Genomic DNA, 40,583 nt, shown 5'->3' on the forward strand with positions numbered 1-40,583 from the left:
ATATAAATAATCGAAAACTTGGATTAGCTCCCAAAAATATCACTGTTGGTGACCTTATTCAACGATACATGAAAGAAGTTACTATCAAGAAACGAGGCAGTAAAAATGAATGTATTAGGCTTGGGTTAATTTTAAAAACAGATTTAGCAAACGTTCTTACTTCGGAGTTATTACCTGTGCATGTCGCGCAATGGCGTGACGATAGATTAAAACAAGTTCAATCTCCAACGGTTGCGCGAGAACTAAGCACGCTATCAAGCGTTTTTAATTACGCTTTAAAAGAATGGAGCTTGATTAACGATAATCCAGCAAGAAAAATTACGAGGCCTAAAGGTAATAAAGCAAGAACGCGCAGGCCTACAGATGATGAGATTACGCGTATTTGTTTTTGGTGTCACTATGATGATGACACCCCGCCGGTGCTCAAAAAGCAGAGGGTGGCTTTAGCATTCTTGTTTGCAATAGAAACAGCTATGCGGGCTGGCGAGTTGTGTGGCCTAAAATGGCATGATATCGACTTTAAACGCAGGGTAGCACACTTAGAAATGACTAAAAACGGTTACTCTCGTGATGTCCCGCTATCAAAGGCAGCACTAAAACTACTTCGCCAGCTTGAACAAATCAATTTAACTACTGTTTTCGATCTTGACCCCGACTCATTAAGCACCACATTCAGGCGCGCTTGCCGTAGTTGCGGAATATATGATTTACATTTTCATGATTCGCGCCGCGAAGCTTTAACAAGAATGTCTAAAAAGGTTGATGTAATGAATTTGGCGAAGATTTCAGGGCATAGAGATATAAAAATATTGCTTAATACATATTATGCCCCCGATGCATCCAATCTAGCAGATTTACTTGATTAGCTGTTTTCTTTCTGCGAATTTCTTAACCTCCAAAGGAATCCATAAAGAATGCGCGGTTTTATTTAACTTAACCGGTCGAGGGAAATCAGGTTTACAGGCGATGCGGGTTTTAAAATGACCGGGGGAGCATGAAAAAAAATTAGCGCACCGTTCTGCGTTCCATAAATTGCTATTATCTGTTTGAGCCCGTATAAGGGCATCAAGTTTATCAAGAATTCCGGAAAATAAATTTACTATTTCATTTTGAGATATAACCATGTCTTGTGCTCCCAATAAAAAAATAAGCCGCTATAAAAACGGCTCGTTCTTGAACATTTTTAAATTACATTGTTAGCTAACCCTTTTATATTTTCTGGGTTAGTTAGAAGAGGGTTGGATTAAACTAATTTTGGCATAAATATTTCCATTAGATATAATACTTTGCGTGTTTATTTCATACGCCCAAATTCCCGCGTTACCATAAGCCGCAATATTTGTGGCTTTTATTGTTTCCCCCACATCAATTCCCGCGAGACCATAAGCCGCAATATTTGTGGCTTTTATTGTTTCCTCCACCGAAATTCCCGCGAAATCATGAGCTGCAATATTTATGGCTTTTATTGTTTTCCCCGCCCAAATTCCCGCGTTACCATGAGCCGCAATATTTGTGGCTTTTATTGTTTCCGCCGCCGAAATATCCGCGAAATCATAAAGCGTAATATTTTGGCCTTTTACATTTTTCGCCTGAATAACCACCCGCCCAGTTAAATTAACATCATCCTCAATATTTAAGTCGCCATTACCAATAATGATATGGTTACCATCAATACTGGACTTAATGTCTATATTGCCGTTATGAATGATAACTTTTTCTGTTAATTCGGTTAGAACTAAGGGCTCCTGAGTCGGTGGATAATTGTTGACTAACCACTTGGCGTAGTCTACGTATTTTAAGGGGTTAAGGGCTGTGTTGGCTAATATTTGAAGCTTTCTAAGCACTTCAGTGAGGGTAGCGTGGCCGCTAGGGTACCACCTTTTAAACTCCTCAATCCCTCGGTCACATGCATCTTTTTCAGAAAGGAGGCCAAGTGTCAATACAACCTCTTTTTTCTGCATAATATTACCCTTTCTTAGCTATAAAACACTGGGTATTAAATATAAAAGCCAGCTTTAGGCTGGTTATAATTTGACGGGACATTTTTATGAATTTGGAATTTTCTTCCATCTATGGGTTTGCCATCATTTAGAATGTCTTTGGTTAGTATGATATAACCAACAAAATCGTCTTGAAGATACAGCCCTGTTTTAACATGCTTATCAAGAAAGTCATATATAAGGGACTGCAGCTCTTGCTGCTTCTCTTCACTCAGATTACTGAAAGCCTGATATTCATCTAATTCTAATCTGTACTCTTCTTCAGTCTGTCTATCTGATTTCCAAAGCTCAAGCTCAACATCAAAAGCACAGCACTCGCTAGCGTCAATAACTTGTTTTGTATAAACTGATATAACCAAATCTTGTTTATAAGCATCTTCATCATAGGCAAACTTACAGCGCAGCAAGTCATCGATTGAATCTAAAGGAGAGTCCCGCATGTTTGCAAAGTAACAGTAATCATCAGTACATTTAATGCATTTATTCATTTGTATATACTCCATTAAAAAAGCCAGCTGATTAGCTGGCTTGAATCTGTTACACAATCAAATGATAACTTTAGGATGTAGTTCTTCAATAGGAACATCTAATCTTGAAAGGCTGCATTCACCGTGAATTACTCTAATACGTTTGGCTAGCTCAATCAGGTACTCGGCTTGCTGTTTAGTTTGCCGTAAGAGTTTCCTAAACACATCTGCATCAACGCAGTTATAGCCGTCAATGTTTTTGACGTATTCGACGGTAGCATTTTTAACGATGACGAGCCATCTGCCATCTTGATTAAGCAAAGTTTGATTATTAGTGACAGGCTTAAACAGTTCAGGTGCATCGGGTATGCTTTGCAAGTATTTTAAGGCGGCAGTTAAATGTTTTACAGGCATCGATTTATAACTATCGATTTCCAAATACGCATGTAATCCAGCGTATATCCTTTGGTACGATTCACCCGTACGTTGACTACGTTGTTCTACGGCCAACTGTATTTGCTGCGCCTGTTCTTGGGTGATTAGGTTATTGGTAGCTGCCAAATTTATCTTTAGCTGTTTTAATTTATCAGCCAGAGTATCAAAGGCGGTGATATAGGCAATTTTAACAGCCATTGCAGCTTTACCAGTGAATCCCATTACTAGCAGCATAAAACCGTTTTTGTTTAGTTCGTAGATTTTAGTTGTGTACGCTCCAATCCCTAAATTACTTTTTATTTCTTTTTCTAGCGGCGCAAAATTACGTTTGTAGAAAAAATCAGGGACTTGCGTTCGAATTTCTTCAATTCTACGTAGAACATCACTGTGCTTTTTACCAAAAGCTTTGGCCACAAATTCACTAGTGGTAACAGGTTCAGAATGATTAATTTGAACAAATTGCTCAAAGTCGATTGCTACTGCGTTCATGATTAAATCCTCGTTTAAAGTTAATTTAATCACCGCCAACATGCCAATATTGGGGGTGAACTAAACAAGGTTGGCATACCGCTACACGAGGAAAACGGCGCTCTTGCGAGCCCTTGCTTAGTCCACCATTGAAATGGTACAACCGAGCTTGCATAAAAATACCGCTTTGAGCGGTTTATGCTCCTCAATGTATTCAGGATGCCAATCCTGACAGCTCTATTGAAAGCTGCGTAACTATATTAGCTGTTTTAATTTTCATTTTCAACCTCCATTAAAAAAACATCTACGTCAATTTTTAATTCATTTAATTCATTTAATGAGTTATTGAGCAGGGTTAATTGACCTTGAATCCGTTTGATTAGTTCAAATAGTTCACCCAAGTTTTTAACTGAAACTGAAAGAGTTATTTCTTCCGTCATGATTTTTACTCCTAATAAAAAACAAATAAAAAGCCAGCTATTAGCTGACTTAATTTAGCAATCTGTATGACCGCTTACGGCGGTCAATCGGCACATGCCTTTGACTAAGGAAAATCAAACCATGTGCTGCGCGCTGTTATTAAACCCGCCACCTGCGCGCTGGGCGGGCTTCAGGAATCTTCCTCAAAAACGACAGAGCCGCAATCAGGGTTACCGCACAAAATTGATATATTCGGCTTCCCCCATACTGAAGTTTTGCAACATGGGCAAGTGTATTTACTACGATTACTTTTATTAGGCTTCTTGTTTGGAGGTATCACGAAAGGGTTTCCAGAAAAATCCCCATCCTGAGTCTTTACGAGGTTACCAAGAAGTCCTTCTACTATTCCGTCAAGGGTTTGTGTAGAATAAGGGGGCTTAGTATCAAGCCAAGGGAATTGTTCGTACTGGGTAATTAACTCTTTGCATGCGATTTCAAATGCCCCATTTTTAATGATATAGTGAGCCATTGCTTCGCCTGTTTCTTTACCCCCCTCCTTGCCCGTATCGCTTGGATACAGGCCAATCTTTTTCATTTTATCCCCCCACTCTTTATTATGGTATCCTCGTCTGCTGGGCTTTCCGTAATGTTCTTGCCATAAATGCACCTGCTCATGTACAAGAATGGAAAGTAATTCTTGTACAGATTTAATGGCAAAAACACTTGGATTAAGTGCTATTTCGTCTGTTTTTTGATTTTTATGATTAACGAAACGATTAGGAGAGAAATAACCACCGACACCATTTTTTCTTTGAAGAGTTAATAGACAGTGAGGCAATTCATTATTAAAAAGAGTGGCATTGAAATAATCATAAGCATTCTGTAAAAATGCATACATCTCATTTGTTGGCGTTTCTTTCATTTTTTTCCTTGTCTATTTTTGGATTGCACAATCCAAAATCTGTTCAATATTCTTTGTAGGCCTCTGCGTCACCTCGTGTGCGTTCTTTATCCGACATCTGTGCATAGGCATCAGCCATGCGCTTAACCTTTAAATCTGCCTGTAATTCCTTTTCCTGCTTTAGCCGTGCCGAGTAATCACTTTGCATCTGTTCTTGTTCTTGCAAGGTTAAAGCGGGGGAAACAGTTAAAAAGGTAGCCATAAAAAAAACTGCAATGAATGCAGTTATCTGTACCTTTATCATGATTCCTCCTTTGAATTTTACTGGCTAAATATAGGGCCACGGAAAAGCCAGCTAGTTAGCTGACTTATACTATTGACGGGTAAGTTTTATGGATTTGGAATTTTCTTCCATCTATCGGTTTACCATCATTTAGAATGTCTTTGGTTAATACAATATAACCAACAAAATCATCTGTAATGAACACCCCTGTTTTAATACGCTCATCAAGAAAGTTATTAATAATACACTTTAACTCTTGCTTGTCTTCCTCTTTCATATTCTGATATGTATTTCTATCTTCGAAATCATACTCTTCTTCAAATATGCAGTCAGACTCTTCAAGCAAATACTCAACATCAAAAGCACTACACTCGCTGGCTTTAACAATTTTTTTTGTATAAACTGTTATAACCAAATCTTGTTTATAACCACCTTTATTGATGTCAAATTTCCAGTACAACAAATCATCGACTGAATCAAAAATAAGGGTGTCCTGTTTGTTTAAAACATAACAGTAATCATCAGTACATTTAATGTATTTACTCATTGACTATACTCCATTAAAAAAGCCAGCTAATTAGCTGGCTGTGTTCCATTCTGTGGGTTAGAAGAGGGTTGGATTATATTAACCTTTCCATCAATTTTAGCATTATCTTTAACATCAAGGTTTTGGGTGTTTAATTCCACATAAACCCGTATGTAACTATTATCACGAGCGTTGACTACATGTGCGGTTAATATATCAACCCAAATACGAGCCCAATCACGAACGTTGGCTTCTTGAGCATTTATTTCCTCAGCTTTGATAGAAGCATAATTACCATAAACGGTTATTGTTTGGGTATATATTTCCTTAGCTTTAATGTAATCTTCGCCAGAAAGCTCGATACCATCTTCAACGGTTAATCTACCTCCTATAATTAAGCGACAGCCGCCATGTATTTTACTTTTAACGTGAACATCACCGTTATAGAAAAAGTAACCTTTGGGAAGTTTATCTAAAATTAAAGAGTGATGATTTTTTTTGGTGAATGCTATTATACACTCAGCATATCCTACATATCTATCTGCACATTTAGGCTCTGCGTTCGCTAATTCTTGTAACTTTTGTAGCCACTCAGAAAATAATCTAAATCCTTTCTTATAAAGTCTTTTAATAATTCCGAGGTCTAGTTCGTTTTGATTTTCCATAGTATTTGCTTCTAAACTACAATAAAAAAGCCAGCTAATTAGCTGGCTGTGTTTGTATTCTGTGGGTTAGAAGAGGGGCGGATTAAATTACCTCGCCATGAATTCTCGCTTGACCGTTAACTGATATTTTGGCGTCTATTGTTACTGCAAGAATTCCCGAGTGGTCATAAGCCTTAACATTTTTGGCATCTATTGTTCCCGCTGAAATTCTTGTGTCGCCATAAGCCTTAACATTTTTGGCGTCTATTGTTTTATTCGCCAAAATTCCCGAGTGGTCATAAGCCTTAACATTTTTGGCATCTATTGTTTCCGCCGCCGAAATTGCCGCCTCACCATAAGCTGTAATATTTTTGACATCTATATTTCCCTTTGCCGAAATTTTTGCGTGATGATCAGCTGTAATCTTTATGGCATTTATATTTCCATTCGCCAAAATATACGCGTAACTAGCTACATAAACACCACCCTTAATATTTACGTCGCCATTACCAATAATAAAACGCTCACCATAAATACCGGACTTAATGTCTATATTGCCGTTATGAATGATAACCTTTTCTGTAAGTTCATTTAGAACTAAGGTCTCCTGAGTCGGTGGAAAATGGAGAATTAACCAACCGGCATAGCCTATGTAATCTGAGTAGACTATATATTCAGTGGTTGTGCTAACTACTTTTTGTAGGTCACTCAGCACTTCAGAGATGGGAGCGGAGTCGTTAGGGTATTTCTTTTTAAAAAATTCAAGCAGTTTCTCACTTGCACCCATTTTGGCAAGTATGTCAAGCGATAAGAAAATCTCTTTTTCATGCATAATATCTGTCCTTTAACCGGTAACAAAAAAGCCAGCTGATTAGCTGGCTGTGTTTGTTTTCTGTGAGTTAGTTATAAGAATGTTGGATTAAATTAATCTCACCACGAATTCTTGTCCCAGTATCATCCATAATATTTTGGACGTTTATTTTCTCCGCCCAAATTTCCGAGTCACCATAAGCCGCAATATTTATGGCTTTTATTGTTTCTGCCACAATTTCCGCGTAATCATCGGCCATAATATTTTCGGCGTCTATTGTTTCCGCCTCAATTTCCGCGAGATCATCAAGCGTGATATTTTTGGCTTTTACGTTTTTCGCCCAAATTTCCACACATCCATTTAAATCACCTTCAATATTTAAGTCGCCATTACCAATAATGACATGGTCACCAGCTATATTAGCCTTAATGGTCAAATTGCCGTTATAAATGATAATCTCTCTATTAAGTTCGTTTAGAACTAAGGGCTCCTGAGTCGGTGGGAATGTGTCGAATAACCACTTGGCGCAGTCTACGTATTTTACGTATTCAGTGTCTGTGTTAGCTAATATTTGAAGGTAACTAAGCACTTCAGAGAGGGTAGCGGAGCCGCTAGGGTACCACTTTTCAAAATCTTCAAGCTCTTGCTCACTTGCACCTTTTTCAGCAAGTATGCTAAGTGTCAATACAATCTCTTTTTGCTTCATGCTATTTACCTTTGTAAACGGTAACAAAAAAGCCAGCTACTTAGCTGGCTGTGTTTGTATTCTGCTGGTTAGAAGAGGGGCGGATTAAATTAATATCGCCATGAATTCCATCATAAGAATCATCTATAATATTTTGGGTGTTTATTTTCTTCGCCGAAATTCTTGCGTTGCCATAAGCTGCAATATTTATGGCGTCTATTGTTTTCTTTACCCAAATTGCCGCGTAGCCATAAACCGCAATGTTTGTGGCGTCTATTATTTTCGCCGCAATTCCCGTAGAATCATCAAGCGCGATATTCTGGAATTTTGCTTTTTTCACCCAAATATATGTGTTGCCAGTTAAATTAGCACTACTCTTAATATTTAAGTTACCATTACTAATAATGGTATATTCACCCTTGACACCTTTCTTAATAGTCAAATCGCCGTTATGTATGATAACTTTTTCTGTTAATTCGTTTAGGACTAAGGGTTTCTGAGTTGATGGGAAGCGGAGAAGTAACCACTTGGCGTATTCTATGTATATTTCGTATTCATCGTAGTCAGCACTTGTGCTAGCTAATTCCTGAAGCTTTCTAAGCACTTCAGTGAGGGTTGCGTGGCCGTTAGGGTACCACTTTTCAAAATCATAAAGCCCTTGTTCGCAAGCGCCTCTGTCAGCAAGGAGTTCCAGTGACAAGACAATGTCTGTTTTCTTCATGATATCTATCCTTGTTACCGGTAATAAAAATGCCAGCTAGTTAGCTGGCTGTAGTTGTTTTCTGTAGATTAATTAGAAGAGGGTAAGTCAATTAAAATAATCTCGCCAGTTTTGGACAAAAACTGCGCGTTTACGTATAGGTTGAGAATAATATTCACGGTAATTAGCTTTAGGCATGGGTATATCTTCTATTGGAATGTAATGAGTAATCTCTTCTAATGAGTGTCCCGACCATTCTGGCGGCTCGATAGAATATAAATAATCTGTACGCACTCTGCCCTCTGGTTTATTGGTACGACGCACAATTAAGTAGACGCCTTTTTAGTAGGCCACCCATCTTTTTCTACTGAATGCCAATTAATATGATTAATCATCACTTTATTCTCCTTGAATTAATTGAAATATTGTAAACCTGTAATACGCTGCGATTAAATCCAAAAACTAAAGCCTGTTTAGGGGCAGGCTTAGATTTTTGAACTAGTGTATGTTTAGCTGGTTTTTAAGTGTTACTCCTCGCTACCATCATCGCGCTAAAATGGCATGTCAGGTTGCGCATCTGGTTCAGCTGGTACCTCAGGTACAGCCTTAGGCTTAGTAGGATTAATCTGTTGTATGAGGTGTTCATACGCTCGTACAACATCCTCTTCTGAGGTAAAAAGTAGGCCTGATTCCAAAAGACGCATACAACGGCTTTCATTGCAATTAAATGGCTGTTGTATATAACCACATGGAGTAAAGGTGCTTAAGGCAAACACTATTGTTCCATCTGCAGGGGCTTCGGTTAGACAATTGAAGTTTTGTCTTAAGACTTCGGCTTTCAGCGCTGCTAAAATAAATTTAGCTGCTGCGCTGGCGTCCTTTTCGGAGGAAAACAGCATGTGGTTTTTTAGAGCTTTCTGATGCTGCTCATGAGACTGAGAAAAACCTATTGAAAAACAGTATTGAGTCATGGTAAAAGCAATAACCCAAACCTCAGCACTCTCATCCGGCTGAGAAGTAATGCATCCGGGGAGAGGTTCTGTTTTACGCATCAAATTTAATATAATATTTGCAGCGCATTTTGCGTGTTTTTCCTCTTCAAAAGCAATACCTCTGTCCAGTACCCTATAATCAAAGCCATCCGCATCAAAAGTATATTTAAACACTTCTAAAGCCTCACTATCATCTTTAAAAATAGGCTGCACAGTAAAATAAACAGTTCCTTCATTTGGGATTTCTTCCATAGGTTTAATCTTCTTAGTCATTTCTATCTCCATTAAGAAAAATTAAAGCCAGCGAATTTGCTGGCTTGGTGTATAAATTTAAAAACTAAAGCGCACCCACTTATTAGCAAATGCGCTGCGGTTTTTAAACTTACTATCCTGTGTAACGATATCTATGTATTTGTACATTTTGATACAAACTATATCAGATAATTTTTGAAGTCGTTCTCCTTTCATATAAATTCTTTGGATTTTTAGACTTGTCTGTCTGTAAGCCTTACCGGCCTACCGGTTTTGTTCTGGCCGCCCGCTAAGGCTTAACGGCTTGCCAGCAAGCTCCTTAACTTGCCTCGGGCTTTTATATTCCGCCGCCCTGAGCCGATGCGGTGAAGCTGTATTGCTTCGATGTATGTAGTTTAGAAAACTAAACTTATGAAGTCAAGAAATATTTAGAAAACTATACAAAAAAAAGAGAATAATATTTTAGTTAATTGATTTTACTAAGAAATCTTATTTATAATTCTAAACATTTTTGTTGTTTTAAGGTGATGCCTATTCTTGGCAAAAGGGTTTTGCTGCTTAGTATTTATATAACTGTTGATACATGGTTAGAGTTTAGTGCATCAAATAAACTAATGAATGTAATCAATTACCAAGCAAAAAAATACTGCAACCATGTGCAGTATTTTTACTTAAGAATTAAAAATTAATTTATACATCTAGAAAATCTAGGGGTAACGCTTTCCAAAATTTACCATGAATTATTAATTGGTCTAGCTCATTGGGATTAATATCAAAATCCGTATCTGAATATAGTTTATTATCAGATATAACCCTTATTACACCGGATTTCCCTCTTGCTAGCCTTTTGATATAGGTGTACCCATCAAATGTAATTAGGTAAACGCCACTATCTTGAAATCTGTCAATGTCGGTTTTGATAAGCGTTATAGAACGTCTTGGGATTGTTGGTTCCATTGAGTCACCATCAGGGGGCATTAGTTCTACCCCTTGAAGGCTTGTGGTGCCTAATAACTCAATTAGAGCATCATTAGGGATTTCTATAGTTCTAAGAAGTTCTGGAAATTCAGGAATTACGGTTCCTTGTCCGCAAGAGGCTTTCATGTCGTACAATTTTAGAGTTGTGGAATTACTGTTTACTTCTTCCAATGCGCTAGATTCTTTATATGCTGAAATGGGAGCGCTATTAGTTCCATCTTTATATTTCGAGCCCGTTCCATTGACTAGCCATTGTGACGAAAATCTTGTTTTCTTCTCTAATTCTAACAACGGCTTTGTTCCCAAGCCTGTCTCGCCACTAAACCACTGATTAACTAATCCCTTGCTTACTTTAGCAAAGGTTGCTAATTCGCTTTGCGTGGTCAAACCAGATTCAACCATCAATTCTTTTAAACGGTCTCTTAGTGTACTAGGCATATTAATTCCTTACATTTGTTTAGCAGTCTAAACAAAAAAAGGTATAGTTTGCTTGACTTTACATTGTTTAGTAAACTATACTTTATCCAGTTTTCTAAACTGGAATATATAAATGTATGAAAAAGATGAATTATTCATAGAAAGTATAGGTGGCGTCACTAAGGTAGCAAAATTATGTGGCATAACTCGTGGAGCAGTTTCTCAATGGAAAAACAACGGAATTCCTAAAGCACAACTTAATTTTTTAAAAACACTTTACGCAAAAGAGTACATGGCAATTTACATCGAAAAACAACCAAAAATAGCCAAAAATTCTTAAAAGGCAAATGCTTAGAATTGGGAAAATTCAATGGTGAATAAACCAACTCAAAAAGTTCAGATTCTTGAATTCATGCGTGCCGGTAATTCGATTACCCCATTAGAAGCCCTGTACAGATTTGGCTGTATGCGCCTAGGCGCAAGGATTTATGACCTTAAACAAGATGGGCATGTAATCAGCACGCAGCTTGTTAAAGACGAAAATTCTGGGGCACGTTATGCGTGTTATGCGCTAGTAAAGTAAAGGTGCAATATGAGTGTTAAATTAATGGCCAAAGCTTGGGAACTAGATTTGTCGCAAGGCGAAAAGCTAGTTTTGTTAGCACTGTGCGACCATGCAAACGACGACGGCATTTGCTACCCCAGCCAAGAATATTTAGCCCAAAAATGCAGCATGAGCCCACGCTCATTAATTGACCAAATTAATAAGTTAAAAAAATATGGAATATTAACTGCTGAGCGAAGACAAAAAAACGGTGGGAGATTGGCAAATGTTTATACCATTGTTCTAGATAATTTTACCCAATGTGCAAATTCTGCACGTGAAAATTCTGCACGTGAAAATTCTGCACCTACCAATGTGCAAATTACCGCAGAGTTACCTGCAAATTTTGCACTTTCTATTAAGGAAGAACCATCAAGTAACCATCAATTAGAACCATCAATAGTTGGCACGGGGGTCGCTGACGCCCCCGCAGTGCCATCGCAGCAAGTAAAAAAATCCAAACAAGCAAATCCTGACAATGTTGCGTGTTGGGAGGCATATGCGAGAGCTTATCGCGCCCGATACGGAGTACTACCCGCAAGCAATCAAAAAACAAGAGGGCAGGTTGCCACACTGGTGAAGTATGTAGGCAAGGATATTGCCCCAGCGTTAGCGGCTTTTTTCCTCACGCATAACGGCGGCTGGTTTGTGCAGTGCCGGCATGAATTTGGTTGCTTGCTCAAATCCTATCAGCAGGTACTGACAGACATGCAGCGAGGTGAGCAAATGACGCAAACAAGAGCGCGGCAGACTGAGCAAACCCAAAGCAATTACGAGGCCGCTAAGGGCGCCTTGGCTAAGCTTAGAGCGAAAGGGCTGGCGTAATGAGTGCAGAAAAAATCATGCAGGCAATTGCCGTCACGGCTGAATTAACCGGTACGCAATTATCCGATAACGCTATGGCGGTTATGGCAGAAGACTTGCTGGCGTATCCGCTGGATAAAGTTTTAATTGCTTTTGAGCGGTGCCGGCGAGAGCTCAAAGGCAAATTAACCCTAGCTGCAATACTGGAGCGTATAGACGACGGGTGGCAATCTGCGGAAGAAGCATTTAACGCTTTGGTATCGGGTTGGGAAAACGACAGCATATCAATCTTGACCACACACACTGCTATGCAGGCGGCACAAAGTGCAACAGCATTATTTAACGCGGGAGACAAATACCGCGCAGGGATGGCATTTAAAACCGCTTACGAGCGCATGGTTAGCGAAAAGAAAGCAAAAGGCATGCAGCCTGATTGGTTTGTTAGTGCTGGAGTGGATAAAGAGCAGCTGGCGCACGTGGTCAAAGAGGCCACCATGAAAGGACTCATCACCCAAGATTATGCATTGACCTTGCTGCCAGCCTCTCAAGAGCGCATAGACATTGAAACAGGCAATTTACTGACAAATGAGCAGAGGGCGACGGGCAAGGAAAAACTAGGAAATTTAATCAATTTAATAGCGCACAAATGTGCAATGAGCTGACAACGTCTAATTGGAGCATTGGTAAAAATGAAAATTAAATACATAAAAGATTCGGCAGAAAACAAAATTAAGCACATAAAAGAGTGGGCTAAAACCAAAATTAAATACATCAAAATAGCGGCTAAATTGTGGTTAGTTATACCTCATAAGGTACGGCGCGAACTGTTCCCCAGTGAATTTAAAGCGCTGTGTGAGTCATTGGTAATGTTCTGTTTAGGTTTTATTTTTTTATTGTTATGGCTGTTTCCATTCCCCGTCATTTTCCTTTGGGCACTGTATTTAGAAAATGTGGATAAAAAGGAGGGGATATGAATACCTGTATAGCATGCCGCCATTGGTTGTTGAGGGGAAAGAATAGCAACGGCAAATATATTCAAATGAATTAATAAAAATGCCGTCAACAACTTATGCAAATTGAAAACAGGAGTAAAAAATGACTATCGTAATAAATGTGCCATATTCTATCGATAAGATTAAAAAAACATTCAAAGAGGGTAATGATACATATGCGTTGCTTATGATATCTAACTGCCTAAATCATTTGCAGGCTATATCCAATTTATCTGGCGCATTAATCAATGATGACCGCCTTGATAGCGGCCTTGCTGAAGAGCTTGAGAGCATCAAGCTCCAAGCAATATGTTTAAAAAAAGAATTATACAGTTTAAAAAATCTCCACTTTCCTCTAAGGGAAATTGAATGATAAACGCCATTGAAATTGAATATCTAACGGACATAAATCCAGCCATCCTTAAAGAGCAAGTACAGGCATGTCGAAGATTATGGAAGATGGTAATAATTTATGCATTACGGGAAGCCCGCGACCGAATAGCAAACACAAAATCAAAGTATATTGAACAGGCGATAAGAAAAGAGATGCGATATTTCGAAAGCCCAGATTTTAAAAAATTATGTGAACTTGCTGATATTGAAATTAAATCTGTTGCGATTAAGCAGGGGTTGCGGACGTTACGGAAATGGGATGCTCGCACACCAGCTACAAAGGCTAAACGATGATTAAACATTTTTACGCCCTTGGCCGCCTGCCAGTTGGTCAGATGAATAAAACCGAATGCGCTTACGAACAAGAGGTTTTAAAACCAGCCTTACACGCGGGCAAAATCGTTTGGTATCTCTTTGAGAGTGTCAAACTCAAACTGGCCAATAACACCTTTTACACCCCTGATTTTATCGTAATGAATGCTGATAGAACGATTGAAATGCATGAAGTCAAGGGTTTTTGGATGGATGACGCAAGAGTAAAAATCAAAGTAGCCGCAAATCACTACCCGTTCAAATTTATTGCAGTTAAGCGTGCGACCAAAAAGCTTGGCGGAGGTTGGGTTATTGAGGAGTTCAAATAATGGAAATCATGGCCGTTAAAGCTGTCGATAATAGTTTACGCCCCGTTACTCCTATTGATGCCGATGCTGTCAACAAACTAAAGATAGGACAGGCGGTTAAACTCAAAGTGACGACGCAAAAGCCTCGCAGCTTGCCGCACCATCGACTATTTTTTGGCGGGTTATTGCCTCTTGCCTTTGATTACTGGCAGCCAGCAGGCGGCCTAATTAGTCCGAATGAGCGCGGTGTTGTTGAATGGGTAGCGAAAAGGTTGGACAAGTTTGCAGGAAACAAAGGCATTATCGTGGCCGCAGCTGAAGAAGCCTTGTCATTATTGGCCAAAAAACGAGCCGAAAAAATTCCAACCTTAGAAAAAGATATTAACGCCTTTCGGGACTGGCTGACAAAAGAGGCCGGCTATTTTGAGCTTTTTATTACGCCCTCCGGAGTAATCAAAAGAGCTAAATCTATTAGCTTTGCAAATATGGAGCAAGAAGAATTCAACGCATTCTATAAGGCATGTTTTAACGTGTGCTGGAACATGATTTTGTGTAATAAATTTTCCAGTGAAGAAGAAGCACAGGTTGCAATAGACCATCTTATGTCATTAGGTAACTAGCCATGAGCAAAATTACTCAATCAGCAAAAGGGCAACAATGTCAGGTGCGTTTAGAGGGAATCTGCAACGGCAATCCGGAAACGGTCGTTTTAGCACATTACAGAATGTCAGGTACGTGCGGTACTGGGATTAAGCCCAACGATATTTTAGGCGCGTACGCCTGTAGTGCTTGTCACGATGAAGTAGACCGCCGGACAAGGTATTTAGATGCGGATACTGTGCGACTTCATCACGCGGAAGGCGTTTTGCGAACACAATTATTATTACTCAACCAGCATTTAATACGAGTAGGCTAGGAGCGATTATGTACGAATCGATAGACGATATGCTGTGTGAAGTTTTCTACATTAAAAATACTCTCATAATGGGCAAAAGTAATTCAGCGCGTATAGAAGAGTGGATTAAATCTAAAGGCGTCATTGACAGAGGAACATCGGGATTAACTCAGCATGATTTACACGCAAACAGTGCCATGATTTTGAGCCGAGTAGAGAATATTTTAAATGACATTGAATGGACATATATTCAAGCTGAATATGGCTATGATTTGTCAGGGATTATTGATTTAACTAATTATATAGTAGCTAGAACTAATGGGCTAAGCCGTTTGGAAAGCGATACATTATTGGAATATTTGTTTGTTGGGCAAATTAAACAGTCAACTATGCAAGACAAATTTAATTGGAGCAAAGGAAAGCTGTATAGAAAAATAAGACGGATTAAATTGGTAATTAACCGTCTTCATAATAATTGCATCATCAAGCTGGAGTCAAAGATGGAAAGCTATTTAAGTAAAAATATGTAATATATATTACAAATAAATAATATGACTAGAAAAAAGCGGGGAAAATATATACAATTTTGCTATTCTTCGGATAAGACTTACGGTAAGAATAGTTTAATTTTAGATGTGTGTTTAATTTGGTTTGCACAATCCAAAACGCCAGCAATTTAGCTGGCGTTTTGTTGTTAATTAGCGCTTGCTTTAGTACTTGTGCTATTCATTCTGTCAAGCGCTGCCTTGGCTAAAAAATTAGAACGAGAGTCATGGGTTAATGTCACATAGCTGTCTACTTTGTCTAGTAGGTATTTTGGCCAGCTAACATTAAAGCGTTCTGGCTTTAGGGTCAGGTGATTGATATTAACTTCGATGCCAATCCATTGTGCGCCGGCATAGTCAGGGTTGGTCATGAGGGTTTCAAGGGTGGGCTGGTGTATTTCAGGTTCTTCGCCATCTTCCAGCATGCCCTCAATATGGAACAAAATGGCCTGCTTGGTTTCTTCAATGGCCTTATCAAGTGTATCGCCGTAAGAGAAGCATCCGGACAAGGCGGGCACGGTTACACCGTAGCCGGTATTTTCGTCCTTGTGAATAGCGATGTATAGAAACATGATGTGCCTTTCTTGTAACGCCAGCCTATTACAGGCCGGCTTGCTTGAATATGTTTTTAATTGTCCCTTTTGGTAAATCCTTTTTAGGGTGAGGGACGGTAACGCGCCCTGATTTGCTGGGGTGTTTGAATTGATGGTGGCTGCCTTTGGTTGCGACCTCGTACCATCCATCGTTGAGCAACATTTTTATCACAGCAGAGCTATTCATAATCCCCCCTTGTTTGTGTGTATTATTACACACCGGAAAAAAAATAACAATAATAATGCGTATTTGTTTGTATGAATTTTATTTGGCGGAATGGCGTGTGCTGTTCCGTTTTTTGTTTTAAGCAGGTTTACTACAGATAGTAATTTTAGATGAAACCTAACCCCATGCGCTTGCATGGGCTTTTTTTTGGAGCAGCTCGTAATGAGTACATTAGATATTAAACAAGCATACCTTATAGGCCTTGGGCAAGGTGTCATCCAAGCCAAACAAAACGCAGAATTAGCCGAAAGGACACAAAAGAGATTGCAGCGGATGTGTGTAGAGATTAAAGAGGCTATTGGACTGGAGGGGCTAGAAATTGAAGCTAAAGCGAGCCTATGGGACGAGTCGCTAAAAATAGAAATTAAAATGAATGGCTTTGTTTTGTTTGCGCTTACCGCTCCGAATATTAGCAATGGCTTTCCATTAGTAGTTAACTTTGAGGCGCCTCTATGTAAATTAAATGTAGTTAATTCACAGGAAGAGTTAGAGCAAGTTATATGTGACTATATGTCTGATGCGAGTGTGGGGAAGCGATTTTATGAAATGCTGCAATGGATTGAGTTACCAGCTCATGTTAGGGATGAGTTATGAAAATACCAACATTAAAGCCTAGCTTACCCGAGTACACAAACACACGGGCAACGGTATTCAAAGACAAGGCGGGGGCAACAAAGCGCATTAGGGGATATGAATGGCAGTTAATCAAGCGCCGGATACTGGAGCGAGACAACTACAGGTGCCAACATTGCGGCCGAGTTGGAGGGATTTTACAGGTTGACCACATCATTCCGCTTGAGCAGGGCGGGAGTAATGACGACATTAACCTGCAGGTATTGTGTTCAGAGTGTCACCAGCAGAAAACAACAGAAGAACTACGCGAGAGATATAGGCGTGGATGGTAAATAAGAACGAAGATGAACGCGGCAAAGAATTTAGAGCAGTACCGGCGCGGTCGTGGTGCTGTGTGTGCCATGCCATGGTTGTACCCAGATGGGATAGTAACATAAGGTTATTATCACGGTAGGGTGGTAGTAAAGTTCGGTTACTATGCGCTCCGACACCGCGCGTTCCCTCACCAATAAAAAAAAAGGCCTGTATACACCTGTTAATTAACAAAATCTGCTTAAAAAATAGGCAATATAATATGATTTTAAATGAAAAACAGGAATTATTCGCGATTAACGTTGCGGCGGGCATAAATCAGACGGAAGCGTGTATTAATGCGGGTTACAGCAAGAATGGCGCCGCGGTCGCCGCATGTCGATTAATGAAAAATCCGGCCATTTTAGCGCGGATTGAAGAGCTGAAAAACCAGCAAAACGGAATTAACAAAAAACTTAACAACCCTGTTAAGTCAGATGTTAATGATGTTAATACGGAAAGCCGGCCGACAGCTGAGAATAATGACCCCTTACAGTTTTTGCTTAATGTCATGCTTGATGAGGATTCGCCGCTTAAATTGCGCGTTGATGCGGCAAAAATCCTGATGCCATATAAGCATGGCCGCATCGGGGAAACCGGTAAAAAAGAGGCGGCCAAGGATGCTGCGGCACAAAAATCGCGCCTTGGCGGGCTGTCTGCACGCTTAGAGCAAAAAGGACTACGAAAGGTAAAATAAATGGCTGATTGGGTAACAGCCTGCCCCGATTGGGAAACGCGGATTGTTAACCGAGAGTCATTAATACCATGTAAGCCGCTGTTTCCAGAGGTGGCAGAAATTGCAATAGAGGTTTTTGGCGATTTAATTGTGCCGGATATGGCGGGGTTGCCCAAAATGCGCGACGTTATGCCGCCGTGGGTATTTGATTTCGTCGGCGCGATTTTTGGGGCGCTTGACCCTTATACGCAACGGCGATTGATTAAAAAATTCTTTTTGCTGATTAGTAAAAAAAACGCTAAATCAACGATTGCTGCCGGCATTATGATAACGGCGCTTGAATTGAACGAGCGGCATATGGCAGAAGCCATCATTTTGGCGCCAACCAAAGAAGTTGCGGACAATTCATTCAAACCCGCTGCGGGCATGATTGAGTTTGATGAGGAAATGAGAGATAAATACATCATTTCCAAGCACACGAAGACTATAACCCATCTGGCCACGGATTCTACTTTAAAAGTTATTGCGGCCGATGACAAATCAGCCGCAGGGGCTAAGGCCTCTTTTGTTTTAATCGATGAAATGCATTTATTTGCAGATATTGCCAATGCTGAATCTATCATTAAAGAGGCCACCGGCGGTTTGATGTCTAAGGTTGATGGTTTTTTAATCATGCTAACCACGCAATCAAAAGCACCACCGGCTGGTGTTTTTAAAACCGAGCTTGAGTATGCGCGCTCCGTCCGTGATGGCAAGATGGCAGACGGCGAAGAAATGGTAGATAAAACCTATTTGCCAATAATTTATGAGTTTCCGCCTCCGTTGATTAAATCGGGGGCATATAAAAAGCCCGAAAACTTCTATATAACCAACCCAAGCCTCGGCTACTCAGTAGACGAGGCTTATTTAATAAGCGAATACCGTCAGGCTGCGCTAAAGGGCAAAGAGGCGTTAATTGAGTTTGAGGCCAAGCATTTAAATAAAGAGGTCGGGCTTAATTTGCGTTCTGACCGCTGGGGCGGGGCGGATTACTGGTTACAGCAGACTGATGACACCCTGACACTAGATACCCTGCTGGAACGTAGCGAGGTCGTTGTAATTGGCCTTGATGGCGGGGGTAATGATGATTTATTCGGTTTAGCTGTCGTCGGACGGGAAAGAGGTTCGCAGCACTGGCTATCATGGTGTTACGCATGGGCAAATCCACCCGTACTAAACAACCGTAAGGACATATTGCCGCAACTGGACTCATTTGCCAAAAATGGCGACCTGACTTTGTGCGAAAACGTGGGTGACGACCTAGAAGAAGTGTCCGAGATATGTTTGAAAGTGCTGCAAACGGGGCTTTTGCATTCGATAGCAGTTGACCGCTACGGCATGGAGCCGGTTTTACAAACCATACAAAATAAAATCATTGCCAATAATTACCCATTTCCGGCTGACCTTTTTAAGGCAATTTCGCAAGGTTTCAAAATGACCGGCACCATTAAGGCTACGGAACGGGCTTTGGCAAGTGGAGAGATGTGGCATGCCAATCAGTTGCTGATGAATTGGAATGTTGGTAATGCGCGCGTTATTCAGTCGGGTAACGGCATTCAAGTTACTAAACAATATGCCGGATTTGCCAAAATTGATAGCTTAATGGCTTTGTTTGATGCTGTTGCGGTGATAGCCACCAATCCGCCATCACGCTGGGGCGGCAATATTGATGATTTTCTGGAAAATTATATCATAGGTTAGTACATGGGAACTTTGCAAGACGTTGGATTTTGGCGAAATCTGGTCAATTTTTTCCGCCCACAAATGAAGTTAGGCAAAGGCGAGCGGATGCCACCAATATCGGGCGGCTCGTCGGTAAGTGGTGTCACGGTTACCCCTGAAAAGGCATTAAAACTTTCTGCGGTCTGGTCTTGTATCAATTTGCGGTCTGGTCTGGTGTCTACTTTGCCATTTTCTTTGCGAACGGCCGACAAAAAGAGCGCGATAAACCATCCGTTATATGACATTCTGTGCTATGCGCCTAATGCCGACATGACGCCGGCGGAATTTTGGCAGGCAATGATGACGTCTATTGATATACACGGGAACGCCTTTGCCGAAATTAAGCGCAAAGGCGAGCGAATTATATCCTTGGAGGTTTTGGACGCCGATAAAGTGACGATAAAACGGGCGCAGAATGGTGCGGTGCAATACGAATATAACGAGGGGGACGGCATTCGGACACTGAATGCGCGTGATGTCTTCCATCTTAAGGATTTTACTGTTGACGGTATAACCGGCCTTTCGCCTTTGTCGTATGGCGCGGATATTCTCGGTTTACAAATTCATGCCAATGACACAACCGCATACGATTACAAAAACCGCTTTAAAGGGCGTGATGTGATTGTTTACAGAGGAGCGGGACAGGGTGGCACATCCATATTGACAGAGAAGCAGCGCGATGAAACAAGGAAATGGCTGGAAAAATTTTCCGCAGCCAGCGAAGCTGGTAAAACGCCGGTTCTTGAGGGTGGTTTTGACCTTATCAACCGCGCACCATCTCTAAGCCCGATTGATGCGCAGTTACTGGAATCGCGGCTTTTTGGCATTGAAGAGATTTGCCGATGTTTTGGCGTGCCGCCGCAGCTGATAGGGCATACCAGTAAATCATCAAGCTGGGCATCAAGCTACGAAAATACGGTATTAAGTTTCCAAGCATTTGTGCTGGTGCCGAGACTGACACGAATTGAGCAGGCGATTGAACATAAATTGCTTAGTCCTGCTGAACGTAAAATTCTAACGCCTAAATTCAACACAGAGGGCTTGTTACGAGCCTCTCCGGATAAACGTGCGAGCTTTTACACCTCCATGGTACAAAACGGTATCTATACGCGTAATCACGTGCGCGACCTTGAAGACTTGCCAGCAGTCGAGGGGGGTGACGAATTAACCATTCAATTAAATATGGGGACGCTTAACCATGCAGCAAAGGAGCCTTTAAAGGATTAGACATAATGAAAACTAAGCATTTAGATGTCCAACTTGATATTAAATCCGTCAGTGATGACGGTTTTTTTTCGGGTTACGGTTCGGTTAGTGGGAACAAGGATTCTTACGGCGATGTTGTGATGCGAGGCGCATTTACTAAGACGCTAAACGAATGGCAAACCCGAGGCCGATTGCCGCCGGTATTGTTTAATCATGATTGGGACAAGCCAATTGGATTTTTTACTAAGCTGGTTGAAGATGACCGCGGCTTATATGTAGAGGGTCAGTTATTAATTAAGGAAATTGAAAAAGCACGGGAAGTGCATGCCCTGTTACGAGCTAAAGCAATTGACGGTCTTTCGATTGGATTTCAACCGGTACAAAAAGAACACGACCGCAAAACAGATGTCACAAAATTACTGGAGGTTAAATTATATGAAATATCTATTGTAATTTTTCCAGCTAACCCAGAAGCAAGGGTTAACTGCGTCAAATTTGAGCACGGGCTACCGTCTTCAGAAGAGTTTAAAGAAATATTGAGGCAAAACGGATTTAACGAAAAGCAGGCCGCTGTCATACACGACGGCGGTTTTTTATTGCTGTCACAAAAGGCAGCACCCAAACAACATAATTCTGTGATGAATGACGTAATACAAATTTTAAGAGGTAATTAAATGGCAGATACGAACGGAAACGAGGCAATTGAGCTGGCTAACGTATTGAAGCAAAAGCAGGACGAGACAAACAAGGCGCTTGACCAAGTTAAGGCGCTTGGCGAAGAGCTTAGAGGCAAAACGGAAAAGTCGGATAAAGTCACCGACGAGCTTAAAACCGATATTGACAAGCTTTTGACGGACATAACTGGCCTGAAGTCTCAAATTCAAGAGTTAGAGCAGTCACAAGTGCGTAATCCGGTTGCAGAGCAAAAAAATATGACGCTTGGCGAGATGGTTACTAAATCTGGACTTCTAAAGTCTGCCGAGGCGCTATCAGCAGAGGACAATATTAAAATTAAAATTGACACAAAAGCGATAGGCGTAGGTGCCAATTTAGGGTACAACGCCGGCGCACTTACTCAACCACATATTACGCCTGTGGTTACACCCCCTAATCAGCGGCTACTGGTGCGGGACTTGCTGAGTCCCGGACACACAGGAAGTCCTGCCATAACAGTGCCAAGAGAAACCTTATTCGAAAACGCTGCGGAAATAGTCGATGAAGGTAAAAGAAAGCCCGAATCCAATTTGAATTATGACTCCGAAGTGGTGCCAGTAGTAACAATCGCACACTTTATTAAAGCAAGTAATCAGGTGTTGAGTGATGTGCCTGCTTTGCAGTCAATGATTAATGAGCGCTTGGCCTATGGCTTAAGACTGGTAGAAGAGCAAAAATTGTTAAATGGCACAGGACAACTTAAAGGCTTAATCCAGAGCGCTACACCGTTTCAGAATGTAACCACTATAACCTGTAGCAATGCTATTGACCAATTACGCTTGGCGATGCTGCAAGTTGCGTTATCCGGATACAGCGCGACAGGCCACGTTCTTAACCCAATGCAGTGGACAGAAATAGAAATGTCTAAAGATGCCATCGGACGTTATGTAATCGGCAATCCGCAAGGACAGATTACCCCATCGCTGTGGGGGTTACCTGTAGTGGTAACGCCATCTATGAAGCAGGGGCAATTCTTAGTCGGTGCTTTCAAAATGGGGGCACAGATTTTTGACCGCTGGGACATGGCGGTGGCTATTGCCTTTAATAATGAAGATGATTTTGTAAATAACATGGTCACTATTCGGTGTGAGGAACGGTTGGCGCTGGCTATTTACTCTCCAAAAGCGTTTGTAACCGGTACGGTACAGTTCACTTTGCCACCGCAGTCTGACAAAACTAACTAATGTAGTTCATCCCGCCCCACTCAGGGGCGGCTGGGGTCATGATGATTACAATTAATGATATTCGCAAGAATTGCCGGATTGATGATAACAGCGAAGATGGATTGCTGATGATTTATCTAGCGGCAGCTAAGGAGGCGGTAAAACAGTACACCAACCGGAATTGGTACGAGTCGGCAATACCGGAAAACGACCCAGACGGCATGCTTTATAACGATGCAGTAGATATGGCTTTACTGCTGATTACTGCGCACTGGTACAAAAACCGTGAAGCCGTTTCCGCGTTAAATGCCTCATGGCTACCGTGTGGGGTGGCTTTTTTATTGCAGCCTTACATGATGATGTGGGGTAAAGAATGAGTATTGCAGCAGGGAAACTAGACAAGCGGGTGTTGTTACAGCGTCCACAGCTGAGCAAAGGCACGCTGGGAGAGTTTGATAAAAAATGGGTCAATGTCGGGTATTTGTGGGCAAATATATCCTATCTTTCCGGCCGTGAGTTTATTAAAAACGGATTGGACTCTTCTAGTTGCAGCGCATCCATTCAGGTGCGCCGCAGTAGTCTGACGTCCAACATTAGCCCCGAGTGGCGCATTATCTACAATGACATTATTTTTAATATACAAGCGGTGCTGCCTGACTCTTCGCATTCAGAGGCAATTAACCTGCCCTGTACAACTGGACTCAATGAGGGTTAGCCATGGGCGTAAAAATAACTGTCAGCGGTCTAAATGAGCTGCATAAAAAAATGCAGAAGCTGATTAATGGCGTAAATGGCGAAATCAGCAAAAAAGCAACCGGCAGGGGGGCGGCGATTATCCGTGATGAGGCGGTTAAGGTCGCTTACAAAGCCCCTGCGCCATACCGTGTGTACAACAAAAACAGCACTGGCGGCAAGACAGCGACAGTCGTTCAGCCCGGACACGTCGCCCGCAGCATCATTATGAAGCGGCTGCCGCCTAGCGAACGTTTAGGGATGACCTCAAAGCATATTGTTACTGTTTCTAATTCTAAAGAAATCCCTAAAGGGGCTAGGCAGATTGCTACGTTTGTAGAGTATGGCATTAACATGCCGCAGGCACATCCCTTTATGCGTAATGCGTATGACAGCAAAAAAGGGGAGGGCAGAAAGGAGGCAGTTAAAGTTCTGATTCAGGGAGTTAAAAAGCAATGGAAGAAATAGCAGCTTTTTACAGCTTGATTGGGGATTTGTGTGGCGGGCGTGTGTATCCGGACTTTATTCCAGAACAGAACAGCGGTGCCGACCCGAATTGGTGGCCAGCTATGCGTTATACAGTGATTTCCGGACAAGTAGATGGAACAAACTGTTACCAACAGTTTAGACCACGCGTGCAAATAGACATTTATGCCAACAGTCCGCAGGAGCGCGCGCAATGCGTGGAGCAGGTGATGGCCATATTACAGGAAGCAGAAGAAATAGATTGTGACCTAAAGACCTCCCCTATTTTCTCATACGACATTGAGCGCAAGAAGTATCAAGCAACAATTGATTATTTAATTTTTTAGTAAGCAAATGATTTTTACCAGCCACGGGAAACCGTGGCTTTTTTTATGGAGTTAGATATGGCGCAAGCACCAAAAAAGACCCGAATAAGCACCAAGCGCGGTACGCCTTTTACCAATCAAACCGCTGTTTTTGATTTACCCGATGTCCCGACAAATGAAATTACCAATCTGAGTAACTCTAAGCCGGCTATTGCGACATCGCTGGCGCATGGTTTAAGTACATCAGATGCTATCTGGATTGAAAGTGAAACCAACAGCGCAATTAATGGGTATTACCTCGTGAGTGTCAATACGGAAGACTCTTTTGCCGTGATTGGATTAAATGGCGAAGATTTAGGCACCATCACCGATGCGAAATTTACAAAGCTAATCCGCTACCCGTTTTGTGATGCTTCAAGCATCAAAATATCGCCTATTAAAACTACAGAAAAAGACGTCACCACCAATTGCGATGAAGACCCCGTAACAGAAGTTCAAAAAGAATCAGGCACCATCAGTATGTCGGGATTATGGATGCCTGATAAAAAGGTACAGGACTTTTTAGAAGAGATGGCCGAAGAAACAGAGACAATATTTTTAACCGTGAAGCCTAAAAAAAGCAAAACCCTACGCGGCTATCAAGGCAAAATTACTAGTTTTGATCAAGACGGTAAAAGCGGCGATTTATGGCAATTCTCCATTGAATTTAAAATTATCGGACGTCAACGCAAACTAGATACCACCAGCGGAGTTATTTAACATGACCACAACCCATAACACAGAAGACCCAAAAGCCGCATTCATCAACAATGCGCGCCAGTATATGAAGTCCGTCATTAGTCCTGTTCCGGACATCGCCCCGTATGAGGGGTTGTTTGTCAAATTGCTCAGCGTGCGCGAAATGGCGGATTTTTTCCGGCGCTGTGACGAATTTGAAAATAGTTACGATGATGGCTTAAACGGCGTACGGGAAAAAGCCCTGATGATTTTGGATGGCACTGGGCAGCCTATGTTTCATCCTGACAATCGGGAGGACGTTGCCTTTCTGGCAGAATTGCCGAGCCAAGTATTAGCCAAGGTCAATGAATATTTTTTCCAGATTAACGGGGAGCAAGGGTTAAAAAAGCTGTCACAAGACGCGAAAAACTCATAATTGAATTGTCTTTTGCGTTGCATTTGCCGGCTTTTGAGATAGACAAATGGCCGGTAAGTGAATTTAATCGTTATGTAGCATATTACCAGCGTTACGGCTTTCCGCAGTGGCGAATTGAACAGTATTTTGCCTATAACACGCTTGTTACGGCACGTGCGGCAGGTAATGAGGATATCACGCTACAGGATTTATTGTTACCCAATGCCGCTGATGATGAATTTGACGAAGATGACGCCGGAGGCAATGCAGATGAAGTGGATGATGTAGACGCCTATCTGGATTCATTCGGGTTGTAGTAAGCCAGCGGCCTTGCGCCGCTGTTTTGTTATAGGTGCAAATATGGGATGTGATTGCAATCAAGGCGAACAGGCTAGGCAGGACAGTCGCAGCCGTTATGAGCAAAAAAAAGCAATTTGCGCTGGGTGTGCAGAAATTGTGCGTTGGGTACCGGATACAAAGCCTGATGCACCAATTAACACGTTTGATAGGTGCGGCCGCTGTGGGTGTTTCATCAAGCCTAAGGCCAGAATATGGGGGCTACACTGTCCGCTTGAAAAATGGTAGGGGAAAGGAGCCAGCATGTCTGATGATATAACCATAGGTTTCGGCCTTGATGCGCGCGGGTTTATTGCTGGTATACGCAGCACAGAAGAGCAGGCCAAAAAATCCACACAGGCCTTGATGCGCGCCTATCAATCTTCAGCAAGCAGCGCCAATGGCTTAAGTGATGCCGTAATTAATACGAGGGCACAAACCCTGCTTAATCTTGGCGTCACTATGAAGCAGGTAGAGGCGTTTAAAGAAACGGCTGTTTCAGTACGCAAGTATAAAGAAGAGTTAAAAAGGGTCGGGGAGGAATATCAAAATGATTCAGCGCGCTTAAACGCGCATTTGCTTGCCTATGGCAAACAGAATGACCTGTTATCACTCGCCACCATCAATACGCGCGAATTAGCCGCAGAGGAAGCGGCTTTAAATGCCGCCAGAAAGGCCAGACCGCAAGCCATAGAGCCGTCTCCTGCCAAAGTGGCCAAAGTAGAGTCTACCGCTCCGGCGGTCATTAAAGCTGGGGTGATAGATAGCAGCGGCCTGAATGACTTTAATTCGAAAGTTGATGCCGCCACCGCTAAAGTTAAAAGCTTAGCTATTGCCATGCTCGGTATTGGAAGTGCGCGTCAATTGTCCGCTATGGCGGATGAATGGACGACCGTCAATAACCGCCTGAAATTGGTTATCAGTTCTTCATATGAACTGAAGCAGGTTCGCGGCCAGTTAATGGCCAGCGCCAATAATACCGGTCAATCACTGGGTACAGTGGCTGAGTTGTATAACAAACTGGCCATGTCGCAGGCACAAACCGGAATCAGTGGCAGAAAGTTGCTGCAACTAACTGATACCATCAATAAAGCCATGGTCATCGGTGGCGGTTCTGCTGAATCTCAGGCCGCAGCACTGGTGCAGTTATCTCAGGCTTTTGCCTCCGGTACCTTGCGCGGTGAAGAGCTTAATTCAGTCCTTGAACAGGCGCCCGGATTGGCGCAAACCTTGGCGAAAGGGTTAGGCGTAACCGTTGGCCAGTTGCGCGCGCTGGCCGCCAATGGCAAGCTGACATCTGAGGCGGTGGCCAACGCCATTTTAAAACAGTCCGCCGATGTCAATGCCCAGTTCGGCAAGATGGACAAAACAATAGGACAATCTGCTACTTCGTTAAAAAACAAAGTCATGTCCTATGTTGGTGCGCTGAACGAATCCAGCGGCGCCACACGTAAAGCCGGTGCGGTCATGGAGTGGCTGGGCAATCATCTCGGCACCGTATCTACGGTGCTTAGTACCGTATCGGCCATTTATACCGGCAAATATGCTGCCTCTATTACCATGGTGATAGTGCGCAAGTATGCCGAAATATCCGCCTCAAAACAGTCAGCCGCGGCCATGCTGAAAGAGGCTGCCGCTGCCAAATTGCTTGCCGCTGCTAAGACAGGCGGGGCGGGCAATGCGGCTAAGGGAGGAGCCGGAGCCGCCAGCGCGTTAGAAGTCGCAGGAGGGGTGGCCAGCATGGCCAAGGGCGGATGGGTGGGGTTAGCTGCCGGACTGGCTACAGCGGCTTATGCTTACTATCAAATCCGGCAGGCCTCTAAAACGGTTAATGATTCCCTCCAGACGCAGATAGGTTCACTGGATGAACTGATTGCCAAATACAAGCAGGCATCTGATACCGGTAAACAGGCACTACGCAAACAGGCAGAAGACGCTTACGAGCAGTCCGCCCATGAATTCCGCAGCGGACTTGATGATTTACAAAAGAGGTACAACGGCCTAATGGGGATGGGGCAAACCCGTAATATGCCATTGGCTGAAATTGATAAACAAATCAAAAGCATAATTGCAGGAATTAACGCTGGCCGGATTAGCGCCGCAGAGGGTACGCAGCAGTTAAACAAATTGTTCGGAATCAGGCATGATTCTAAACTGGCGGGCGAGCTGGCTGTTCAGGCCATGGCACTCGAAGATGTCGCTAAAAAAGCCAATCAGGCGGCAGATTCAGTTAATGCTATGGGCGGGGTTGCGCCTAAGTTTAAAGCATCATCTGAGCAAATCGCGGCCGCGGCCCAGCAGACCAGCGCCGCCATTCAGAAGCTGATAGACGCCCAGAAAAAGAATATTGACCTGCTGCAAAAACAGAAGCAACTGATGGCCGGCGGGTTGTCTAGCGGGGTTGCCGAAGCGGTGGCCAAAGCGAATGCCGAGGGTATGACCGGCCAGAAGCTGAAAGAATACACCCAACAGCAAAAACAGCAAGAAAAATTACAGCAACAGATAGATGACATTAAATCCGTTGCTGATACTCTGCAATCACTGGGCAAAAGCGCCGAAGAAGCAAAGGCGGAATTAATTGCGGGCAAGGACGGCCTGACCTTGTTTCAGTTGTCTGCAAAGAATGCCACCAGTGCGCAGATTGAGCAGGCTAAACAGTTACAGGCGCAAAGCAAAGCATATAAAGAGCAGTTGCAGAATCAACAAACGTTAAAAGACATGATTCAGCAGGCGCAGGAGGCGCGCGCAGAACTGTTTGGCGGCAAAAATGCGTTAATTGCCTTTCGGATGGGGCTAACGCATGCGACCAACGAGCAAATACGGCAGGCTCAGGCGGTAAACGCATTAACTGAACAGATACAGAAGCAGAAATCTGTTTTAGCGACACTGGAGGGGCTGAAAGAACAGGTGGCCACGCTGGGTATGGATTCAGTCCAGCGGCAATTGTACGGCCTGCGCAAGGAGGGCGCGACGCCGGAGCAGTTGCGGCAGGCAGAAGCCATGCTGCGGCAAATTAAATCATTTGATGATGCGCAGAAAGATACCAAGGCCGCTGCCAAGGATTTATCGGATGCTGCTGCGGAGTTAAAGGATTCCAGCCGCAGCGGTGACGATACCAAGCAGCTAAGCATATTCAGCAAAGAATATCGCGACCGCGAAGAAGCGTACTGGACAAAGAAACGGCAGCAGGAGCGCGACGGCAGTGGCATTGGCTATCTGTCTGGCCGCGCATCAAATCCTGTGATGCAGAATTTAAACCCATCGCCATTGCCGACCAGCTTTAACCCGCCCAGTCAGATAAACAAGGACATGAACGAACTGTTAAAGGCCTCGGAGGTGGTGCAAATTGTATTAAGCGATGGGAAAAAAGATGTCACATTCAAAGGACTGTTTAACACGCCGGACGGGGCAAAACAGTTCAAAGATATTTTAAAAATTAGCTTACACAGTATAGCTAATGATATGAGATAACCGGCTAAGTGCCGGTTTTTTTGAGGACATTTTATGGCATTTACTTTATATACAGACGCCAAAATGACAACCGAAGCAAGCAGCCCTTATCAGCTCGACTTTAACGGGGTTGGCGTTAGTGATTTTAAACTGTTTTTTGGTAGCCCATATGTGTATGAGACCTTAAAGCCTAAGACTGACCAGCAAATCATGTTAATACCGGCCAGCCGGCTAAAAAAATGGCAGGCCGGCGGCGCGTATAGTTTTGGCAACATTGTTGAGCCTACTGTGGCTAATGGCTGTATGTATCAATGCTTAGGCAATGGACAGGCGGGCAGTAATGAGCCGGCATGGAGTACGGATTATGGCAGTGAATGCACTTCCGGCGGACTGGTATTCGTCAATCTTGGGGCAAAATTCCAGCCGACAGATATTCGCATGGCTTTAAAGCAATCCGACCTTGGCAGCGCCGTATCTGGTGAAGCCTTGGCCATTGGGACAGAGCTAAAGGGCGGTACGGCTATCCCTGTTTATATCAGGGTGACCAACTCTAATAACGCGGTACGCACAGACCGCACAGACCCGTGCATTAGCATCAGATTAAATGCAACCACAACCGAAACGGTTGTACAAACGGGCTAGCGATAGGAATAAAAAATGCTTGGCTTATCTCCACTTAATACATTCTTACTGGCTACGGCTGATAATGAACAGGGGGCAGAATATGCCGGCACGGAATTACTAAAGATTTGTTGTTCTGTGCATTCCAGACAGCAGACAGGGGAATTGTTAGCCATTTCGCGCAGTGTTTACCGTAAGGTAGATACCGGAGGGGACTTGCTGAGCATTGCCCGAATAGTTAACCCTGTGGCGGATGCCGAAATTTTACAATTAAGTCAGCATGTGCTTAATCGTGCGCACAACCGGTTTATGCGCGCCAATTTTGCCAAGGGGTTTGACGGCGAAAAATACGCAATACGTATATTTATTGCCGGCATTGAATTATGTAATGCAGTTCGCTCATGTGAAGTACATTTCACGGAAAAAGAATCAGCTACCGCAAATTTGTATTTACTGGAGCCCTGTGGCCAGCTTGATTTGTACCAGTACTATAACCAGCCCATTGTAATATTTGCGCAAACGGATAAATACTTATATCAAGTATTTTCTGGGGTTGTGGATATGCCCAAAATAGATTATTCGGAACGTTTGCGCAATATAACAGCCACTCATGACCGCAGTAAATCCGTGGAAAAAATGAGTTTGGATACTATCCATCACATCGGCTACTGGTCGGAATCAGTATTTGGAGAGGAAAAAAACTACGAAACCAAGAACGCACAGTTAACGGACCGTCTCAGCACTATTCCTGTTTCTTTTGATTATGATGCCAAGGGGCAGGGCCACTTAACTTCATGGTTGCCCAAAACCAAGGAAGATTGGCATCTGGGTGGCTGTGATATTTACTTAGAGAATATGAGTCTGGAGTTAAGTAGTGCAGTATCGCTGGTAAATCGGGTTGAAATAGAACTGCACCACCAGTATGACCGCCTGATACATCGGGAAATTACGTTTAGTTATCGTTATCTTAACTTCATGAGCGATTATGATTACATTGTTAGAGTGGCCGCAGAAAGTCCGGCGCCAAAGCTTGCCGATGTTGTCAGTGCCGCGAATGGAGGCGGGTGGATTACCGGAAAATGGGCAACGAAAGGGGCACCGCCTCCGGGATATTATAACGGCATCCTGTGGCGTGCCGCCGATTATCACTATTCCTATCAGCCTACAGGCGAAAAGGATAAAGACGGGAATAACATCGTTAATATCGTACAAACGGCGGACAGTAAAGACAGTGAATTATATGCCCTCTCCGCCTCGTGGCATGCCATTAAACGCTGGAAACAGGCGGTTGACGAAAAATACAGCATTGTCGTGCTTAATCAGCCATCTATATCCATACATGGAGAGAAAAAAGAGAAAGTAACGTACGGTATCAAACACGACAGCAACGAAGATAAAACCGCCAAAAACTGGGGCAACGAAAAGCATTACAAGCTACCCATGGGTGTATTGCAGCCCAATGGCGATTATGCGACCAACGTCGATAAGGTTATACCAAACGGATTTGCAAACGGTTATCAAGTTGCCGTGCAGATTGCTTATACAAGAATGCTGGAAAGTCACCGGCAAAACTGTATCAATCTGGATTGCAAGTTTTTGCCATTCATTAGTTTAACCGACACGGTACATATTCAAACTAATAGATTTAACGCAAACGTTAAAGTAGCTGCGTATAGTCACAGTTGGGATTTTAAAAGCAAGCGCGGAAAAACCACCTTGACCGGTAAATTCTTCATGAATCCGGCCAGCAACAGCAAAGAATTCAGCCCCGTATGTCAGCCGGTTAACCGGCCTGTTTTGCCGTCTGAGCCGTATCAGAACAAATTCATTTTAAAAGATTACGCTATTGCCTATGGCGTCGAAGTTATCGAACAAGACCCAGATGAAGATAAAAACGAAGATGAAGACGAAGATAAGGAAGACAAGCAGGACGAGGGCGGCTGGGCTGGTATTGGCCAATCTAAATTCAGGTTGTACAAGGCTAACGGCTATGTAAGGAAAGAAACCGGTTATATATTCAAAGGCAAAAGAGTCTTGCGCGGCCTCGCGTTTCGGGTAGAACTGCCGGATGTTGAGGAGAAAAGCACAGATACTTTGGATGTGAATGGGGTAAGTCAGATAATAAATGTTGATATTCCTCACAACGAGCCCTACGCGCATTTAACTTGTTTGAAAGGATAAATCATATGAGCCTAGAAGATGATTTGCGCACCATATTCGGGCACCTCAGACCCACCTACAAGCGCGCCCCTAATCGCCCGCGCCAATTAGGACAGGCTGGGGTGAGCATGATTAACGAGGGCAGCGACATGGATAAAAATACTTTATGTCTGGATATATATTCCATGCTGCGGTTTAATGAGAGCACGGGGTTACCCTCAATTAATAATGCTCGTGTGATTGATGGTTTATTCGACATCAAAAGCGGCCGACAGGTGCGCGTGTATTTAGACCCTACGGCGATTGTCTGCGATAACGTCACCAAGGTTAGCCAGTACACTTGGTACAAATTGCAGCTTAAAAACAAACACCGTGCCGTTGTTGATGAAAAAATATTTAAGGAAGATAAAAATTTATCTGATTACAGATACTGGATGAACCTTGACGTGCTGTCTGTAAATTTACGGGCATCGCCACAAGAATGCATATTGACGCGAGAATGGCTGAAAATTGATACCCTAAAAGATACCTTTTATAAAATGCTCACACAAACTGAGCTGAATGCCAATGCATTTTTCACCACGGTACCACTATCGGAAAACCTCTTAAACAGTAACCGCGACCAGTATACAAAGGCGGTCAAAGAAATAAACCAATACTTGACCGTTTATGTAAATAAGGCCAATGGATACGATTCTAACTTTAATTTAGAGCTGTATTTTAAGTACCAAAACCGGAACTCATTTGAAACCAATAGTGATAGTAATGACAACAAGAAAAATTGGCTGATTTATTGTATTGAACAGCACGCTGGTAAAAAAATACCTAAAATTGATGGAATGCCGCAGTTTTATAAATGGACGACGGCTAATGCGCCTATTTCTTACTACACGGCGTTTACTTGGACAATTAGCGCAAGTGAAGCATATTGGGGTATCCCGCCCGAAAACTTGAACGTATATGAAGCACGCTGGAAGTGCGCGGACGATTTGGCATATGGCGTGAAGATGATAAAAGACTACGCCCTGAAACAGGCTGAAATTAAATCAGATGAAGAAATTACCGCAGCAATCGCCCCTTATGTCAAATATGCTGACCATTACATACAGAGTATTGATTCTTCTGACGGGGCGCAGCAGTTCATGTATCAGCAGGATTTAGATTTTTATTACCGCGATAAATACGATGAAAAGGGCAATTTAACCACGGACAAAGATTACAAATTGTTCACCACCATTAAATCAGATGGTAAGTTAAGTCTGTGGAGTTTAGACATCTATCCCGATAGCGCCATCATTGATATTAAATACAATCCCAGCAAAGGTAAATTTATTCCGGCTCACCCGTTCGGGACAGATTTTCTGCCGCCGTCATTACAAGAGATGGATACGCTGGATTTACAAGACTCTTTAGGCAACCAATATCACATTACCCCTAATCAAAAGGGGTTTTTTCTTATCAGCGAACGACTGGCCGGCAAGCGGTGGACAATTGAGCGTGATGAGTATCAGCTTACAGAATAGGTAACAATATGCGATGGTATATCAATAACTTTAATGTTGCGTTACAACAGGAACTTGAAGCAGACAAACAAGGGGCAATGCTATTTTTAGATGACGTGTCCACCCAAAAAATAACGACCATTCTGCCGAATAGCAGCAGCGAATCGAATCCGCCGCATTTTATGCGGCTGACGTTGCAGCCTATTGACTCTTCGGGCTATGAATTAATAGATATCTGCAACATAGGCGGCATGCTCATGATTCTGCGCGCTGGGGTAGAAAATACCCAGCCAGCAGCATGGCCGATGGGGACGCGGGTGCTTTGCGCGGCGACTGCTCATGGATTCAAAACAACCGGCAATACTTACATCATCAACCGAGCGCTGGCCATGTACCCTGATTGGCAAAGCTTAACCATTGACGCCACGAACGGCACTAACCAGATATTACCGCCAGCTACTGGCGAGGCTGACAACCTGCCAATCGTTATCAGCAATATGCATGATGGTGATGAAATCATTTTGGAACTATGCGGCACCAATGATATAGCCGATATTCCGGTTTTTCTTAATGCAAGCAAGCTGTAAGAGGGTAAACATGAGTGTTTTAGTAAAAATATATGCCCATAACGGATGGCGTTATTATCAACCACTCGGCATCATCAATGCCCATAACGGCAGCCCCTCTGCAACTGCGCCCAGTCCTGTTGCGAGTTTACCGTTTACTGCTGCACAGTATGATGCCGGAACAGCATGGACGGATGCTGTCAACGGCAGAAATTATCTGGATGTCGGGGGCAATCAAGCCATGGGATTATATAAAATCAAGGACAATCCGGACGCCTTGGTATTACGCAGTTACCGCACCGATTCTGGTGTTCCTCTTAATCTCCCCATTAGCTCCACTTCATCAAAGTTATTTGGTAATGCACTGACATTAAGAATAAAAATAGGACAATTTACTGATGCCTCCATGATGTTATGTGTGTTGTACGGAGCAAAAGGCCGGCAAAATGAAAAATTAATCATAGCCGTAGAAAATTCGCAGATTGTTACCTATTATTTTAAATTAAATGATGAAGAAAATAATGTAGAAAAAACAGATACTAATATCTATATAAACGGAGACAATCAGTGGGCAAGTATCGGCTTTAATTTTCATAGCGGCGACCGCGCCGGACTGGCTGGGGTTTTTGTCAATGGGCAATATACAGAACTGAATATCAGCCCACTAGTACATTTGAATAATATGTGGCTGTTCGGCGTTAATCAAGACGAATCCCCAATTTGTCAAAACAAAGTTATATACCCGTTTAACGGCGCTATCTCGGATGTAAAGGTTTTTGAAAACCCATTAAGAGATGATGAGTTCGGCAGCGTGCTGGGCGGATATGACGATACTGCCGATATGGGTGCCCCTCTGACTGTGTTTGAAACCGGCGGCGAATTAATGCAAATGTTCATCAACGTTAAAAAATCGGATGTAAATGCACCGTCGATGGGTGATGGGGGCAGTAGTGGGTCGGGCAATACTGGCAACATTAATGACGCGACAAACGGAGGGCAATCGGGTAAGCAAGACCCCTTAGGCTAAACAATGAATTCAAACCGGCTTTTAGCCGGTATTTTTATGGAGTTTGATAGTTATGAAAAAGGCATTTAAATGGTTGCATAAGGCACTGGACTGGGTGGTTGAGTTCCGGTTTCTGCCGGCGTGGTTTCAGAATTTTTTGTTCGGTACCTGTACACGCGTCATTGAGATTACCAGCGGGTTAGTCATGTTGGGTTTTGCGGTGGTTTTTGCCTTGCATGGAAATGAAATGCTAAAGGAAGACCTTTACGAGAAATTTCAGCACCTGCACCCTGATGTACTGGTTGCCGTCCTGTTCATCGTATCTGTTAGCCAGCTAAGCGCTGCTGTCTTCCAATCCAGCCGCAGCAATATTATTTCAGGCTGCTTGCTGATATGGGCATCCTTAATCTGGTTCTTGATTGCAGGGGCATTTATTGCCGCCTATCCGCCTTTGTCTACGGGTATGACTACCTATACCGTACTGGCCGTAGTGTGTGCGCTGGCGGGTAGAAATCTCATTAAACACACTCAGCGAGTAGAAGACAAAAAAGGCGGTGAATAATGAATGAGGCATTCACCTTGGCCAACTGTTTCGCCCTTGGGGGCGGTTTTCTGGGTGCGCTGGTGGTATCGGATTACAAACGCTACGGGATAGTTTTAACCCTTACCTTTATTGTTATCGGCATGGTGTTTGCAGCTGCTGTTACCGAATATTACTTCACGCAGAATCATCCGTGGCTGTTTGCTGGCGTTGGCGTGTTTGCCGGCATGGCCTCCACTTCGCTATTAGATGCGTTCAAGGCTACCGCGCCAAGGATGGCACAAAGGTTAATCAATGCAGTCTGTAGTAAGGCAGAAAAAATAATAGGAGATAAGGACGACAAGTAGACAAATAGTACATTTGATTAAGTTACAAAATCAAAAGCCAGCTAATTAGCTGGCTATTTTTTATGGAGAACAAAGTGAATACACAATTGACAGAATTAAGTAACAAACTCGCAAAAACCTTTGATTTAGGAAGCGGTCAAGGATTAATAGAAACGCTTAAAAAAACAGCATTCAAGGGGGAAGTAACCCCCGAGCAGATGGCGGCCTTGTTAATCGTTGCTAATCAATACAAATTAAACCCATGGACATCTGAAATATATGCATTCCCAAGCAATGGCGGCATTACTCCGGTAGTAGGCGTTGATGGCTGGGCGCGGATTATAAATGCTAATTCGCAATTTGATGGGATGGATTTTGAATATAACGAGAATAGTTGTACTTGTCGAATTTACCGCAAAGACCGCGCCCACCCCGTTTCTGTTACTGAATTTATGAGTGAGTGCAGACGCAACACGCAGCCGTGGAAAACCCATCCTAACCGCATGCTGAGACACAAGGCAATGATTCAGGCGGCGCGATTGGCTTTTGGTTTTGCTGGAATTTACGACGAAGACGAGGCAGAAAGAATCAAAAACGCAAAAGATTGCGTGGGTGAAGATGAGCCTAACCCATTTGCCGGCGATTTACATAACCCTGAAAGGCAAAATCTAATAACGGAGGCTGAGCAAGTCGCACAGAAAGGCGATATTGATTTACTTCGTGAACATTTTAGAAGCTTATCAACAGAACAGCGCGCAATCATAGGCACGGATGAGATGGTACGCATATCTAATATTGCTAAAGACGTCGAATTAAATACCGTCGATGCGGAAATAAAGGAGGCTTAAAAATGGAGCAACGAACTGATGAATGGTTTGCCGCTCGGCTTGGTAAGGTAACAGGCAGCCGAATTGCCGACGTCACAGCAAAAATTAAATCCGGATATGCGGCAGCACGTAAAAATTATATGTCGCAGTTGCTTTGCGAACGCCTGACCGGCGTGCATGAAAGCATTTTTGTAAACGCAGCGATACAACGCGGCATCGACCTTGAGCCCAAAGCCCGTTCTAATTATATTCTTTTAACTGGAGAGTTAGTTGAAGAAGTCGGATTCATTAACCATCCTACCATTCAAATGTCTGGGGCGTCTCCTGATGGGTTGGTAGGGCATGATGGATTATTAGAAATTAAATGCCCTAACACATCTACACACCTAGATTTCATCAGAACTAAAAAACCTAAATCCGAATATATGTTGCAAATGCAATGGCAGATGGTGTGCACGGGTAGGAAATGGTGCGATTTTGTTAGTTATGATGACCGGTTACCAAAGAATCTTGCTTTCAGTTCTGTTCGTATTTTTAGGGACGATGAAAAAATAATCGAATTAGAAGCAGAGGTTAATAAATTTTTAGGTGAATTAGACGAATTAGCAAAATCTGTATTATTAATGGCCGCTTAAAGAGGGGTGCTATGTCTGTAAACAAAGTAATTTTAGTTGGTCGCCTAGGCCGAGACCCTGAAACGCGTTATATGCCCAGTGGGGATGCGGTAACTAATTTCCCCCTTGCTACTGATGAAAAATGGAAAGATAAAAGCGGGCAGCAACAGACTAAAACCGAATGGCATAATATTACGCTGTACGGTAAATTAGGGGAAATCGCCAGCCAGTATCTACGCAAAGGCAATCAGATTTTCATAGAGGGGCGGATACAAAGCCGTAAATACACCGGCAAAGATAATGTGGAGCGATTGGCCTACGACATCATCGGGAATGAAATGAAGATGCTAGGCAGTCGGGATGATGGCGCGCGCAGCGACAGAAATGGCTATGGAAGTCATGTCGCAGCCCCTGTGGCATCAGTGCCAACCTCGTCGCCCGCACCAACTCAGCGACAGCCGCACCAGTATCAGCAATCCCCGCCGGTGGTTGATGATATAGATGACGACATACCGTTTTAGCCGTTCAAGCTTGTAGCAAAGCCAGCTGATTAGCTGGCTTGAATCTGTTACACAATCAAATGATAACTTTAGGATGTAGTTCTTCAATAGGAACATCTAATCTTGAAAGGCTGCATTCACCGTGAATTACTCTAATACGTTTGGCTAGCTCAATCAGGTACTCGGCTTGCTGTTTAGTTTGCCGTAAGAGTTTCCTAAACACATCTGCATCAACGCAGTTATAGCCGTCAATGTTTTTGACGTATTCTACGGTAGCATTTTTAACGATGACGAGCCATCTACCATCTTGATTAAGCAAAGTTTGATTGTTAGTAGCAGGCTTAAACAGTTCAGGCGCATCGGGTATGCTTTGCAAGTATTTTAAGGCGGCAGTTAAATGTTTTACAGGCATCGATTTATAACTATCGATTTCCAAATACGCATGTAGTCCAGCGTATATCCTTTGGTACGATTCGCCTGTACGTTGGCTACGTTGTTCTACGGCCAACTGTATTTGCTGCGCCTGTTCTTGGGTGATGAGGTTGTTGATAACTAATTGGGGCTTACTATCATAACGCTCGCGTTCACATCGAATAAAATAGCGACGGACTTCGCGCCCCACCTCTGTCCGTTCGACCATTGCTAACTCTTTAGCCATGTTTAGCGAAAGGTGATAATCTTTTTTGCCTCTACCAAAACCTATTTCCCGATTTTGGGAAATAGCTACAAAGTCCTGATTTTCAACAAATCCATACTCTTTAATGCGCTCTGTGATCCATGTTGCAAACTTCCTGCCAACTTGCAAGGCTATATGCAAATCACGTGCGTTACAAAGAAGTTCGGTTTGAGTATTAAAGCTGCCTGAGAAAACAGGGACTAGAAAAGCGTTCATGATAGATTCCTTATGCAATTTGTTCTAAATACGCCAAATAGGCGGCCAAGAGGTTAGAACGTCCGCATAAGGAGACTGGAGTTATTCCCTGCAAGCAGGTCTTATATTCCTCGCCCTCTCGGCCAGAAAAAATCATACGTCATCAATTAAATGAATAGACATTTATAAAATTTTTTACAGGCACAAAAAATCACGCTAACGGGGTGATTACCGCTTATGCAGGAGGGTTCTAAACCTCTTTTTCAATCATGCCTAGTAAGAATCTAATTGTCAACTATTAATAACCAACAGCCTTTGGGCTGTTTTTTTATGCGTGAAAGGTTTTGATATGTACAAATTAAGTAAGCGTTCTTTAACTAATCTTCAGGGGGTAAATACTAACCTTGTAAATGTGGTTCAACGAGCCATTGAAATCGCCAAACAAGATTTCATGGTAACGGAGGGATTGCGCTCCCGTGAGCAATGTTGCATTAACTATGGCAAGGGTAGAACTGCCCAGCAATGTACACAGAAAGGTGTGCCGGCGAAATACGCACAACCCAACATTAGTAAAGTTACGTGGCTAAATAATCCTTTTGCGAGTAAGCATTCCCAAGGGCGCGCCGTAGATTTGGTACCTTATCCGGTAGACTGGAACGATTTGGCCAAATTCCGTTTAATCGCCGAAGCCATGAAGCAAGCCGCCAAGGAACTAAATGTCTCCATTAATTGGGGCGGGGATTGGCAGAAAACCAAAGATTATCCACATTTTGAGGTGTAGCCATGAAGAACGTTAATTACTTGGCCGCTGGCGCGTGGTTGCTGGCGGCCTTAATGTTTCTATTCATCATGCTTAGCTATGGCCACAAGCAATATGAGAACGGCTACCACAAAGGGAAAGACGAAACGCAAAGGCAATATCAAGAGGCTTTGGCCAAACAGCAGCAAGTGGCCCAGCAGGCCAGCCAAAATTACGAGAAACAAAAAGCAGAAAACGAGGTAAAACGAGATGAACGACAAGCGCAAGTTACAAAAATTGTTAGGGTGCCTGTGTACACTAATGTCTGTCTGGATGCTTCAGGGGTGCGCCTCGTCAACGAAGCCATTAGCAGCCGTTAATGTTCCGGCCAACCTTACCGAGCCATGCCCTGCATTAAGCCCGTTAAAGGGCTCAACAGGCGCCGACATTCTCCCGTGGGCAGTTGGGGTGGTAGAGAAGTACAATGACTGTGCGCGACGGCATAGCGCGCTAGTAAAAGCTGTCGGGGAGTAGCGCCTAAATTAAATAGCAATCGTGGTGCGCGGCGCCACGGTTGTAGAATATTAAATATAATTACATAAAATAAATTTGTGACAATTCTGTGACAGTAAAAGCTATTATTTTGCGAATATATAACTTGATATGTGTTTTTTAAAATCCTTTAAAAACTCCATAAAACGGGCGTTTGGGGCAATATGTGGCAGTAAGTAGTGTTATGTGACAAGTATGTAATATTGCATATTACTGGCACCA

General features: G+C 42.9%; 60 protein-coding genes. 41 read left to right on the plus strand and 19 right to left on the minus strand.

Translation table 11 applies throughout. From position 1 onward, the window contains the following. Positions 1-866 (plus strand): tyrosine-type recombinase/integrase (locus BHC43_RS00205; RefSeq protein ID WP_100156119.1); only part of this gene is annotated, 866 nt, incomplete at its 5' end. Here the strand turns inward: BHC43_RS00205 and BHC43_RS00210 are convergent. The 15 genes from BHC43_RS00210 to BHC43_RS00270 form a co-directional block, all read right to left on the minus strand. Then, a complete protein-coding gene (locus BHC43_RS00210) occupies positions 855-1,124 on the minus strand; it encodes a hypothetical protein (RefSeq protein WP_100156120.1) in 270 nt (89 codons plus the stop codon). The two genes, BHC43_RS00205 and BHC43_RS00210, sit on opposite strands and share 12 nt — an antisense overlap. A 99-nt stretch (positions 1,125-1,223) precedes the next feature. Then, positions 1,224-1,961, minus strand: coding sequence for a hypothetical protein (locus BHC43_RS00215; RefSeq protein ID WP_100156121.1), 738 nt, complete (start codon positions 1,959-1,961; stop codon positions 1,224-1,226). A gap of 35 nt (positions 1,962-1,996) precedes the next feature. Then, complete coding sequence (locus BHC43_RS00220) at positions 1,997-2,488, minus strand: hypothetical protein (RefSeq protein WP_144078720.1); 492 nt, start codon at positions 2,486-2,488, stop codon at positions 1,997-1,999. Positions 2,489-2,545: 57 nt separating this feature from the next. Next, positions 2,546-3,391 carry a Rha family transcriptional regulator gene (locus BHC43_RS00225; RefSeq protein ID WP_180297396.1) on the minus strand — a complete coding sequence of 282 codons (846 nt, stop codon included), beginning with the start codon at positions 3,389-3,391 and terminating at the stop codon, positions 2,546-2,548. A 25-nt stretch (positions 3,392-3,416) separates the two neighbouring features. Beyond that, positions 3,417-3,545 carry a hypothetical protein gene (locus BHC43_RS10845; protein ID WP_257377902.1) on the minus strand — a complete coding sequence of 43 codons (129 nt, stop codon included), beginning with the start codon at positions 3,543-3,545 and terminating at the stop codon, positions 3,417-3,419. Between the two features lie 94 nt (positions 3,546-3,639). After that, the gene (locus BHC43_RS10625; protein ID WP_180297397.1) at positions 3,640-3,810 is read right to left on the minus strand and encodes a hypothetical protein; all 171 of its coding nucleotides are present in this window, start codon (positions 3,808-3,810) and stop codon (positions 3,640-3,642) included. A gap of 170 nt (positions 3,811-3,980) precedes the next feature. Then, complete coding sequence (locus BHC43_RS00230) at positions 3,981-4,712, minus strand: SprT-like domain-containing protein (RefSeq protein ID WP_100156124.1); 732 nt, start codon at positions 4,710-4,712, stop codon at positions 3,981-3,983. Positions 4,713-4,755: 43 nt separating this feature from the next. Beyond that, positions 4,756-4,995: a hypothetical protein gene (locus BHC43_RS00235; protein ID WP_100156125.1), complete on the minus strand. Its 240-nt coding sequence runs from the start codon at positions 4,993-4,995 to the stop codon at positions 4,756-4,758. Positions 4,996-5,059: 64 nt separating this feature from the next. Next, a complete protein-coding gene (locus tag BHC43_RS00240; protein WP_100140641.1) occupies positions 5,060-5,521 on the minus strand; it encodes a hypothetical protein in 462 nt (153 codons plus the stop codon). 26 nt (positions 5,522-5,547) lie between these two features. Then, positions 5,548-6,165, minus strand: coding sequence for a hypothetical protein (locus BHC43_RS00245; protein ID WP_100156126.1), 618 nt, complete (start codon positions 6,163-6,165; stop codon positions 5,548-5,550). A gap of 82 nt (positions 6,166-6,247) precedes the next feature. Then, positions 6,248-6,976: a hypothetical protein gene (locus BHC43_RS00250; RefSeq protein WP_100156127.1), complete on the minus strand. Its 729-nt coding sequence runs from the start codon at positions 6,974-6,976 to the stop codon at positions 6,248-6,250. 67 nt (positions 6,977-7,043) lie between these two features. Then, complete coding sequence (locus BHC43_RS00255; protein WP_100156128.1) at positions 7,044-7,661, minus strand: hypothetical protein; 618 nt, start codon at positions 7,659-7,661, stop codon at positions 7,044-7,046. Positions 7,662-7,701: 40 nt separating this feature from the next. Continuing rightward, entirely contained in the window at positions 7,702-8,361 is a 660-nt protein-coding gene (locus BHC43_RS00260) for a hypothetical protein (RefSeq protein WP_100156129.1), read from the minus strand. Positions 8,362-8,891: 530 nt separating this feature from the next. Then, on the minus strand, positions 8,892-9,605 hold the full coding sequence (locus tag BHC43_RS00265) for a hypothetical protein (RefSeq protein WP_144078721.1): 714 nt from the start codon (positions 9,603-9,605) through the stop codon (positions 8,892-8,894). A 669-nt stretch (positions 9,606-10,274) separates the two neighbouring features. Then, entirely contained in the window at positions 10,275-11,000 is a 726-nt protein-coding gene (locus tag BHC43_RS00270; RefSeq protein WP_100156131.1) for a LexA family transcriptional regulator, read from the minus strand. A 112-nt stretch (positions 11,001-11,112) separates the two neighbouring features. Between BHC43_RS00270 and BHC43_RS00275 the strand changes: the two genes are divergently transcribed. The 11 genes from BHC43_RS00275 to BHC43_RS00325 all read left to right on the plus strand — a co-directional run bounded on the left by BHC43_RS00275 (position 11,113) and on the right by BHC43_RS00325 (position 15,817). Further along, positions 11,113-11,319, plus strand: a complete 207-nt coding sequence (locus BHC43_RS00275; protein WP_100156132.1) for a Cro/CI family transcriptional regulator — start codon at positions 11,113-11,115, stop codon at positions 11,317-11,319. A gap of 30 nt (positions 11,320-11,349) precedes the next feature. Beyond that, positions 11,350-11,562 (plus strand): helix-turn-helix domain-containing protein, encoded by a 213-nt coding sequence (locus BHC43_RS00280; RefSeq protein WP_100156133.1) that lies wholly within the window; start codon positions 11,350-11,352, stop codon positions 11,560-11,562. A 9-nt stretch (positions 11,563-11,571) separates the two neighbouring features. Continuing rightward, on the plus strand, positions 11,572-12,408 hold the full coding sequence (locus tag BHC43_RS00285) for a helix-turn-helix domain-containing protein (protein WP_100156134.1): 837 nt from the start codon (positions 11,572-11,574) through the stop codon (positions 12,406-12,408). Continuing rightward, the gene (locus tag BHC43_RS00290; RefSeq protein ID WP_100156135.1) at positions 12,408-13,049 is read left to right on the plus strand and encodes a hypothetical protein; all 642 of its coding nucleotides are present in this window, start codon (positions 12,408-12,410) and stop codon (positions 13,047-13,049) included. The genes BHC43_RS00285 and BHC43_RS00290 overlap by 1 nt, the downstream gene beginning before the upstream one ends. Before the next feature lie 27 nt (positions 13,050-13,076). Then, positions 13,077-13,361 carry a hypothetical protein gene (locus BHC43_RS00295; protein WP_100156136.1) on the plus strand — a complete coding sequence of 95 codons (285 nt, stop codon included), beginning with the start codon at positions 13,077-13,079 and terminating at the stop codon, positions 13,359-13,361. A gap of 121 nt (positions 13,362-13,482) precedes the next feature. Next, positions 13,483-13,752 (plus strand): hypothetical protein, encoded by a 270-nt coding sequence (locus tag BHC43_RS00300; protein ID WP_100156137.1) that lies wholly within the window; start codon positions 13,483-13,485, stop codon positions 13,750-13,752. Next, complete coding sequence (locus tag BHC43_RS00305) at positions 13,749-14,066, plus strand: hypothetical protein (protein ID WP_100156138.1); 318 nt, start codon at positions 13,749-13,751, stop codon at positions 14,064-14,066. Before BHC43_RS00300 ends, BHC43_RS00305 begins: the two co-directional genes overlap by 4 nt. After that, positions 14,063-14,413, plus strand: coding sequence for a DUF1064 domain-containing protein (locus BHC43_RS00310; RefSeq protein WP_100156139.1), 351 nt, complete (start codon positions 14,063-14,065; stop codon positions 14,411-14,413). The genes BHC43_RS00305 and BHC43_RS00310 overlap by 4 nt, the downstream gene beginning before the upstream one ends. Beyond that, positions 14,413-15,012, plus strand: coding sequence for a DUF1367 family protein (locus tag BHC43_RS00315; RefSeq protein ID WP_100156140.1), 600 nt, complete (start codon positions 14,413-14,415; stop codon positions 15,010-15,012). The genes BHC43_RS00310 and BHC43_RS00315 overlap by 1 nt, the downstream gene beginning before the upstream one ends. A 2-nt stretch (positions 15,013-15,014) precedes the next feature. Further along, positions 15,015-15,308 (plus strand): DUF1364 domain-containing protein, encoded by a 294-nt coding sequence (locus tag BHC43_RS00320; RefSeq protein WP_100156141.1) that lies wholly within the window; start codon positions 15,015-15,017, stop codon positions 15,306-15,308. 8 nt (positions 15,309-15,316) lie between these two features. Next, on the plus strand, positions 15,317-15,817 hold the full coding sequence (locus BHC43_RS00325) for a hypothetical protein (protein ID WP_100156142.1): 501 nt from the start codon (positions 15,317-15,319) through the stop codon (positions 15,815-15,817). Positions 15,818-15,981: 164 nt separating this feature from the next. Here the strand turns inward: BHC43_RS00325 and BHC43_RS00330 are convergent, their stop codons facing one another. Together BHC43_RS00330 and BHC43_RS00335 are read right to left on the minus strand one after the other, a co-directional pair. After that, positions 15,982-16,404 (minus strand): type II toxin-antitoxin system HicB family antitoxin, encoded by a 423-nt coding sequence (locus tag BHC43_RS00330; RefSeq protein ID WP_100156143.1) that lies wholly within the window; start codon positions 16,402-16,404, stop codon positions 15,982-15,984. A 28-nt stretch (positions 16,405-16,432) separates the two neighbouring features. After that, complete coding sequence (locus tag BHC43_RS00335) at positions 16,433-16,612, minus strand: type II toxin-antitoxin system HicA family toxin (protein ID WP_100156144.1); 180 nt, start codon at positions 16,610-16,612, stop codon at positions 16,433-16,435. Between the two features lie 201 nt (positions 16,613-16,813). Here BHC43_RS00335 and BHC43_RS00340 point away from each other — a divergent pair, with 201 nt between their 5' ends. Next, on the plus strand, positions 16,814-17,245 hold the full coding sequence (locus BHC43_RS00340; RefSeq protein WP_100156145.1) for a hypothetical protein: 432 nt from the start codon (positions 16,814-16,816) through the stop codon (positions 17,243-17,245). Next, positions 17,242-17,556 carry an HNH endonuclease gene (locus BHC43_RS00345; protein WP_100156146.1) on the plus strand — a complete coding sequence of 105 codons (315 nt, stop codon included), beginning with the start codon at positions 17,242-17,244 and terminating at the stop codon, positions 17,554-17,556. The genes BHC43_RS00340 and BHC43_RS00345 overlap by 4 nt, the downstream gene beginning before the upstream one ends. On the opposite strand, the gene BHC43_RS10630 is transcribed toward BHC43_RS00345, so the two are convergent. Then, positions 17,474-17,659, minus strand: coding sequence for a hypothetical protein (locus BHC43_RS10630; protein ID WP_180297395.1), 186 nt, complete (start codon positions 17,657-17,659; stop codon positions 17,474-17,476). The two genes, BHC43_RS00345 and BHC43_RS10630, sit on opposite strands and share 83 nt — an antisense overlap. 139 nt (positions 17,660-17,798) lie before the next feature. Here BHC43_RS10630 and BHC43_RS00350 point away from each other — a divergent pair, with 139 nt between their 5' ends. From BHC43_RS00350 to BHC43_RS00465, 24 genes are all read left to right on the plus strand, one after another. Beyond that, positions 17,799-18,272, plus strand: coding sequence for a terminase small subunit (locus BHC43_RS00350; protein ID WP_100156147.1), 474 nt, complete (start codon positions 17,799-17,801; stop codon positions 18,270-18,272). Further along, the gene (locus tag BHC43_RS00355) at positions 18,273-19,991 is read left to right on the plus strand and encodes a terminase large subunit (protein ID WP_100156148.1); all 1,719 of its coding nucleotides are present in this window, start codon (positions 18,273-18,275) and stop codon (positions 19,989-19,991) included. 3 nt (positions 19,992-19,994) lie between these two features. Continuing rightward, the gene (locus BHC43_RS00360) at positions 19,995-21,239 is read left to right on the plus strand and encodes a phage portal protein (protein ID WP_100156149.1); all 1,245 of its coding nucleotides are present in this window, start codon (positions 19,995-19,997) and stop codon (positions 21,237-21,239) included. 5 nt (positions 21,240-21,244) lie between these two features. After that, entirely contained in the window at positions 21,245-21,892 is a 648-nt protein-coding gene (locus BHC43_RS00365) for an HK97 family phage prohead protease (protein ID WP_100156150.1), read from the plus strand. Continuing rightward, positions 21,893-23,116 (plus strand): phage major capsid protein, encoded by a 1,224-nt coding sequence (locus BHC43_RS00370; protein WP_100156151.1) that lies wholly within the window; start codon positions 21,893-21,895, stop codon positions 23,114-23,116. Between the two features lie 38 nt (positions 23,117-23,154). Beyond that, complete coding sequence (locus BHC43_RS00375) at positions 23,155-23,472, plus strand: head-tail connector protein (protein ID WP_100156152.1); 318 nt, start codon at positions 23,155-23,157, stop codon at positions 23,470-23,472. Continuing rightward, on the plus strand, positions 23,469-23,810 hold the full coding sequence (locus tag BHC43_RS00380; protein ID WP_100156153.1) for a phage head closure protein: 342 nt from the start codon (positions 23,469-23,471) through the stop codon (positions 23,808-23,810). Before BHC43_RS00375 ends, BHC43_RS00380 begins: the two co-directional genes overlap by 4 nt. Before the next feature lie 2 nt (positions 23,811-23,812). Further along, positions 23,813-24,295, plus strand: coding sequence for an HK97-gp10 family putative phage morphogenesis protein (locus BHC43_RS00385; protein ID WP_100156154.1), 483 nt, complete (start codon positions 23,813-23,815; stop codon positions 24,293-24,295). Continuing rightward, complete coding sequence (locus tag BHC43_RS00390; protein ID WP_100156155.1) at positions 24,283-24,639, plus strand: hypothetical protein; 357 nt, start codon at positions 24,283-24,285, stop codon at positions 24,637-24,639. Before BHC43_RS00385 ends, BHC43_RS00390 begins: the two co-directional genes overlap by 13 nt. A gap of 57 nt (positions 24,640-24,696) precedes the next feature. Next, complete coding sequence (locus BHC43_RS00395) at positions 24,697-25,377, plus strand: phage tail tube protein (protein ID WP_100156156.1); 681 nt, start codon at positions 24,697-24,699, stop codon at positions 25,375-25,377. Position 25,378: 1 nt separating this feature from the next. Beyond that, positions 25,379-25,771: a hypothetical protein gene (locus BHC43_RS00400; RefSeq protein ID WP_100156157.1), complete on the plus strand. Its 393-nt coding sequence runs from the start codon at positions 25,379-25,381 to the stop codon at positions 25,769-25,771. Positions 25,772-25,776: 5 nt separating this feature from the next. Next, positions 25,777-26,067: a phage tail assembly protein T gene (locus BHC43_RS00405; protein WP_100156158.1), complete on the plus strand. Its 291-nt coding sequence runs from the start codon at positions 25,777-25,779 to the stop codon at positions 26,065-26,067. A gap of 98 nt (positions 26,068-26,165) precedes the next feature. Further along, on the plus strand, positions 26,166-26,366 hold the full coding sequence (locus BHC43_RS00410; RefSeq protein WP_144078723.1) for a hypothetical protein: 201 nt from the start codon (positions 26,166-26,168) through the stop codon (positions 26,364-26,366). After that, complete coding sequence (locus BHC43_RS00415) at positions 26,351-29,557, plus strand: tape measure protein (protein WP_100156160.1); 3,207 nt, start codon at positions 26,351-26,353, stop codon at positions 29,555-29,557. The genes BHC43_RS00410 and BHC43_RS00415 overlap by 16 nt, the downstream gene beginning before the upstream one ends. 33 nt (positions 29,558-29,590) lie before the next feature. Continuing rightward, a complete protein-coding gene (locus BHC43_RS00420) occupies positions 29,591-30,178 on the plus strand; it encodes a hypothetical protein (protein WP_100156161.1) in 588 nt (195 codons plus the stop codon). A gap of 15 nt (positions 30,179-30,193) precedes the next feature. Further along, positions 30,194-32,338 (plus strand): hypothetical protein, encoded by a 2,145-nt coding sequence (locus BHC43_RS00425; RefSeq protein ID WP_100156162.1) that lies wholly within the window; start codon positions 30,194-30,196, stop codon positions 32,336-32,338. 5 nt (positions 32,339-32,343) lie between these two features. Beyond that, positions 32,344-33,840 (plus strand): hypothetical protein, encoded by a 1,497-nt coding sequence (locus tag BHC43_RS00430; protein ID WP_100156163.1) that lies wholly within the window; start codon positions 32,344-32,346, stop codon positions 33,838-33,840. 8 nt (positions 33,841-33,848) lie between these two features. Continuing rightward, positions 33,849-34,406, plus strand: coding sequence for a hypothetical protein (locus BHC43_RS00435; RefSeq protein ID WP_100156164.1), 558 nt, complete (start codon positions 33,849-33,851; stop codon positions 34,404-34,406). Between the two features lie 10 nt (positions 34,407-34,416). Beyond that, positions 34,417-35,412 carry a hypothetical protein gene (locus BHC43_RS00440; RefSeq protein ID WP_100156165.1) on the plus strand — a complete coding sequence of 332 codons (996 nt, stop codon included), beginning with the start codon at positions 34,417-34,419 and terminating at the stop codon, positions 35,410-35,412. A 52-nt stretch (positions 35,413-35,464) separates the two neighbouring features. After that, positions 35,465-35,953, plus strand: coding sequence for a hypothetical protein (locus BHC43_RS00445; RefSeq protein WP_100156166.1), 489 nt, complete (start codon positions 35,465-35,467; stop codon positions 35,951-35,953). After that, positions 35,953-36,279 (plus strand): hypothetical protein, encoded by a 327-nt coding sequence (locus tag BHC43_RS00450; protein ID WP_100140197.1) that lies wholly within the window; start codon positions 35,953-35,955, stop codon positions 36,277-36,279. Before BHC43_RS00445 ends, BHC43_RS00450 begins: the two co-directional genes overlap by 1 nt. Positions 36,280-36,353: 74 nt before the next feature. Continuing rightward, a complete protein-coding gene (gene bet / locus BHC43_RS00455) occupies positions 36,354-37,106 on the plus strand; it encodes a phage recombination protein Bet (RefSeq protein ID WP_218966435.1) in 753 nt (250 codons plus the stop codon). 2 nt (positions 37,107-37,108) lie between these two features. Beyond that, positions 37,109-37,720 (plus strand): lambda exonuclease family protein, encoded by a 612-nt coding sequence (locus BHC43_RS00460; RefSeq protein ID WP_100156168.1) that lies wholly within the window; start codon positions 37,109-37,111, stop codon positions 37,718-37,720. An 11-nt stretch (positions 37,721-37,731) separates the two neighbouring features. Next, entirely contained in the window at positions 37,732-38,220 is a 489-nt protein-coding gene (locus BHC43_RS00465; RefSeq protein ID WP_100156169.1) for a single-stranded DNA-binding protein, read from the plus strand. A gap of 55 nt (positions 38,221-38,275) precedes the next feature. Here the strand turns inward: BHC43_RS00465 and BHC43_RS00470 are convergent, their stop codons facing one another. Continuing rightward, the gene (locus tag BHC43_RS00470; protein WP_100156170.1) at positions 38,276-39,091 is read right to left on the minus strand and encodes an antA/AntB antirepressor family protein; all 816 of its coding nucleotides are present in this window, start codon (positions 39,089-39,091) and stop codon (positions 38,276-38,278) included. A 328-nt stretch (positions 39,092-39,419) separates the two neighbouring features. On the opposite strand from BHC43_RS00470, the gene BHC43_RS00475 reads away from it, so the two are divergent. The 3 genes from BHC43_RS00475 to lysC are packed head-to-tail and all read left to right on the plus strand — an operon-like array spanning position 39,420 to position 40,343. Continuing rightward, a complete protein-coding gene (locus BHC43_RS00475; RefSeq protein WP_100156171.1) occupies positions 39,420-39,851 on the plus strand; it encodes a M15 family metallopeptidase in 432 nt (143 codons plus the stop codon). 2 nt (positions 39,852-39,853) lie between these two features. Then, positions 39,854-40,189 carry a hypothetical protein gene (locus tag BHC43_RS00480; RefSeq protein ID WP_100156172.1) on the plus strand — a complete coding sequence of 112 codons (336 nt, stop codon included), beginning with the start codon at positions 39,854-39,856 and terminating at the stop codon, positions 40,187-40,189. After that, complete coding sequence (lysC, locus tag BHC43_RS11040) at positions 40,143-40,343, plus strand: Rz1-like lysis system protein LysC (RefSeq protein ID WP_100156173.1); 201 nt, start codon at positions 40,143-40,145, stop codon at positions 40,341-40,343. The genes BHC43_RS00480 and lysC overlap by 47 nt, the downstream gene beginning before the upstream one ends. Positions 40,344-40,583: the final 240 nt, after the last annotated feature.

Origin of the sequence: Snodgrassella alvi (genome assembly GCF_002777855.1) — a bacterium.
GTDB classification, from domain to species: domain Bacteria; phylum Pseudomonadota; class Gammaproteobacteria; order Burkholderiales; family Neisseriaceae; genus Snodgrassella; species Snodgrassella alvi_E.

Coding starts and splice junctions, on each gene's coding strand:
- BHC43_RS00325 (WP_100156142.1), top strand. CDS start 15,317: ATGTACGAATCGATAGACGATATGCTGTGTGAAGTTTTCTACATTAAA.
- BHC43_RS00315 (WP_100156140.1), top strand. CDS start 14,413: ATGGAAATCATGGCCGTTAAAGCTGTCGATAATAGTTTACGCCCCGTT.
- BHC43_RS10625 (WP_180297397.1), bottom strand. CDS start 3,810: ATGACGGAAGAAATAACTCTTTCAGTTTCAGTTAAAAACTTGGGTGAA.
- BHC43_RS00220 (WP_144078720.1), bottom strand. CDS start 2,488: ATGAATAAATGCATTAAATGTACTGATGATTACTGTTACTTTGCAAAC.
- BHC43_RS00430 (WP_100156163.1), top strand. CDS start 32,344: ATGAGCCTAGAAGATGATTTGCGCACCATATTCGGGCACCTCAGACCC.
- BHC43_RS00260 (WP_100156129.1), bottom strand. CDS start 8,361: ATGAAGAAAACAGACATTGTCTTGTCACTGGAACTCCTTGCTGACAGA.
- BHC43_RS00250 (WP_100156127.1), bottom strand. CDS start 6,976: ATGCATGAAAAAGAGATTTTCTTATCGCTTGACATACTTGCCAAAATG.
- BHC43_RS00295 (WP_100156136.1), top strand. CDS start 13,077: ATGAAAATTAAATACATAAAAGATTCGGCAGAAAACAAAATTAAGCAC.
- BHC43_RS00255 (WP_100156128.1), bottom strand. CDS start 7,661: ATGAAGCAAAAAGAGATTGTATTGACACTTAGCATACTTGCTGAAAAA.
- BHC43_RS00375 (WP_100156152.1), top strand. CDS start 23,155: ATGATGATTACAATTAATGATATTCGCAAGAATTGCCGGATTGATGAT.
- BHC43_RS00425 (WP_100156162.1), top strand. CDS start 30,194: ATGCTTGGCTTATCTCCACTTAATACATTCTTACTGGCTACGGCTGAT.
- BHC43_RS00480 (WP_100156172.1), top strand. CDS start 39,854: ATGAAGAACGTTAATTACTTGGCCGCTGGCGCGTGGTTGCTGGCGGCC.
- BHC43_RS00385 (WP_100156154.1), top strand. CDS start 23,813: ATGGGCGTAAAAATAACTGTCAGCGGTCTAAATGAGCTGCATAAAAAA.
- BHC43_RS00450 (WP_100140197.1), top strand. CDS start 35,953: ATGAATGAGGCATTCACCTTGGCCAACTGTTTCGCCCTTGGGGGCGGT.
- BHC43_RS00280 (WP_100156133.1), top strand. CDS start 11,350: ATGGTGAATAAACCAACTCAAAAAGTTCAGATTCTTGAATTCATGCGT.
- BHC43_RS00470 (WP_100156170.1), bottom strand. CDS start 39,091: ATGAACGCTTTTCTAGTCCCTGTTTTCTCAGGCAGCTTTAATACTCAA.
- BHC43_RS00330 (WP_100156143.1), bottom strand. CDS start 16,404: ATGTTTCTATACATCGCTATTCACAAGGACGAAAATACCGGCTACGGT.
- BHC43_RS00400 (WP_100156157.1), top strand. CDS start 25,379: ATGACCACAACCCATAACACAGAAGACCCAAAAGCCGCATTCATCAAC.
- BHC43_RS00410 (WP_144078723.1), top strand. CDS start 26,166: ATGAGCAAAAAAAAGCAATTTGCGCTGGGTGTGCAGAAATTGTGCGTT.
- BHC43_RS10845 (WP_257377902.1), bottom strand. CDS start 3,545: ATGCAAGCTCGGTTGTACCATTTCAATGGTGGACTAAGCAAGGGCTCG.
- BHC43_RS00360 (WP_100156149.1), top strand. CDS start 19,995: ATGGGAACTTTGCAAGACGTTGGATTTTGGCGAAATCTGGTCAATTTT.
- BHC43_RS00465 (WP_100156169.1), top strand. CDS start 37,732: ATGTCTGTAAACAAAGTAATTTTAGTTGGTCGCCTAGGCCGAGACCCT.
- BHC43_RS00395 (WP_100156156.1), top strand. CDS start 24,697: ATGGCGCAAGCACCAAAAAAGACCCGAATAAGCACCAAGCGCGGTACG.
- BHC43_RS00380 (WP_100156153.1), top strand. CDS start 23,469: ATGAGTATTGCAGCAGGGAAACTAGACAAGCGGGTGTTGTTACAGCGT.
- BHC43_RS00210 (WP_100156120.1), bottom strand. CDS start 1,124: ATGGTTATATCTCAAAATGAAATAGTAAATTTATTTTCCGGAATTCTT.
- BHC43_RS00365 (WP_100156150.1), top strand. CDS start 21,245: ATGAAAACTAAGCATTTAGATGTCCAACTTGATATTAAATCCGTCAGT.
- BHC43_RS00320 (WP_100156141.1), top strand. CDS start 15,015: ATGAGCAAAATTACTCAATCAGCAAAAGGGCAACAATGTCAGGTGCGT.
- BHC43_RS00275 (WP_100156132.1), top strand. CDS start 11,113: ATGTATGAAAAAGATGAATTATTCATAGAAAGTATAGGTGGCGTCACT.
- BHC43_RS00285 (WP_100156134.1), top strand. CDS start 11,572: ATGAGTGTTAAATTAATGGCCAAAGCTTGGGAACTAGATTTGTCGCAA.
- BHC43_RS00350 (WP_100156147.1), top strand. CDS start 17,799: ATGATTTTAAATGAAAAACAGGAATTATTCGCGATTAACGTTGCGGCG.
- BHC43_RS00290 (WP_100156135.1), top strand. CDS start 12,408: ATGAGTGCAGAAAAAATCATGCAGGCAATTGCCGTCACGGCTGAATTA.
- BHC43_RS00370 (WP_100156151.1), top strand. CDS start 21,893: ATGGCAGATACGAACGGAAACGAGGCAATTGAGCTGGCTAACGTATTG.
- BHC43_RS00390 (WP_100156155.1), top strand. CDS start 24,283: ATGGAAGAAATAGCAGCTTTTTACAGCTTGATTGGGGATTTGTGTGGC.
- BHC43_RS00420 (WP_100156161.1), top strand. CDS start 29,591: ATGGCATTTACTTTATATACAGACGCCAAAATGACAACCGAAGCAAGC.
- BHC43_RS00445 (WP_100156166.1), top strand. CDS start 35,465: ATGAAAAAGGCATTTAAATGGTTGCATAAGGCACTGGACTGGGTGGTT.
- BHC43_RS10630 (WP_180297395.1), bottom strand. CDS start 17,659: ATGTTACTATCCCATCTGGGTACAACCATGGCATGGCACACACAGCAC.
- lysC (WP_100156173.1), top strand. CDS start 40,143: ATGCTTCAGGGGTGCGCCTCGTCAACGAAGCCATTAGCAGCCGTTAAT.
- BHC43_RS00310 (WP_100156139.1), top strand. CDS start 14,063: ATGATTAAACATTTTTACGCCCTTGGCCGCCTGCCAGTTGGTCAGATG.
- BHC43_RS00415 (WP_100156160.1), top strand. CDS start 26,351: ATGTCTGATGATATAACCATAGGTTTCGGCCTTGATGCGCGCGGGTTT.
- BHC43_RS00235 (WP_100156125.1), bottom strand. CDS start 4,995: ATGATAAAGGTACAGATAACTGCATTCATTGCAGTTTTTTTTATGGCT.
- BHC43_RS00300 (WP_100156137.1), top strand. CDS start 13,483: ATGACTATCGTAATAAATGTGCCATATTCTATCGATAAGATTAAAAAA.
- BHC43_RS00340 (WP_100156145.1), top strand. CDS start 16,814: ATGAGTACATTAGATATTAAACAAGCATACCTTATAGGCCTTGGGCAA.
- BHC43_RS00345 (WP_100156146.1), top strand. CDS start 17,242: ATGAAAATACCAACATTAAAGCCTAGCTTACCCGAGTACACAAACACA.
- BHC43_RS00225 (WP_180297396.1), bottom strand. CDS start 3,391: ATGAACGCAGTAGCAATCGACTTTGAGCAATTTGTTCAAATTAATCAT.
- BHC43_RS00270 (WP_100156131.1), bottom strand. CDS start 11,000: ATGCCTAGTACACTAAGAGACCGTTTAAAAGAATTGATGGTTGAATCT.
- BHC43_RS00335 (WP_100156144.1), bottom strand. CDS start 16,612: ATGAATAGCTCTGCTGTGATAAAAATGTTGCTCAACGATGGATGGTAC.
- BHC43_RS00265 (WP_144078721.1), bottom strand. CDS start 9,605: ATGACTAAGAAGATTAAACCTATGGAAGAAATCCCAAATGAAGGAACT.
- BHC43_RS00355 (WP_100156148.1), top strand. CDS start 18,273: ATGGCTGATTGGGTAACAGCCTGCCCCGATTGGGAAACGCGGATTGTT.
- BHC43_RS00460 (WP_100156168.1), top strand. CDS start 37,109: ATGGAGCAACGAACTGATGAATGGTTTGCCGCTCGGCTTGGTAAGGTA.
- BHC43_RS00440 (WP_100156165.1), top strand. CDS start 34,417: ATGAGTGTTTTAGTAAAAATATATGCCCATAACGGATGGCGTTATTAT.
- BHC43_RS00305 (WP_100156138.1), top strand. CDS start 13,749: ATGATAAACGCCATTGAAATTGAATATCTAACGGACATAAATCCAGCC.
- BHC43_RS00215 (WP_100156121.1), bottom strand. CDS start 1,961: ATGCAGAAAAAAGAGGTTGTATTGACACTTGGCCTCCTTTCTGAAAAA.
- BHC43_RS00475 (WP_100156171.1), top strand. CDS start 39,420: ATGTACAAATTAAGTAAGCGTTCTTTAACTAATCTTCAGGGGGTAAAT.
- BHC43_RS00435 (WP_100156164.1), top strand. CDS start 33,849: ATGCGATGGTATATCAATAACTTTAATGTTGCGTTACAACAGGAACTT.
- BHC43_RS00240 (WP_100140641.1), bottom strand. CDS start 5,521: ATGAGTAAATACATTAAATGTACTGATGATTACTGTTATGTTTTAAAC.
- BHC43_RS00245 (WP_100156126.1), bottom strand. CDS start 6,165: ATGGAAAATCAAAACGAACTAGACCTCGGAATTATTAAAAGACTTTAT.
- BHC43_RS00230 (WP_100156124.1), bottom strand. CDS start 4,712: ATGAAAGAAACGCCAACAAATGAGATGTATGCATTTTTACAGAATGCT.